The sequence below is a fragment of the Microbacterium sp. Soil_C_42 genome, from assembly GCF_057656735.1.
Genome location: NZ_JBDGJU010000016.1, coordinates 1 through 55,257, shown reverse-complemented (window position 1 = coordinate 55,257; position 55,257 = coordinate 1). Strand labels below are relative to the sequence as shown.

At 69.4% G+C, this 55,257-nt stretch carries 57 protein-coding genes and 1 pseudogene (1 of these 58 only partly in view); 26 read left to right on the top strand and 32 right to left on the bottom strand.

The annotated features are described in order from the left end of the window. Positions 1-139 carry the 3' end of an epoxide hydrolase family protein gene (locus AC3A46_RS11455; protein ID WP_487665287.1) on the top strand. It extends 998 nt beyond the left edge of the window, so only the last 139 of its 1,137 coding nucleotides appear in the window; its start codon lies off the left edge, out of view; it ends in the stop codon at positions 137-139. Between the two features lie 72 nt (positions 140-211). Next, the gene (gene arfB / locus AC3A46_RS11450) at positions 212-649 is read left to right on the top strand and encodes an alternative ribosome rescue aminoacyl-tRNA hydrolase ArfB (protein ID WP_310287447.1); all 438 of its coding nucleotides are present in this window, start codon (positions 212-214) and stop codon (positions 647-649) included. Positions 650-680: 31 nt separating this feature from the next. Here the strand turns inward: arfB and AC3A46_RS11445 are convergent, their stop codons facing one another. Continuing rightward, entirely contained in the window at positions 681-1,391 is a 711-nt protein-coding gene (locus tag AC3A46_RS11445) for a lysophospholipid acyltransferase family protein (protein WP_487665286.1), read from the bottom strand. 99 nt (positions 1,392-1,490) lie between these two features. On the opposite strand from AC3A46_RS11445, the gene AC3A46_RS11440 reads away from it, so the two are divergent. Next, positions 1,491-2,372 carry an aldo/keto reductase gene (locus AC3A46_RS11440; RefSeq protein WP_487665285.1) on the top strand — a complete coding sequence of 294 codons (882 nt, stop codon included), beginning with the start codon at positions 1,491-1,493 and terminating at the stop codon, positions 2,370-2,372. Positions 2,373-2,413: 41 nt separating this feature from the next. Here the strand turns inward: AC3A46_RS11440 and AC3A46_RS11435 are convergent, their stop codons facing one another. The 3 genes from AC3A46_RS11435 to AC3A46_RS11425 are packed head-to-tail and all read right to left on the bottom strand — an operon-like array spanning position 2,414 to position 4,791. Further along, a complete protein-coding gene (locus tag AC3A46_RS11435; protein ID WP_487665284.1) occupies positions 2,414-3,034 on the bottom strand; it encodes a SemiSWEET family sugar transporter in 621 nt (206 codons plus the stop codon). Positions 3,035-3,058: 24 nt separating this feature from the next. Next, entirely contained in the window at positions 3,059-3,868 is an 810-nt protein-coding gene (locus AC3A46_RS11430) for an LLM class F420-dependent oxidoreductase (RefSeq protein ID WP_487665283.1), read from the bottom strand. Then, positions 3,865-4,791 carry a helix-turn-helix transcriptional regulator gene (locus AC3A46_RS11425; protein WP_487665282.1) on the bottom strand — a complete coding sequence of 309 codons (927 nt, stop codon included), beginning with the start codon at positions 4,789-4,791 and terminating at the stop codon, positions 3,865-3,867. The genes AC3A46_RS11430 and AC3A46_RS11425 overlap by 4 nt, the downstream gene beginning before the upstream one ends. A 101-nt stretch (positions 4,792-4,892) precedes the next feature. Between AC3A46_RS11425 and AC3A46_RS11420 the strand changes: the two genes are divergently transcribed. Together AC3A46_RS11420 and AC3A46_RS11415 are read left to right on the top strand one after the other, a co-directional pair. Beyond that, positions 4,893-5,360 carry a cyclophilin-like fold protein gene (locus tag AC3A46_RS11420; RefSeq protein ID WP_487665281.1) on the top strand — a complete coding sequence of 156 codons (468 nt, stop codon included), beginning with the start codon at positions 4,893-4,895 and terminating at the stop codon, positions 5,358-5,360. Positions 5,361-5,372: 12 nt separating this feature from the next. Beyond that, positions 5,373-5,687: a DUF2461 family protein gene (locus AC3A46_RS11415; RefSeq protein ID WP_487665280.1), complete on the top strand. Its 315-nt coding sequence runs from the start codon at positions 5,373-5,375 to the stop codon at positions 5,685-5,687. Between the two features lie 255 nt (positions 5,688-5,942). On the opposite strand, the gene AC3A46_RS11410 is transcribed toward AC3A46_RS11415, so the two are convergent. Continuing rightward, positions 5,943-6,215 carry a hypothetical protein gene (locus tag AC3A46_RS11410; RefSeq protein ID WP_487665279.1) on the bottom strand — a complete coding sequence of 91 codons (273 nt, stop codon included), beginning with the start codon at positions 6,213-6,215 and terminating at the stop codon, positions 5,943-5,945. 302 nt (positions 6,216-6,517) lie between these two features. Then, positions 6,518-8,191 carry an alkaline phosphatase D family protein gene (locus tag AC3A46_RS11405; protein WP_487665278.1) on the bottom strand — a complete coding sequence of 558 codons (1,674 nt, stop codon included), beginning with the start codon at positions 8,189-8,191 and terminating at the stop codon, positions 6,518-6,520. 122 nt (positions 8,192-8,313) lie between these two features. Here AC3A46_RS11405 and AC3A46_RS11400 point away from each other — a divergent pair, with 122 nt between their 5' ends. Further along, positions 8,314-9,609, top strand: coding sequence for a serine/threonine-protein kinase (locus AC3A46_RS11400; RefSeq protein WP_487665277.1), 1,296 nt, complete (start codon positions 8,314-8,316; stop codon positions 9,607-9,609). Positions 9,610-9,709: 100 nt separating this feature from the next. Here AC3A46_RS11400 and AC3A46_RS11395 read toward each other — a convergent pair whose 3' ends face one another. The 8 genes from AC3A46_RS11395 to urtA all read right to left on the bottom strand — a co-directional run bounded on the left by AC3A46_RS11395 (position 9,710) and on the right by urtA (position 17,563). Further along, the gene (locus AC3A46_RS11395) at positions 9,710-10,300 is read right to left on the bottom strand and encodes a TetR/AcrR family transcriptional regulator (protein ID WP_487665276.1); all 591 of its coding nucleotides are present in this window, start codon (positions 10,298-10,300) and stop codon (positions 9,710-9,712) included. Next, positions 10,300-10,863: a TetR/AcrR family transcriptional regulator gene (locus tag AC3A46_RS11390; protein ID WP_487665275.1), complete on the bottom strand. Its 564-nt coding sequence runs from the start codon at positions 10,861-10,863 to the stop codon at positions 10,300-10,302. Before AC3A46_RS11390 ends, AC3A46_RS11395 begins: the two co-directional genes overlap by 1 nt. Continuing rightward, a complete protein-coding gene (locus AC3A46_RS11385; protein ID WP_487665274.1) occupies positions 10,863-12,596 on the bottom strand; it encodes a purine-cytosine permease family protein in 1,734 nt (577 codons plus the stop codon). The genes AC3A46_RS11390 and AC3A46_RS11385 overlap by 1 nt, the downstream gene beginning before the upstream one ends. A gap of 46 nt (positions 12,597-12,642) precedes the next feature. Next, positions 12,643-13,323: an urea ABC transporter ATP-binding subunit UrtE gene (urtE, locus tag AC3A46_RS11380; protein ID WP_487665273.1), complete on the bottom strand. Its 681-nt coding sequence runs from the start codon at positions 13,321-13,323 to the stop codon at positions 12,643-12,645. Next, on the bottom strand, positions 13,323-14,144 hold the full coding sequence (locus AC3A46_RS11375) for an ATP-binding cassette domain-containing protein (RefSeq protein ID WP_487665272.1): 822 nt from the start codon (positions 14,142-14,144) through the stop codon (positions 13,323-13,325). Before AC3A46_RS11375 ends, urtE begins: the two co-directional genes overlap by 1 nt. Beyond that, positions 14,141-15,277, bottom strand: coding sequence for an urea ABC transporter permease subunit UrtC (gene urtC, locus AC3A46_RS11370; protein WP_487665271.1), 1,137 nt, complete (start codon positions 15,275-15,277; stop codon positions 14,141-14,143). Before urtC ends, AC3A46_RS11375 begins: the two co-directional genes overlap by 4 nt. After that, entirely contained in the window at positions 15,274-16,158 is an 885-nt protein-coding gene (gene urtB / locus AC3A46_RS11365; protein ID WP_487665270.1) for an urea ABC transporter permease subunit UrtB, read from the bottom strand. Before urtB ends, urtC begins: the two co-directional genes overlap by 4 nt. A gap of 103 nt (positions 16,159-16,261) precedes the next feature. Next, positions 16,262-17,563, bottom strand: a complete 1,302-nt coding sequence (gene urtA / locus AC3A46_RS11360) for an urea ABC transporter substrate-binding protein (protein WP_487665269.1) — start codon at positions 17,561-17,563, stop codon at positions 16,262-16,264. 274 nt (positions 17,564-17,837) lie between these two features. Between urtA and AC3A46_RS11355 the strand changes: the two genes are divergently transcribed. The 10 genes from AC3A46_RS11355 to aztD all read left to right on the top strand — a co-directional run bounded on the left by AC3A46_RS11355 (position 17,838) and on the right by aztD (position 27,893). Next, positions 17,838-18,140: an urease subunit gamma gene (locus AC3A46_RS11355; protein ID WP_056365015.1), complete on the top strand. Its 303-nt coding sequence runs from the start codon at positions 17,838-17,840 to the stop codon at positions 18,138-18,140. 9 nt (positions 18,141-18,149) lie between these two features. Then, entirely contained in the window at positions 18,150-18,482 is a 333-nt protein-coding gene (gene ureB / locus AC3A46_RS11350) for an urease subunit beta (RefSeq protein ID WP_487665268.1), read from the top strand. Further along, positions 18,482-20,185: an urease subunit alpha gene (locus tag AC3A46_RS11345; RefSeq protein WP_487665267.1), complete on the top strand. Its 1,704-nt coding sequence runs from the start codon at positions 18,482-18,484 to the stop codon at positions 20,183-20,185. Before ureB ends, AC3A46_RS11345 begins: the two co-directional genes overlap by 1 nt. Next, entirely contained in the window at positions 20,185-20,859 is a 675-nt protein-coding gene (locus tag AC3A46_RS11340) for an urease accessory protein UreF (RefSeq protein ID WP_487665266.1), read from the top strand. Before AC3A46_RS11345 ends, AC3A46_RS11340 begins: the two co-directional genes overlap by 1 nt. After that, on the top strand, positions 20,852-21,613 hold the full coding sequence (gene ureG / locus AC3A46_RS11335; protein ID WP_487665265.1) for an urease accessory protein UreG: 762 nt from the start codon (positions 20,852-20,854) through the stop codon (positions 21,611-21,613). Before AC3A46_RS11340 ends, ureG begins: the two co-directional genes overlap by 8 nt. Further along, a complete protein-coding gene (locus AC3A46_RS11330; RefSeq protein WP_487665264.1) occupies positions 21,610-22,350 on the top strand; it encodes an urease accessory protein UreD in 741 nt (246 codons plus the stop codon). The genes ureG and AC3A46_RS11330 overlap by 4 nt, the downstream gene beginning before the upstream one ends. A gap of 70 nt (positions 22,351-22,420) precedes the next feature. After that, positions 22,421-23,446, top strand: coding sequence for a HoxN/HupN/NixA family nickel/cobalt transporter (locus tag AC3A46_RS11325; protein WP_487665263.1), 1,026 nt, complete (start codon positions 22,421-22,423; stop codon positions 23,444-23,446). Between the two features lie 149 nt (positions 23,447-23,595). Next, entirely contained in the window at positions 23,596-25,167 is a 1,572-nt protein-coding gene (locus AC3A46_RS11320) for a molybdopterin-dependent oxidoreductase (protein ID WP_487665262.1), read from the top strand. A gap of 149 nt (positions 25,168-25,316) precedes the next feature. Next, the gene (locus AC3A46_RS11315; RefSeq protein ID WP_487665261.1) at positions 25,317-26,519 is read left to right on the top strand and encodes an ABC transporter; all 1,203 of its coding nucleotides are present in this window, start codon (positions 25,317-25,319) and stop codon (positions 26,517-26,519) included. Positions 26,520-26,681: 162 nt separating this feature from the next. Beyond that, positions 26,682-27,893 carry a zinc metallochaperone AztD gene (gene aztD, locus AC3A46_RS11310; protein ID WP_487665260.1) on the top strand — a complete coding sequence of 404 codons (1,212 nt, stop codon included), beginning with the start codon at positions 26,682-26,684 and terminating at the stop codon, positions 27,891-27,893. Positions 27,894-27,971: 78 nt separating this feature from the next. On the opposite strand, the gene AC3A46_RS11305 is transcribed toward aztD, so the two are convergent. Then, positions 27,972-28,814, bottom strand: coding sequence for a hypothetical protein (locus AC3A46_RS11305; RefSeq protein ID WP_487665259.1), 843 nt, complete (start codon positions 28,812-28,814; stop codon positions 27,972-27,974). 138 nt (positions 28,815-28,952) lie between these two features. Further along, positions 28,953-29,537 carry a TetR/AcrR family transcriptional regulator gene (locus AC3A46_RS11300; RefSeq protein ID WP_487665258.1) on the bottom strand — a complete coding sequence of 195 codons (585 nt, stop codon included), beginning with the start codon at positions 29,535-29,537 and terminating at the stop codon, positions 28,953-28,955. A 70-nt stretch (positions 29,538-29,607) separates the two neighbouring features. Between AC3A46_RS11300 and AC3A46_RS11295 the strand changes: the two genes are divergently transcribed. The 5 genes from AC3A46_RS11295 (at position 29,608) to AC3A46_RS11275 (ending at position 35,593) form a co-directional block, all read left to right on the top strand. Further along, positions 29,608-30,195: a dihydrofolate reductase family protein gene (locus AC3A46_RS11295; protein ID WP_487665257.1), complete on the top strand. Its 588-nt coding sequence runs from the start codon at positions 29,608-29,610 to the stop codon at positions 30,193-30,195. Continuing rightward, the gene (locus AC3A46_RS11290) at positions 30,192-31,133 is read left to right on the top strand and encodes a GNAT family N-acetyltransferase (protein ID WP_487665256.1); all 942 of its coding nucleotides are present in this window, start codon (positions 30,192-30,194) and stop codon (positions 31,131-31,133) included. The genes AC3A46_RS11295 and AC3A46_RS11290 overlap by 4 nt, the downstream gene beginning before the upstream one ends. 202 nt (positions 31,134-31,335) lie before the next feature. Next, complete coding sequence (locus tag AC3A46_RS11285) at positions 31,336-32,250, top strand: hypothetical protein (RefSeq protein ID WP_487665255.1); 915 nt, start codon at positions 31,336-31,338, stop codon at positions 32,248-32,250. Positions 32,251-32,841: 591 nt separating this feature from the next. Further along, entirely contained in the window at positions 32,842-33,486 is a 645-nt protein-coding gene (locus AC3A46_RS11280) for a hypothetical protein (RefSeq protein WP_487665254.1), read from the top strand. Positions 33,487-33,724: 238 nt separating this feature from the next. Further along, the gene (locus AC3A46_RS11275; RefSeq protein ID WP_487665253.1) at positions 33,725-35,593 is read left to right on the top strand and encodes an alkyl/aryl-sulfatase; all 1,869 of its coding nucleotides are present in this window, start codon (positions 33,725-33,727) and stop codon (positions 35,591-35,593) included. A gap of 40 nt (positions 35,594-35,633) precedes the next feature. On the opposite strand, the gene AC3A46_RS11270 is transcribed toward AC3A46_RS11275, so the two are convergent. The 9 genes and pseudogenes from AC3A46_RS11270 to AC3A46_RS11230 form a co-directional block, all read right to left on the bottom strand. Then, positions 35,634-36,266 carry a hypothetical protein gene (locus tag AC3A46_RS11270; RefSeq protein WP_487665252.1) on the bottom strand — a complete coding sequence of 211 codons (633 nt, stop codon included), beginning with the start codon at positions 36,264-36,266 and terminating at the stop codon, positions 35,634-35,636. A gap of 80 nt (positions 36,267-36,346) precedes the next feature. Continuing rightward, positions 36,347-36,808, bottom strand: coding sequence for a pyridoxamine 5'-phosphate oxidase family protein (locus AC3A46_RS11265; protein ID WP_487665251.1), 462 nt, complete (start codon positions 36,806-36,808; stop codon positions 36,347-36,349). A 194-nt stretch (positions 36,809-37,002) separates the two neighbouring features. Then, entirely contained in the window at positions 37,003-37,581 is a 579-nt protein-coding gene (locus AC3A46_RS11260; protein WP_487665250.1) for a VanZ family protein, read from the bottom strand. A gap of 1,249 nt (positions 37,582-38,830) precedes the next feature. Further along, positions 38,831-42,064, bottom strand: a pseudogene (locus tag AC3A46_RS11255) (efflux RND transporter permease subunit); the annotation flags it as partial. Between the two features lie 91 nt (positions 42,065-42,155). After that, on the bottom strand, positions 42,156-42,527 hold the full coding sequence (crcB, locus tag AC3A46_RS11250) for a fluoride efflux transporter CrcB (RefSeq protein ID WP_487665249.1): 372 nt from the start codon (positions 42,525-42,527) through the stop codon (positions 42,156-42,158). Continuing rightward, entirely contained in the window at positions 42,524-42,937 is a 414-nt protein-coding gene (locus AC3A46_RS11245; RefSeq protein ID WP_487665248.1) for a fluoride efflux transporter FluC, read from the bottom strand. Before AC3A46_RS11245 ends, crcB begins: the two co-directional genes overlap by 4 nt. Positions 42,938-43,104: 167 nt before the next feature. Beyond that, on the bottom strand, positions 43,105-44,073 hold the full coding sequence (locus AC3A46_RS11240; RefSeq protein WP_487665247.1) for a DNA topoisomerase IB: 969 nt from the start codon (positions 44,071-44,073) through the stop codon (positions 43,105-43,107). Between the two features lie 72 nt (positions 44,074-44,145). After that, positions 44,146-44,412 (bottom strand): DUF7218 family protein, encoded by a 267-nt coding sequence (locus AC3A46_RS11235; RefSeq protein ID WP_487665246.1) that lies wholly within the window; start codon positions 44,410-44,412, stop codon positions 44,146-44,148. Positions 44,413-44,448: 36 nt separating this feature from the next. Beyond that, positions 44,449-45,333, bottom strand: a complete 885-nt coding sequence (locus tag AC3A46_RS11230) for an SDR family oxidoreductase (protein WP_487665245.1) — start codon at positions 45,331-45,333, stop codon at positions 44,449-44,451. A 215-nt stretch (positions 45,334-45,548) separates the two neighbouring features. On the opposite strand from AC3A46_RS11230, the gene AC3A46_RS11225 reads away from it, so the two are divergent. Next, positions 45,549-45,713 carry a DUF2207 domain-containing protein gene (locus AC3A46_RS11225; protein WP_162239839.1) on the top strand — a complete coding sequence of 55 codons (165 nt, stop codon included), beginning with the start codon at positions 45,549-45,551 and terminating at the stop codon, positions 45,711-45,713. A 150-nt stretch (positions 45,714-45,863) separates the two neighbouring features. On the opposite strand, the gene AC3A46_RS11220 is transcribed toward AC3A46_RS11225, so the two are convergent. Continuing rightward, entirely contained in the window at positions 45,864-46,646 is a 783-nt protein-coding gene (locus AC3A46_RS11220) for a MerR family transcriptional regulator (RefSeq protein WP_487665244.1), read from the bottom strand. Positions 46,647-46,860: 214 nt separating this feature from the next. Between AC3A46_RS11220 and AC3A46_RS11215 the strand changes: the two genes are divergently transcribed. Beyond that, positions 46,861-47,823 (top strand): DUF4097 family beta strand repeat-containing protein, encoded by a 963-nt coding sequence (locus tag AC3A46_RS11215; RefSeq protein WP_487665243.1) that lies wholly within the window; start codon positions 46,861-46,863, stop codon positions 47,821-47,823. Between the two features lie 5 nt (positions 47,824-47,828). Next, the gene (locus AC3A46_RS11210) at positions 47,829-48,437 is read left to right on the top strand and encodes a PadR family transcriptional regulator (RefSeq protein ID WP_487665311.1); all 609 of its coding nucleotides are present in this window, start codon (positions 47,829-47,831) and stop codon (positions 48,435-48,437) included. Between the two features lie 153 nt (positions 48,438-48,590). Here the strand turns inward: AC3A46_RS11210 and AC3A46_RS11205 are convergent, their stop codons facing one another. Beyond that, positions 48,591-49,130, bottom strand: a complete 540-nt coding sequence (locus AC3A46_RS11205; protein WP_487665242.1) for a universal stress protein — start codon at positions 49,128-49,130, stop codon at positions 48,591-48,593. A gap of 169 nt (positions 49,131-49,299) precedes the next feature. Here AC3A46_RS11205 and AC3A46_RS11200 point away from each other — a divergent pair, with 169 nt between their 5' ends. Continuing rightward, positions 49,300-49,494, top strand: a complete 195-nt coding sequence (locus tag AC3A46_RS11200; protein WP_045296302.1) for a DUF3073 domain-containing protein — start codon at positions 49,300-49,302, stop codon at positions 49,492-49,494. Between the two features lie 81 nt (positions 49,495-49,575). Here the strand turns inward: AC3A46_RS11200 and AC3A46_RS11195 are convergent, their stop codons facing one another. Genes AC3A46_RS11195 through purM form a run of 3 tightly spaced genes read right to left on the bottom strand, consistent with a single transcriptional unit; the run spans position 49,576 to position 53,515 of the window. Then, positions 49,576-50,814, bottom strand: a complete 1,239-nt coding sequence (locus AC3A46_RS11195; RefSeq protein WP_487665241.1) for an MFS transporter — start codon at positions 50,812-50,814, stop codon at positions 49,576-49,578. A gap of 52 nt (positions 50,815-50,866) precedes the next feature. Continuing rightward, complete coding sequence (gene purF / locus AC3A46_RS11190; RefSeq protein ID WP_487665240.1) at positions 50,867-52,327, bottom strand: amidophosphoribosyltransferase; 1,461 nt, start codon at positions 52,325-52,327, stop codon at positions 50,867-50,869. Positions 52,328-52,363: 36 nt separating this feature from the next. Beyond that, a complete protein-coding gene (gene purM / locus AC3A46_RS11185) occupies positions 52,364-53,515 on the bottom strand; it encodes a phosphoribosylformylglycinamidine cyclo-ligase (RefSeq protein ID WP_487665239.1) in 1,152 nt (383 codons plus the stop codon). Between the two features lie 132 nt (positions 53,516-53,647). Between purM and AC3A46_RS11180 the strand changes: the two genes are divergently transcribed. Continuing rightward, a complete protein-coding gene (locus AC3A46_RS11180; RefSeq protein ID WP_487665238.1) occupies positions 53,648-54,259 on the top strand; it encodes a zinc-binding alcohol dehydrogenase in 612 nt (203 codons plus the stop codon). 9 nt (positions 54,260-54,268) lie between these two features. Here the strand turns inward: AC3A46_RS11180 and AC3A46_RS11175 are convergent, their stop codons facing one another. Then, entirely contained in the window at positions 54,269-54,622 is a 354-nt protein-coding gene (locus tag AC3A46_RS11175) for a potassium transporter Trk (protein WP_487665237.1), read from the bottom strand. 220 nt (positions 54,623-54,842) lie between these two features. Beyond that, complete coding sequence (locus tag AC3A46_RS11170; protein ID WP_487665236.1) at positions 54,843-55,211, bottom strand: sterol carrier family protein; 369 nt, start codon at positions 55,209-55,211, stop codon at positions 54,843-54,845. Positions 55,212-55,257: the final 46 nt, after the last annotated feature.

The window sequence follows — 55,257 nt, the reverse complement described above, 5'->3', positions numbered from 1 at the left end:
GCTCATCCGTCGCACCATGGATCCCTGGAACGCAATCGACCGCTGGACCGACCATGCCGAAGGCGGCCATTTCCCCGCGATGGAAGAGCCGCAGCTGCTGGCGGACGATATCCGGGGCTTCTTCCACGCGATGGCGTGATTCGCGAGAGGGCCCGCGGGCGGCCGACGCATACACGTGAGAGCCCTCGCCCGGCAGAGGGATGATGGACTCATGCCGGCCGCCCACCGTCCCGGACTTCGCATCAACGCGCGGGTCACCATCCCGGAGTCCGAGTTGTCCTGGCGGTTCTCGCGTTCCTCGGGCCCGGGCGGGCAAGGCGTGAACACCGCCGACTCCCGTGCGGAACTCGTCTGGGATGCGGCAGCATCAGCCGCCCTCTCCCCTGTTCAGCGAGAGCGCCTCCTCACACACCTGCACGGCCGCTTGGTCGGCGGAGTGCTGACGATCGCGGCGTCCGAGCACCGCGAGCAATTGCGCAACCGAGATGCCGCACGCGCGCGGCTGGCCGCAGTCGTCGCCGACGCGCTGCGGCCACCCCCACCGGCGCGACGACCCACCACGCCCAGTCGAGGAGCCACGGAGCGACGCCTGAAGGCGAAGAAGCAGCGAACGGACGTCAAGCGGCTCCGTCGACCACCCGATGACTGACCACCGAGGCGGTGCTTCTCCCGCGGGGGCATCAGTCGCGCGACGTCGCGTTCACGCTTCCGGATCGTTCCTGTCCGCTCAAGCGGGCGATGGCGGCCATCATGCGCTCGGTGATCTCGCGACGAGCCTTGCCGTCCGGCACGCCCTCGAGGTCGGCGAGATCGAGCGGCACACCGAAATGCACCTCGACACGCGGCCTCCCCGGCAGCAGATGGCTCAGCGGCTTGACGCTGCCGGTTCCGATCAGCCCGACGGGCACGACCGCGGCACGTGTGTCGCGGGCCATCCACGCCGCGCCACCGTGACCCTCGTGCAGCTTCCCGTCGCGGGAGCGGGTTCCCTCGGGGAACACCGCGAACACGCTCCCGGCCCGGAGGATGCTGCTGCCCGCGTCGAGCGCTGCGCGGGCATCGCGACCGGTCGCGCGGTACACCGGAACACCGCCGATAGAGGTGAAGAACCAGCGCTTGACGCGGCCGAGCACCCCCGAGCCCGTGAAGTACGACGACTTGATGAGGAACTGCACCGGGCGGGCCGCGGACGTCGGGATGATGACGGTGTCGAGCGATGCGAGGTGGTTGCTCGCCAGCAGCACCGGCCCGCGCTCGGGGACGTTCTCTCGACCGACGATGCGCGGGCGGTACATCAGCCAGAACAACGGCCGCAGGACGACCCGCCCCAGGAAGTAGATGGCCCCCGGCCGCGGCACCGGGGCAGGGCTCGTCGAAGCGGAGGCTGTCACCTCGCCACCCTATCCGTCGTCGTCGGGTGCGATCCGTCTGCGGGAGAGGGTGAGTGTCAGTGCCTCCCGCCGCACCGGACCGGTGCTTAGCGTGGAGGCATGACCGTTCCGAACTTCACCTTGAACAACGGTGTCGAGATCCCCGCCATCGGCCTCGGGGTCTTCCAGACGCCGCCCGCCGAGACCGTCGATGCGGTGACGGCCGCCCTCCGCGCGGGATACCGCCACATCGACACCGCGGCGGCCTACGGCAATGAACGCGAGGTCGGTCGAGGCATCCGTGAGTCCGGCGTGGCGCGTGAGGACGTCTTCATCGAGACGAAGGTGTGGATCAGCGACTACGGGTACGACGAGACGCTGCACGCGTTCGAGAAGAGCGCCGGAAAGCTCGGCGTCGACCGGATCGACCTGTTCCTCCTGCACCAGGCGCTGCCGTCCGCCTTCGACACCACCATCGCGGCGTACAAGGCGCTCGAGACGCTGCTGGCCGACGGCAAGGTGCGCGCGATCGGCGTGAGCAACTTCATGCCGAATCACCTCACCGACCTGCTCGATCGGACCGATGTGGTGCCCGCGGTGAATCAGATCGAAGTGCATCCGTACTTCCAGCAGCAGCGGCTGCAGTCGCTCGGCCAGGAGCACGGCATCCTCACGCAGGCGTGGTCGCCGATCGGCGGGATCACGTCCTACCGCGACTCCGCCCGACGCAGCTTCGACGAGCCGGTGCTCCTGGCCATCGGTGCGAAGTACGGCAAGTCCGCCGCGCAGGTCATGCTCCGCTGGCACATCCAGAAGGGCATCCAGGTCATCCCCAAGTCGACCCGGCCCGAGCGCATCGCCGAGAACTTCGACGTGTTCGACTTCGACCTGACCGGCGACGAAGTCGCCCAGATCGACGCCCTCGACACCGGCCAGCGCGGCGGCCCCGAACCCGAAGCGATCACCCTCGAGGCCTTCGGCCGCGTCATCCCCGAGGCCTGAGCCGCCTCCGGCAACATCGCACGCGGGGCCCAGACGGCGCCTCAACGCCCTGGTTCGGCCAGGCGCGTCGGCAGGGGCGGGAGCCCGAGAATTCGGGCCGCGTACCAGGCGAGATTGAACAGGGCGATCACGCCGGTGGTCGCTGCGGCGATGATGGTGCCGGTGTCGGGCACGATCAGCGCCCAGGTCAGCCAGATCACCTGGTTGACGACGGCGAGGATGAGGAACAGCACGGACACGCCGCCGACATGGCGCTCGCGGACGAGCGCGACGCTCTGCCCTGCGTTGGCGAGGATGGCGGGGATGATGGCGATCACTCCGTAGGCGCCGGAGCCGAAGAGCTGGTCGACGAGGACCATGAGCGCGGCCAGGCCGATCCCCGGAGCCAGCGTCCACAGGAAGCTGCGTGTCAACTGCCTCGACATCAGGTACAGGATCGGCACCGTGGACAGCAGCGAGAGCGCGCTCGCAACGATCTGCGGCGCCTGGCCGATGGCGATGCCGTGCGTGGTCCAGCCGATGTTGACGGCGAGGAACGCCTGCCACGCAGGCAGGGAGAGGCCCTCCACATTTCGGGTGCGCACCAGTCGCACCAGCTGCGGAAGGCCGAGGATCACGGCCGTGATCGTTCCCGCCCACCCCAGGATCTCGGTGCCCGTCATCGCCGTGGTCTGGCACCGTCGCCGTCAGCGCGCGTTCTTCTGATCCCGCCACGCCAGCCAGTCCGGCACGACGGAGAGGTCGTAGTCCGGGCCCGACAGCCCGACGGTGAACAGCGTCGCACCCAGCGCATGGAACCGATCGGCGTCCTGGAAGGACCGGTGTGCGATGGAGTCGATGACCCCGACGGAGACTTCGATCTCCGACATGTCGCGGCCGACCACGCGTGCATGGTCGGCGAGCACGCCGAGCTTTCGCTCCATCGCGGCGAGGTCGCTGTAGCTGTGCCAGATGTCGGCGTGGGTGGCGACGATGCGCAGCGTCTTCTTCTCACCGGCTCCCCCGATCAGGATCGGGATCTTCCGCGTGGGCGCCGGGTTGAGCTTGCCCCAGCGGTCCGCGATGACGGGGAGGTCGCGCGCAAGGGCGTCCAGCCGCCGCCCGACGGTGCCGAACTCGTACCCGTACTCGTCGTAGTCGCGTTCGAACCAGCCCGAGCCGGTCCCGAAGATGAATCGGCCTCGGCCTGTCCCGTGGGCGCTGATCCGGTCGATGGTGCGTGCCATGTCGGCCTGCAGGTGCGCGTTGCGGTAGCTGTTGCAGTTCACCAGCGCACCCAGCTCCACGCGGCGGGTCTGCTCGGCGAGCGCGGCGAGCATGGTCCACGACTCGAAGTGCGCGCCATCCGGGTCGCCGGTGAGTGGGAAGAAGTGGTCCCAGTTGAAGAGGATGTCGACGCCGGCCTCTTCGAGTTCGGCGGCCCGGTCGCGGATCACCTCGTAGGTCGCGTGCTGCGGCTGCAACTGCACCGCGATGCGCACCGGTCGGATCGTCATGGCGTTTCGCCGGCCTTCCTGCTCGTCGGTTCGGTAGCGGACTGCTCCGGATGCTGCGTCGCCGGCGCGGCGGGTGAGGCCCAGCTGCCGAGAAGCTGAAGCGCTTCGTGATCGGCTGAGCCCGGTTCAGCGGTCATTACAGTGAGCTGGACCCCGGCCTGCCCCACGAGGTCGAGGCCGTTGAAGTGGAGGGTGAGGTCACCGACCGCGTGGTGGTGGAACCGCTTCACGCCGGACTGGTGCTCCCACACATCGTGGCGCCCCCAGAGGGAGCGGAAGTGGTCGCTGCGCGTGGAGAGCTCCCCGACGAGATCGTGCAACGGCTTGCTGTGAGGGTCGCGCCCCGCCTCTGTCCGCAGCTGCGCGACGTTGATGCCGGCCATCGTCTCCCAGTCCGGGTAGAACCGACGGGCGACGGGCTCGAGGAAGATGAATCGTGCGAAGTTCGGGGGCGTGGTCGTCGCGGTCGCCAGCATCTCATCCATGAGCGCGGCGGCCAGCGGATTCCACGCCAGCAGATCGGTCCGGCCGTTCCCGACCATCGCCACCGCTGACTGCATCGAGTCGAGGAACCACTGGATGCTCGGCGACGGCCGCCACACCGGTGCCGGTTTCCCGCTCCTGCGTCTGCCCGCGGCGGTCCCCGCCGCCTGGTGTGCGAGGCGGTACAGGTACTCGCGCTCGGCGTCGTCCATCCTCAGCGCGTTCGCCACCCCGTCCAGCACTGCCTCGGAGGCGCCGGCGATCCCGCCCCGCTCCAGACGGGCGTAGTACTCGACGCTCACCCCCGCCAGCGCGGCCGCCTCGCCGCGGCGCAGACCCGGCACGCGGCGGTCGGCGCCCCGTACGAAGCCCACGTCCTCCGGCTCCACCCGTGCGCGTCGCGACGTCAGGAAGTCGCGGACTTCGGAGCGGTTGTCCATGCACACAGGCTAGATCGGCCCGCCACCGGGCTGGGATGCCCTGCCAGGGCACGTCACGCCCGGGACTCCCACCCTCGAGTGCGAAGTCGTTCACTGGTGGCATGCCACAGCTCTCGGTTCTCCGCCTGGCGCCGCAACGTCTTCTCAACAGCGTCGCCGCCGCCCTCCTGCTCCTGACGGCCCCCGTCCTCGCGCACGGCGGCCAGACGGTCACGCAGCCGGCAGCCGTCGCGATCTCCGGCTCCGGCGTCGCCGCACAGTCGATCGTGGATCTTCCCGACGCCCTGATGTTCGACGACCGGATGGGCACGGCCGTGTTCGCGCAGTTGCCGGAGCCCCTCGCGGCCACCGGCGCCGACGCGGTCCACGAGTACCGTGCCGGTGACGTCGCCTACGTCGCGGCAGAGCAGAGCATCGTGGTCTTCCTCACGGAAGGCTCGGCAGTCCCCGACTCCGGCCTCGTGCTCCTCGGCCATGTGGAGGAGGGGCTGGACGATCTCGGCAGTTGCGTGCGGAGCTGCCCGGTCGAGTTCGTGGCGGCCCCGGCCGGCACACGCACGCCTGACTGAGTCGGCCGACTATTGCCCTCGGCATCCGCTCTGCTCCGCGACGACGCCCTCAAGACCGCGCCTCGCGGCTACCGAGCCGACCACCCGCGTATTGAGCTGTTGCAGCTCAAGCGGCTCGCGGTCGGCAGGCGCGAGCCTCCCGCCGACTGGATGTGGACGCCCGACGCGTACGACATCATCGCCGACGACTGGCGCACCGTCTCGACCTGGTGCGCCTGGCTGACCGAGGCCCTCGGCGCCGAACTGCTCGAGGCCGGCCAGCCGTCACGGCGGGCCCGCCGATCGCCCCTGTCGGACATCACCAATCCGCGATCAGACCCGACCTGATCATTTCGGCGCGCAAGTCATCTTCGAGATCGTCGGCCTGATCACGCAGGGAGTGGTCGTGTTCGTCCCAGCTGCTCGCTGCGATCGCGCCTGATCTGGCCATGTCGGTACCTCCATGATGCGGACGGTTCCACTCTCACCGACCACACCCGCCTGCCGTCGGGGGTTGACAGCGCTTCTGAGCACGTGCCACTGCGGCATCCTCACCGTCGCCCTCGATGACAGCGGCCGGCACGACCGGACAGTCCGCGGGCCTCAGGCGGGGATGCGCTCCCGGACCGGCGGCAGGTGCGGGATCGGAATCGGGCGCCGCGCAGCGCGCCGCCGCGGGACGCTGACCCTGTCGATGACCGCGTCGAGGACGTCGGAGGGGCACATGAAGTGCTCCGCAAGCCCGAGGTCGCGCAGCCACACGACGTCGTATTCCAGGTCGTCAACCTCATAGACGTGTGCCACCACCCGTTCAGGGTGGCTCTCGGGCAGAGAGAGGTCCTCGATCAGCCATTTGATAGAGGTGACCCTGCGCATGTCGAATCGAGGGTTCGGTTCTTCTGACATCGTTCGCCTCCGATCTGGATCAACCAGCAGGAAGCGCCCGCACGTCACGTCCGCAGCACGCACGTCACCGTGCGACAGCCCGCAGGACGGACTCCCAGAACCCCGGACGTACGAACGCGAGCACTCCCGCCGGAATGTGGTCACTTCAAGGATAAGAAGCCGATTCGGCACTCTCAAGAGGCGAGTGCCGACTTTTCCGCTCCCCAGAGGTTCTCGCGGACGCTCGACGAGTTCGAGGCCCCGCACACCCGAGCCGAACCGTCCGCGGCCGCTCAGGACGAAGCTCTGGAGTCCCTCTTCGCCGGCACCGTGATGGCTGCCACCTCTTCGAGACGAGGATGCCGTTCGTCCCCGTCCTCGACCACCCCGGTGTGCCATGTCATCGTGAGTCCATCGGGTCCTTCCTGCAGCAGCGCGAGGTTGTTGTCGAACCACGGACCTTTCACCGTCTTCCAGCGGAAAGGCGGGTCCGGAACCTTTGCGGAATGCGCGGCTGCAGCGCCCAGCGGCGTCGCTGCGCCGTACGACATCGCCACGGAGAACCAACGCAGGAAGCGGGGCAGGGGATTTCGAACAGGGGAGCAGACTGCCTGCAGGATGCGGCTGCCGCCCTGACGCTCGACCTCGGCCAGGTACGAGTAGTGCACGTCACCCGAGAGGAAGGTCACCGTCAGCGGCGACGGGCCGCGGATGCCGTCCGCGAGCTCCGTCGCAATCTCCGCAACCGCCTGGAAGCTGTTCTGGAACGCCGCCCAGTGCTCCAGGTCGAAGGCCTGCCGCAGCCTTTCCCCGACCCACGCGACCGGTCGACCCCAAGCGCCCTGCGCGATCGCCTCATCCCATGCCTCGACATGGTGCAGGCCCAGCGGCAGAAGGAACGGGAGCGAGGTGGCGATCAGCACGTGGCGGAATCCGCCCTGCATCTGGTGGTCGAACCAGGCGAGCTCCTGACCGTCGAGCAGCCCCCGAGCCGACGGAGTGAGATCTCTCGAGACGCGTGAATCCAGGACGATCAGCCGCGTTCCATCGAAGTCTCGGGAGTAGCTCCAGCGATAGCTGTCGGGGTCCTTGTCGCACCGGTCAGCGAACTCGTCCAGCGCGGCGCTCAGGTCGGGAGAAGGAGCGTCGTGGCGCCGCCCGATGACCTGCTGCCACATCTCGTCAGCGGCGCGCTCCCGGGGAGACAAGTTGCCGAGGTGCTGGTAGACCCAGTACGACGCCAAGCCGGCGACGATGCGCTCGTGCCACCAGCTGGTGGCCTCCATCTTCCGCTTCCAGTCGAGCGAGGCGTTCCAGTCATCGCGGATGTCGTGGTCATCGAAGATCATCGCGCTCGGCACGCAGGAGAGCAGCCACCGATTCGCATCGTCCGACCACGCCAGTTGGTACAGATGGGCGTATTCTTCGAAGTCTTTGAGCTCCTTGCCCGGTTCCTCGCGGATGTCGCGGCGGCTGCGGATGAATGCCTGCATCTCCTTCGTGGTGGAATCGGCGTACACCTGGTCGCCGAGGAAGAGCAGCAGGTCCGGTCGGTCCACGCGGCCGTCGGCCACCGCGAGCGCAAAGGAGCGCAGCGAGTCGACGCCATGGGTTCGGTTGCCTGACCGGTCGTGCGGGACGCTGGTGCGGCACGACCCGTAGGCGATCCGCGACGGTTGCCCGGGCGTGCGTGTGGCGATCACGGATGGCGGATACGCAGATCCGGGCTCCGGCCAGACCGAGACCCCGTCGATCTCGATCTCGTACGGCGAGACGCTGCCGGGCTCGAGCCTGTCGACGTCGACGAGCGCGTAGTGGTGGCCGTGCACGGCGAAGCTGCGGGCCTGCCACGATCGCCCCTCGGCCCGGACGCTCACCAGGCATTCGGCTCGCGTCTCCACCCAGATGGCGGCAGACGTCTCATCGACGTAGCGCAGCATCGGCCCCAACACCAGCGGCGATCCCATGAACCCGTTCTACCGCGGTCGCACCACAGCGGCCAGAGGTGACTGCGTCGACCGCGCGGGACGCGCGCAGCGGGTAGCGTCGTAAGGGCTGTCGCGGGCTTGGCCGCGGCGAGGAGGAACCGATGGCAGAAGCGAACGCCGACGGCACGGCGCCGCTGCTCGACGGCCGCTACCGGCTCGGCGATCTCGTGGGCGAAGGCGGCATGGCCCGCGTCTATCGCGCGGAGGACGTCCTGCTGGGCCGCACGGTGGCGATCAAGCTCATCCGGCCCGGTATCGACGGCGCTTCGTCGGAGCGCGCGCGCAGCGAGATGACGGTGCTCGCTTCGCTGAACCACCCGTCGCTTGTCACACTCTTCGATGCCAGCCTCGTGCCCGGCCAGCCCGAGTACCTCGCCATGGAGTTCGTCGACGGTCCGACCCTCGGTGATCGGCTGGCCTCGGGCGGAGCGCTGCCGCCGCACATCGTCGGCCACCTCGGCGCCGAGCTCGCGGAGGCCCTGCACGTCGTCCACAAGGCCGGCGTCGTGCACCGCGACATCAAACCCTCCAACGTGCTGCTGAGCCCGCCGCAGATCCCGGGCGCACGCCCGCGGGCGAAGCTCGCCGACTTCGGCATCGCCTACCTGCTCGACACGTCGAGGATCACCTCGCCGGGGCTGGTGATCGGAACGGTGGCCTACCTGGCCCCCGAGCAGCTCCACGGTGACCCGCCCACGCCCGCGGCCGACATCTACTCGCTGGGTCTCGTGTTCCTCGAAGCGCTCACCGGCGAACGGGTGCACCCGCAGGGTGGCGGCATGGCTGCCGCGGTGACTCGCCTCGAGAGCCCGCCCGAGATCCCCGCCTCCCTGGATGAGCCCTGGATCGAACTGCTGACGCGGATGCTGCAGCCCGATCCTTCGCAACGACCGACCGCCGCCGAGGTCGCGGCGGCGGCCGGCAACCTCGCGCAGCGCACTCCCGCTGCCGGGACGTTCGCCGCGACGACCGGGGCCACCGTTGCGTTCACGGCGCCGACGCTGATCGCTCCGGCCGGCGGGGCCATCGCTGCCGCGTCCGGGGGAGCAGACGCGGCGGCACTCGCGCCGGACGCAGCCGGGAGCAAGGCCCGACGCAAGCGCCTGATGGTCACACTTGCGGGGGTGCTGGCGAGCATTGCCGTTGTCGTCGGAGCAGTCGCCGGTATCGCGGCGCTCAATCAGCCGCAACCCGCGCCGGCGCCTGTGGTGACGACCCCTGCAGCGCCTGACCCGTCCGACTCCCCGCCCGCCGAGGTGAACACCGGGACCGGGGGCGGCGAAGACTCGGGCGTGACCGAGGAGGAGCGCAAGGAGGCTGAGCGGGAGCAGCGCAAGCAGGCCCAGGAGGAGGAGAAGCGGCTCAGGGAAGAGCAGCGGGAGGACGAAGACGACTGATCGCCACGCCGAGACCGTGCGACGGTCGGCCAGGCCTTCAACGGCAGGAAGCACCTCGGTCCGCGCGGGCATCGACCGCCGGTCCGCCCCAGGGCCCCGCTTACGGTCGCGTCCCCTGAGACCCGCCGAGATCGCGGACCGGGTCCAGGATCGCTTCCGCGGCCCAGGTCGCGGCGTCGGCGATGTCGCGGCCGCTCATCCCGAGTTCGCGCCGCATCGTCACCCAGGTCGCCGACGAGTCGAGGTGGCACAGCGCCGCCACGACGGCCCGGCGATCGTCGTCGCCCAGCGACGGCACCTCGCGGCGCAGCATCCCGTCGAAGTCCTCGCGATGGGGTGCCGGGTCGGCGCCGTTCACACCCCGCATCGCCGTCTCGGCGACGACGTGCGCCAGCTCGGGCCGGCGGTCGTAGGCCTCCATCGCCTCGCGTATCGCGATCGGCACGTCGAAGATCGACTCCGACTCCGCGCGCGTGAAGATCGTGCGCTCGATCCACGCCGACGTCGCGAGCAGAAGGTCGACGCGCGTCGGGTAGTAGCGGAAGACGGTGCGCTCGCCGACGCCCGCGCGCAGCGCGATGAGTCGGAACGAGACGTCGTCGGTGCCGACCTCCTCGATGAGCTCGACGTAGGCGGCGAGGATCGCCGCCTGCGTCCCCGAGACCTGAGACGCCGATGGAGGCGCCGCCATCACGCCGCCCGATTCGCCTCGGTCGCGGCGGGCAGCACCCGCCGCAGGGCGAGATCGAACACCGCGAACGTCTCGTCGGCGCTCATGTCGAATCCGGTCCGCATCCGCGCCCAGAACATCGGCGAGACGAAATAGCGGAGGGATGCTGCGGCCCGCCGCGCGTCGCGACGGTTCAAGCCCGGCGCCACGGCGTCGATCATCGAGACGATCGCCTCTGTGATCGGCGCGGCGGGGTCGTCCGCGGTCGGAGAGAGCGCACCCCCGCGGGCGGCGACGAAGGCGAACGCCGGCTCGGCGTCGTAGGCGCGCAGGCGTGCCCGCACCGCGTCGCGGAACTCCGTCGCCGTGTGGAACTCCGGGACCGGGAAGTGCTCTGCCTCGATCCAGCGCGCAAGGGCCTCGAGGAGGTGCGACCTCGTGGGAAATCGACGGTAGATCGTGCGCTCGGAGACCCCGGTGGCCTCGGCGAGCTCGAGGTAGGAGACGTCTTCGAAGGTGCGCTGCCGCAGCAGCAGGGCCGCGCTCGCGAGGATCGCAGACGGGGTGTCGACGATCTCGTCCATCACAGCATCCTTCCCCGCCCGTCTGGATGGAGCGTGGTGGCCGGCTCAGCCGGGAGGACGTACCGGTCGGAGTCATCGAGCGTCAGCGCCAGGGACGAGACGAACTGCAGCTCGCCGCGTGGTCCTGACTCGGCCGAGGCCAGCATATCCGGCCGCTCGAACGTGTAGCCCGTGACATGGCAGCGCAGCCGCTCCCCAGACGGATTGCCGTCGCTGTCGAGGATCGGGCTCGGGATGCCGTCCGATGCCCGTCGCAGGTAGTAGCGCCCACGGGTCGCGATCGCCATGAGCGGCGTGACGACGACGGCGACGCCGATCGCGATGAGCACGGAGAAGGGCTGCATCGCCGGCCCGAACGCGCCGGCGAAGCACAGCAGCGAGAGCAGCGAGGCCAGGCCCACCGAGACGGGGCCGACCGGGTTCCAGTTGTGGAGCATTCCGCGGCGGAACTCCGGGAAGAGCGGGGAGAGCCGCAGCAGATGCTTGTTGATCACGATGTCGGCCGAGATCGTGACGAACCATGCCATGACGACGTTCGCGTAGAGGCTCAGCACGAAGGAGATGAGGCTGAACACATCCATCAGCATGAGCGAGAGCGCGATCGCGAGGTTGAAGATCACGAAGACGGTGCGGCCGGGGTAGCGCTTCTTCACTCGGGTGTAGACGTTCGACCAGGCGAGCGAGCCGGAGTACGCGTTCGTCACGTTGATCTTGACCTGGGCGACGACGATGAGGAGCAGGACCAGCGCGAGCGCGAGCCAGTCCGGCACCAGGGACTGGTACATGCCGAGGAACTGCTTGACCGGCTCGGCGGCGCGATCGGTGAGCGCCGGGTCGACTTTCGTCACGAGGTAGACGGCGAGGAACAGCCCGATCACCTGCTTCGTCCCGCTGAAGATCACCCACCCGGGGCCACTGAAGACGAACGCCGCCCACCACGATCGCGAGTTCGCAGCCCTGCGGGGCGGCATGACCCGGATGTAGTCGATCTGCTCGGCGAGCTGCGGAGTCAGCGCGAAGCACACCGCGGCGCTCGCGACGACGGCGCTGAAGCTCACCGTGCCGTCGGAGGCGCCCTCGAACCCGATGAACTCGGTCACCGCATCGGGCTGGGTGAACACGACCCAGATGAGCGGCAGGAGGGCGAGCGCGAGCCAGAGAGGCGTGGTCCAGAACTGCAGCCGCTCGAGCGCCCGCATGCCGTAGACCACGATCGGGATCACGACCACCGTCGAGATCACGTAGCCGACCGGCAGCGGGATCCCCACCGCGACTTCCAGGCCCTGGGCCATGATCGCGCCTTCGAGCGCGAAGAAGATGCACGTGAAGCCCGCGAACACCACCGTCGTGATGATCGAACCGTGGTACCCGAAGCCCGAGCCGCGGGCGATGAGGTCGAGGTCCAGGTTGTACCGCGCCGCGTAGTACGCGACGGGGAACCCGACCACGAAGATGATGACGGAGGCGAGCAGGATGCCGAGCACGGCGTTCGTCGTGCCGTGCTCGAGGCCGACGCTGGCGCCGATCGAGAAGTCCGCCAGGAAGGCGATGGAACCGAGCGCGGTGCCGCCGACGGAGAGGGCGCTCCAGCGGCGGAACGAGCGCGGCACGTAGCGGAACGCGTAGTCCTCGAGGCTGTCTTCGGCAGCAGAGCGTGCGTCCCCGCCCCGCGCGCCGGCTCTCACGCCCAGCGCATGCACACTCACCTCCAGCGCTTCCACTGTCTGGATCATGCCGGAGGCGTGTTTCGTGCGCGTTGCCGCGGAGGATCGATCTGATTCAGATCGCCATCGCGTCACGCACGGTGTCGATGGCGGCGGCTCCTCCTTGGCCGGTGATCGTGATCCGGCCGGACTGCAGCACGTAGAACGTGTTCGTGGACCTCAGCGCGAAGCCGACGTGCTGCTCGACGAGCAGCACCGAGAGGTCGCCGCGGCGGGTGAGGTCGATGATGACGCGCTCGATGTCGGCGACGATGTTCGGCTGGATGCCTTCGGTGGGCTCATCGAGCACGAGGAGCTTCGGCTTCGTCAGCAGCGTGCGGGCAATCGCGAGCTGCTGGCGCTGCCCGCCCGAGAGCAGTCCGGCACGCCGTCCCAGCAGCTCCTTCAGCACCGGGAAGAGATCGAAGACCTCGTCGATGTCGGACTGCCGCTTCGCGACCAGCTGCAGGTTCTCGAGCGTCGTCATCTGCGGGAACGACTGCTGTCCCTGGGGGACGTAGCCCAGTCCACGCTGCACGCGCTTGGACGGCGGCATCCGTGTGACGTCCTCGCCGTCGATCAGAACCTGACCGCTCATCACGGGAATCAGTCCCGTGGCCACGCGCAGCAGGGTGGTCTTGCCCGCGCCGTTGTGGCCCATGACAGACACCGCCTGAGCGGTGGGGATGTCCACGGTGACGTCGTGCAGCACCTTGGTGCGCCCGTACCCGGCGGTGACTCCCTTGATCTCGAGCATCAGTGATCGCCCTTCCCCTCGACGGCGGCGTCCGCGGCCGACCCGAGGTAGACCTCCTGCACCCGCTTGTCGGCCTGCACCTGTTCGACCGTCCCGGCCGTGAGGAGCTTGCCCATGTGCATGACGGTGACCCACTCCGCGTAGTTGCGGACGAAGTCCATGTCGTGCTCGATGACGATGATCGTGCGCTCGTCGCCGATGCGGCGCAGCAGCTGCCCGGTCTCGTCGCGTTCGTCAGCGTTCATGCCGGCGACGGGCTCATCGAGGAACATCACCTTCGCGTCCTGCACGAGAAGCATGCCGATCTCGAGCCATTGCTTCTGGCCGTGCGCGAGCGTTCCTGCCGGCTTGTCGCGCAGGGCGGTCAGCCCGATCGTCTCGAGCGCCTCCTCGACGTACGAGGGCACGCCACGACGCGTGAGCGGCAGCCGCCACGCCTTGCGGTGAACCCCGCCTGCGATGTCGAGATTCTGCAGCACCGAGAGCTCGTCGAAGACGGTCGCGGTCTGGAACGTGCGCCCGACACCCGCCCGGATGATCTTGTTCGTCTTCATGGACAGCAGGTCCATGCCGTCGTACATCGCTGTGCCCGTGGCCGGGACGAGCCCGGTCAGCGCGTCGACGAGCGTGGTCTTGCCGGCGCCGTTCGGCCCGATCAGGAAGTGCACCTGTCCCTTCAGCATGAGCAGGCTCACGTCGCTCACGGCCGTGAACGCGTCGAAGGTCACCGTGAGATTCGTGACCTTCACGGAGGTCTCGGCATCGGGAGTCTGCGACTCCCCCGCGTCGGCAAGGGACGGCGTCGCGTCGGTCCCGCTCATGCTTCCAGCCCCCTTTCGGCCTTGGTGCGCCTGCCTGCGGTGCTCCGCACGGCAGTCCACATCCTGCTGAAGAGCGAGGCGAGCCCGTTCGGGAGGAACAGGGTCACCACGATGAACAGCAGTCCGAGGATGTAGATCCACCCTTCGGGCCAGCTCGACGCGAGGCTGGACTGCCCCCAGCCGATAGCCATCGCCCCGAGCACCGGGCCGAAGAGCGAGGCGCGCCCGCCGAGGGCCACGCCGGCGATGAAGAGGATCGACGCGGACGCGCCGATCTCCTGCGGGGTGATGATGCCGACGAGGGGCACGAACATCGCCCCGCCGATGCTCGCCATCACCGCGGCGATGACGAAGGCGACGAGCTTGATGTTGGCCGGGTCGTACCCGAGGAAGCGCACGCGGTCCTCCGCATCACGCGTTGCGAGCAGGAGCTCGCCGAACCGGCTGCGGGAGAGCTGCCACGCCACCAGCATGCACACGATCAGCAGGCCCACCGTGATCATGTAGATCATGAGCTTGTTCGCATCGTCGTTGAGGACGTAGCCGAAGAAGTACTTGAAATCGCTCAGCCCGGTGTCGCCGCCGGTCTCACGGATCGTCGAGCTGACGAGCACCGCCAGCGCGACGGCGAGCGCCTGGGTCAGGATGGCGAAGTACGCGCCCTTCACGCGGCGCTTGAACAGCGCGAAGCCGAGAACCCCTGCGACGATGACCGGCAGGAGCACGATCGCCAGGACCGTGAACAGCTCGCTGCGGAACGGCTCCCAGAACGCGGGGACGGCAGCCAGCGGGTCGTAGAGGATCATGAACGTCGGCGTCGCGTCGGGCCCCGCGGTCTCGAGCGTCATGTGCATCGCCATCGAGTAGGCGCCGAGCGCGAAGAAGACGCCCTGCCCCATGACGAGCATGCCGCCTCGGCCCCACGCCAGCCCGATGCCCACCGCGACGATCGCCCACGCGGCGTACTTGCCCAGGTTGTTGATCCAGTGCATGGAGAGCACGGACGGGGCGACCACCAGGAGGAGCACCGCGAACACGGCGATACCGATGAGCGACAGCCACGGGCTGCGATTGCGCGTCACGGGCTTCGCGAGATCGGGGCTCGCGAGATCGATCTTCGTCAACTCGGTCATGCGAGCCCCCTCGTGCGGACGGTGAAGAGCCCCTGCGGGCGCAGCTGCAGGAAGATCACGACGAGGACGAAGGCGAGCACCTGCGCGAGGCTGCCGCTCGTCCAGTCCGCGAAGAAGGCCATCGCGACGCCGATCACCCATGCGGCGATGACCGTGCCCTTGATCTGGCCGATCCCGCCGGCGACCACGACCAGGAAGGCCGGGATGATGTATTGGACCCCCATCTGGGAGTTCGTGCCACCGATCAGGGATGCGGCGACGCCGGCGACCCCGGCGAGGCCGGACCCGACGAAGAACGTGATCCGGTCGACGTTGCGGGTGCGCACGCCGACGGTCTCTGCGAGGTCACGGTTCTGCACGGTGGCCCGGATGCGGCGACCGAACGACGTGTACTTGAGCCAGGCGGCGAGCGCGCCCACGCACACACCGGCAAGGGCGATCGTGAATGCCTGGCGGAGCGGCCACGCGTATCCGAACACGTCGATCTGGCCCTGAAGCCACCCCGGGTTCTCCACGGGGACACCCTGGGCCGGGAAGATCTGGAGGGCGACCTGCTGCAGGATCAGCGAGACGCCGACCGTCGCCAGCAGGGTGTCGAGCGGTCGGCGATACATCCACTGGATGATGCTCACTTCGAGCAGCAGCCCGAGAAGGCCGGCCACGAGGAACGCCGCAGGCAGCGCGAGAGGGATCGAGATGTCGCTGGAGGGCACGACCAGTTGGGTCAGATAGGTGACGAAGGCGCCGACCATGATGAACTCGCCGAGCGCCATGTTGATCACCCCCATCTGACCGAAGATGAGCGTGAGCCCGAGCGCTGCCAGCAGCAGCAGCGCACCCACGGCGCTGCCGTTCAGCAGCGGGGGGATGAGTGCATCCATGCGAGGTCACTCCCTTCTGTGCGAATGGGTGTGTGGACGGGGGATGGATGCTGAGGCCCCGTGCCGTGCGTGCGGCACGGGGCCTCAGCATCCGCTGCGAGAATCAGCCGGCGGCAGCCACGAGCGACTTGCGGACGTTCTCGGGGAACCAGTCGTACTCCTCGAGGTACGGGTCCGGCTCGATGAACTCGTCGGAGGCCCAGACGATGTCGAACTGGTTGTCGGCGTTGATCCTGCCGATGTGGCCCGGCTTCGAGATGTGGTGGTTCTCGCCGTCGAGGGTGACGACGCCCTCCGGCGCGTCGACGGTGATCTCGTTGTCCACCGCGGCGGCGTTGATCGCGTCGACGTCGAACGAACCGGCGGCCTCGACGAGGGCCTTGTAGAGGTGGAGCGAGATGTAGGCGGCCTCCATCGGGTCGCTGGTCACGCCGCTCGATCCCGGGTAGGCCTTCCACGCCTCGATGAATGCCGGGTTGTTCGGGGTGTCGAGCGACTGGAAGTAGTTCCACGACGCGTAGTTGCCCGTGACCTCGTGCCCCATCGCGGGGGCTTCCTCCTCGGCGATCGACACCGAGATGATCGGGGTCGTCTCCGGCGTGAGGCCGGCGTCGTAGTAGGCCTTGATGAAGCCGACGTTCGACGAGCCGTTGATCGTGTTGAAGATGAAGTCCGGCTTCGCCGCGGCGATCTTCGCCACCTGGGTGGTCCAGTCGTCCTTGTCGAGCGGCACGTACTCCTCGCCGACGATCTCGATGCCGAGCTCCTCGGCGTACAGCTTGATGATCGCGTTCGCGGTGCGCGGGAAGACGTAGTCGGAGCCCGCGAGGAACAGCGTCTTCACGCCCTGCGAGGCGAGGAAGTCCATCGCCGGGATGATCTGCTGGTTGGTCGTCGCGCCGGTGTAGTAGATGTTGGGCGACGCCTCGAGGCCCTCGTACTGCACGGGGTAGAAGAACAGTCCGTTGTGCTCCTCGACGACCGGCTTGACGGCCTTGCGCGACGAGGAGGTCCAGCCGCCGAAGATCGCGGCGACGCAGTCCTGCGTGAGCAGCTTCTCGGTCTTCTCCGCGAAGGTGGGCCAGTCGGTGGCACCGTCCTCCTGGATGTACTCGATCTGCTTGCCGAGGATGCCGCCGTCGGCGTTGATCTCGTCGGCGGCCATGTGCAGCACGTTGGACACCGTCTTCTCGGAGATCGCCATGCCCCCGGTGAGGGAGTTGAGGAAGCCGAGCTTGATGGTGTCGCCGGACGTGTCCACGCAGCTCTCGGCGGACGCGGCCGACTCGCTCGGGGCTGCGTCGCCGGCGCGGCTGCCGCAGCCGGACAGGACCAGGGCGGCGCTCGTGACGAGCGCGCCCGTGGCCAGGATCGCCCGGAGGCGCTTCCTGTGGGTGGTGATCATGCTGTGCTCCGTTTCGGGGGTGATGCGGTGCGTGTCAGGTGTGATGCGGTGCGGGTAAGCCGAGCGCACGGGCGCTGCGGGTGGTCCCACGATGGAGTCACGGCATTACATTGCCATTGCTCTCATATGTCGAGGATGTAAAAGATGCGGCGTGCGAGGTGGCCGAATCCGTTGATTTTTCAGGGTTTGACGCTGTCTACGCGCGCGCGAAAGAATCTCGGCGCTCCAGCGCGATGGCAGACTTCTGACACGCATCCACGAGGAGGGAGCACCCATGCACCTGTCACCCGCCGACACGGAGAAGCTGCTGCTCGCTGTCGCGGGCATGGTGGCGCGAGATCGCAGGGAGCGCGGCGTCAAGCTGAACCATCCCGAGGCGGTCGCGCTGCTGTCCACCTGGGTTATCGAGCGCGCCCGCGACGGCGCGGAGGTGGCTCAGCTGATGGCCGAGGGCCGCACCGTGCTGAGCCGGGACGACGTGATGGACGGCGTCGCCGACATGCTCGCCGACGTACAGGTCGAGGCGACGTTCCCCGACGGGCGCAAGCTCGTCACCCTCCACCACCCGATCGACTGAGGAGCAGCAATGGCATCAGGATCCGCCTCCGGACCGGGCGCCATCCGGGTCCGCCCCGGATGGATCGAGCTCAACGCGGACCGCACCGACGTGGAGCGGCTCGAGCTCGTCATCCTCAACACCGGCGATCGGCCCGTGCAGATCGGCTCGCACATCCACCTTGCCGACGTGAACGCCGCGCTCGAGTTCGATCGCGCCGCGGCCGCCGGATTCCGGCTGGACATCCCCTCGGGCACGTCCGAGCGATTCGAGCCCGGCGTCTCGAAGCGCGTCGCCGCGGTGACGCTGCGCGGACACCGGCGCGTTCCCGGCATCCAGATCCGCTCGACAGAGGTCGGCTGATGGTGCGCGTCGACCGGGAGCGGTACGCCCGCATCTATGGGCCGACCGCGGGAGATCAGATCCGGCTCGGTGACACCGACCTGTGGATCGAGCTGGAGGAGGATCTCACCGTCGGCGGCGAAGAGGCCGTCTTCGGCGGCGGGAAGTCGATCCGCGAATCCATGGCGCAGAGCACCGTCTCGCGCGCTGACGGCGCGCTCGACACCGTCATCACCAACGCCGTGATCCTCGACTGGTGGGGCGTGGTCCGCGCGGATGTCGGCATCCGTGACGGGCGCATCGTGGGCATCGGCCGCGCCGGCAACCCCGACATCGCCGACGGGGTCGACCCGCGGCTCGTCATCGGCCCGTCCACCGACGTGATCTCCGGCGAAGGCAAGATCCTCACCGCGGGCGCCATCGACTCCCACGTGCACCTGCTCTCCCCCTCGCAGATCCACGAGGCCCTCGCGACCGGCATCACGACGATCGTGGGCGGCGGCACGGGACCGTCCGAAGGCTCGAAGGCGACGACGGTCACCCCCGGCGCCTGGCACCTCGAGCAGATGCACCGCTCCCTCGACCGGCTGCCCGTGAACGTGCTGCTGCTCGGCAAGGGGAACACCGTGTCGGCCGCGGCCTTCGAGGAACAGGCCCTCGCCGGCGCGGCCGGGTACAAGGTGCACGAGGACTGGGGGTCCACGCCCGCGGCGATCGACGCGAGCCTGCGCGCCGCCGAGGAGTGGGGACTGCAGGTCGCCCTGCACAGCGACTCCCTCAACGAGGCCGGCTTCGTCGAGTCGAGCATCGCGGCCATGGCGGGACGCAGCATCCATGCCTTCCATGTCGAAGGGGCGGGAGGCGGCCATGCGCCCGACATCCTGTCGATCGCGAGCCTGCCGTACGTCATCCCCGGGTCGACGAACCCGACCCTGCCGCACACCGTGAACACCGTCGCCGAGCACCTCGACATGCTGATGGTCTGCCACCACCTCAATCCGGGGGTGCCCGAGGACCTCGCGTTCGCGGAGTCGCGCATCCGTGCCACCACGATCGCTGCGGAGGACATCCTCCACGACATGGGGGCGATCTCGATCACGTCCTCCGACGCGCAGGCCATGGGCCGGATCGGCGAGGTGATCACGCGCACGTGGCAGGTCGCGCACGTCATGAAGGCCCGGCGCGGGTCGCTGGGCGGGAGCCTTCCCGCCGATAATGAGCGCGCCCGCAGATACGTCGCGAAGTACACCGTCAACCCCGCGATCGCGCACGGGATCGACGGCGAGGTCGGCTCTGTCGAGGTAGGCAAGCTCGCCGACCTGGTGCTGTGGGATCCGCGCTTCTTCGGGTTCCGCCCGAGCGTCGTCATCAAGGGCGGCGGACTGGTGTGGGCGGCGCTCGGCGACCCGAACGCGTCGATCCCGACGCCCCAGCCGGTGCTGATGCGCCCTTCGTTCGCGGACGCGATCGGCGGTTCGCTCTCCGTCTCGTTCGTCGCGCCCGCGGCGCTGGACGCGGGCCTCGAAGCGCGGCTGGGACTCACCCGCCGCTTGCTGCCCCTGGCCTCGACGCGCGCGGTCGGCAAGGCCAACATGCGCAACAACGACGCGCTCCCCCGCATCGACATCCGGCCCGACACGTTCGACATCTCGATCGACGGAGAGCGCGTGGAGCCTGCGCCCGCTGCACGCCTGCCCCTGGCCCAGCTCTACCAGCTGTTCTGATGCCGCCTCTCTCCGCCTCCACCGCCGCCCTGCTGCTGGCCGACGCGCGACTGCCCTCGGGCGGTCACGCGCACTCGGCGGGGGTCGAGCCCGCGGTGATGGCGGGGGTGGATGCTGCGCACCTCGGTGCGTTCCTGCACGGCAGGGCGGCGACCACCACCCTCGTCGAGGCCGGCACCGCGGTCGCCGCGCGCCACGCCCGCCTCGCGGGCGGCGATCTGGACGCAGTCGAGGCCGCGTGGTCCGCCCGCACTCCGAGCAAGGCGCAGCGCGAGGCCGCACGGCTGCTGGCACGCGGATACCTCCGGGTCGGCGGCATGCTGCTCCCGGGCGACGAGGCCATCGCCTCCTGGCGGCAGCGTCCGACCCCGCCGCCGCGCCCCTGCGTGCTCGGCGTCATCGCAGCCGGGCTCGACATCGCGCCGCTCGAGCTCGCGCGACTCGTCGTCTACGAAGACATGCAGGCCGCGGCTGCCGCCGTGCTCAAGCTCGAGCCGCGCGATCCGCTCGAGCTCGTGTCGCTCGTCGTCGAACTGTGCGGCAGCGTCGAGGGTCGCCTCGGCGCGATCGCCGCGATCACCGACCCCGCCGACATCCCCGCACTCACCGCACCACAATCCGAAGCGTGGGCCGAAGCCCACGCGCGATCCAACAGGAGGCTCTTCCGTGCCTGAATCCGCCGCATCCCGTGCTCTGCGCCTCGGCGTCGCCGGTCCCGTCGGCACCGGCAAGTCATCGCTCATCGCGACGATCTGCCGTGCCCTCGCCGACGAGATCCGCATCGGCGTCATCACCAACGACATCTACACCGATGAGGACGCCCGCTTCCTCCGGTCGGCGGGCGTTCTCGAGCCCGAGCGCATCATCGCCGTCGAGACCGGCGCGTGCCCGCACACCGCGATCCGCGACGACGTCACGGCCAACCTGCTGGCCGCCGAAGACCTCGAGCGCGCCTTCGCGCCCCTCGACATGGTCGTGATCGAGTCCGGCGGCGACAACCTCACCGCCACGTTCTCGCCCGCCCTCGTCGATGCGCAGATCTTCGTGCTCGACGTCGCCGGCGGCGGCGACGTCGCCCGCAAGGGCGGACCCGGCATCGGCCGCGCGGACCTCCTGGTCGTCAACAAGACCGACCTCGCCCCCTATGTCGGCGTGGACGTCCCGCAGATGGTCGCCGATGCCACCGCAGCACGCGACGACCGGCCCGTGCTCGCCCTGTCGCGCACCGACGCCCCGTCGGTGGCCGCGCTGCGCGCGTGGGTGCTCTCCGTGCTGGACGCGCACCGCGCCGGCTCGCACATCCCGCAGGACCCGGGCCCCATGGCACCCCACTTCCACGCCGATGAGGACGGCACGGGCTTCCTTCACACCCACGGGGACGGCGACGCGCCGCACGCGCACAGCCACGCCGATCACGTGCACCCGTGACCCCCGCGATCCCCACCGTCGTCGACATCTCGCCCCGCGGGGAGGGGGTGTCCTGTCTGCTGGAGGGCGAGCTCGTGGTGCCACGCCTCGTGCGGCGGCACGGGAGATCGGTCGAGGTGGCGCTGGTCGCCGGGCGCGCGATGCTCCTCCCCGGCGACGACGTGCGAATTCGGATCACCGTCGGCGAGAGCTGCGCTCTCCGCCTCGTCGACATCGGCGGACTCGTCGTCTACGGGCGCCCGGGCGAGACCGGCGACGCGTCGCAGTGGCACGCCCGCGTCGAGGTCGGGCCTGGTGCGCAGCTCGCCTGGGACGGTCTTCCGACCGTGATCACGGATGCCGGTTCCCTCACGCGGTCGCTGAGCATCACGCTCGGCCGCGATGCGTCGGCGCTCCTGCGCGAGACCCTCGTCCTCGGCCGCACCGGGGAGCGCGGCGGCCGGCTCACGGCAGACACGGAGGTCTCGGACGCGCGGGGCCCCATCGTGCGCGAAGCCCTCGAGGTGCGCGGCGATTCCCCCATGCCCGGCATCCTCGGAGCGAACCGGGTCATGGACAGCATCATCTCCGTCGGCGCCCAACCGCCTGTCGCCGACGTCCCCGGCGTGACCCGCCTCGAGCTCGACCGAGCAGGAACGGTGCTGCGCTACCTCGGCGAGTCTGCGCACGACAGCCCGCTGGGCGGCGTCCTCCTCGACGCCGCCCAGCTCGACCGGGAGCCTGTGCATGTCGGTTGAGAACACGAAGGAATCGGCACGCTCGGGAGCGAGGCCTCTCGCCACCGATGCGGCCGGGAACGAGGCATCCATGAATCGCATCACACCGACCGCGCGCCGCGTGCTGATCGTCGCCGGCGCGCTGCTGCTCGTCAGCTGGGCGCTGTTCACGATCGTGGTGCTGCCCGCGGACTATCAGGCGGGGACGTCCACCTTCGGGATCGGTCTGGCCGTCACCGCTTTCGTGCTCGGCATGCGCCATGCGTTCGACGCTGACCACATCGCCGCCATCGACAACACCAGCCGCAAGCTGGTGGACGACGGGAAGGACCCTTCGAGCGTCGGCCTGTGGTTCGCGCTGGGGCATTCCACCGTCGTGCTGGTCGCGGTCGGTCTCGTCACCGCCGGTGTCGGAGCGCTGACCGCCCAGATCGGGGCGGAGGGTTCTCCGCTGGAGATCTTCACCGGCGTCTGGGGCCCGACGGTGTCGAGCATCTTCCTTCTGGCCATGGCGACGGCGAACCTGGTCATCCTCGTTCGGCTTCTCCGTCGCGCGCGGGGGGACGTCGCCGCTGAGGGGCCCCTGCCCGGTGGTGTGATCTCGCTGCTCATCGCGCGGACCGCGGCGGCCCTGGATGCCCCGTGGAAGATGTTCATCGTCGGCCTGCTGTTCGGGTTGGGGTTCGACACCGCCTCGACGATCGCGCTGCTCCTGATCGCGGGCGGGGCGGGCATCGTCATGCCGTGGTACGCCGCCATGGTGCTGCCGCTGCTGTTCACCGCGGGGATGGTGACGTGCGACGGCCTCAACAGCATCGTCACGGCGCGGCTCTACCGCTGGTCGGCGGATCGCCCCGAGCGGCGGCGCCGCTACAACGCCGCCCTCATCCTGCTCTCGGTCACCGTCGCGTTCATCGTCGGAACCGTCGGCCTGTGCGGCGTGCTCGTCGACTCCGCCGGAGTCCAGTGGGCGCCCGTGGAGGCCATCGCGGGGACCGACCTCGATTCGTTCGGACTGATCATCGTGGGGGCGCTGCTGTTCGCCTGGCTCATCAGCTGGATCTTCGCCCGCTCGCCGCGCACGGCCGGGACTGTCGATGCGAATCGTCCGTGCTGACACCATGAGCCGCGACGGAGCGACCTCCTCGTCGCACACCGGTCGGAGGAGAGCGCGAGCCGCGCCCCGCTGAACCTGCGCGCCCCGATCCGATCGGGACGGTGCTCCGAACAACCGTCGAGCACTCGGCTCGTGGATGGGGGTGCACGGTGACCGTACGTCGCCCGCGCAGGTTCCTCGCGCTGGCCGCGCTCGCCGGCGTGGTCAGCGCGACGGTCTTCCTCGCGGCTGCCGAAGTGCTCGCTCTCGCGGTGGCCCCGGATGCCAGCCCGATCCTGGCCGTCGGATCCTTTGTGATCGACGTCGTTCCGCAGCCGCTCAAGGAACTCGCCATCTCCACGTTCGGCGAGTTCGACAAAGTCGCCCTGCTGGCGGGACTCGGGCTCGCGGTCATGATCGCCTCCGCGATCGCGGGGGTGCTGCAATTCGTGCGGCCGCCCCTCGGCGTCGTCGCGCTCGGTGTCGCCGGGGCGCTCTCTGTCGCGGCGATCGTGACACGGGCCGGCGCCACCCCGCTCGCGTTCCTGCCGCCGGTGATCGGAGCGGTCGCGGGTTCGATCGTGCTGGTCGTGCTCTGTCGGCGCCTTCGCGGATGGCGGAGTTCGATCGTTCCGCCGGAGCCTGGTGAGCAGGCGAGCACGAGTCGCCCGGGTGTGGATCGGCGCCGGTTCTTCGTCATCGCCGGTATCGCCGGTGCGTCCGCGGTGATCGCCGGCGTGACAGCGAGAGCCGTGAGCATGGCCACCTCATCCGTCGAGGCGGTTCGGCGGGCCTTGCGCCTCCCCGCCGCACGATCGACCGTGACGGTGCCTGCGGGCGCGGAGCTCGACATCCCCGGCCTCACGCCCCTGTTCACCCCCAATGGAGACTTCTACCGCGTCGACACGGCGCTCACCGTACCCACCGTGAATCCCGACAGCTGGCGGCTGGTGGTCGACGGCATGGTCGACCGACGTGTCGAGCTCGGCTTCGAGGAGCTGCTGGCGATGGGGCTGGACGAGTACGCGATCACGCTGACCTGTGTGTCCAACGTGGTCGGCGGCGAGCTCGTCGGAAACGCCATGTGGCTGGGCGTGCCGGTGCGCGACGTCCTCCGCCTCGCCGGGCCGCGATCCGGCGCCGACATGGTGCTCTCCCGCAGCGTCGACGGCTACACCGCCAGCACCCCGCTGTCTGCGCTCACCGACGACGGGCTCGACGCGATCCTCGCCGTGGCGATGAACGGCGAGCCGCTGCCACTCGAGCACGGATTCCCCGTCCGGATGGTGGTGCCTGGTCTCTACGGCTACGTCTCGGCCACAAAGTGGCTGACCGAACTCAAAGTCACCACGTTCGCGCAGGACGAGGCCTACTGGACGCCCCGCGGCTACAGCGCGCAGGCGCCGATCAAGTTCTCGTCGCGGATCGACACCCCGAAGATCGGCAAGCCGGTCGCGGCGGGCCGCATCCCGATCGCCGGCGTCGCATGGGCGCAATCCGTCGGCATCCGAAGTGTCGAAGTGCGCATCGACGACGGCGACTGGCAGCCCGCGACGCTCTCGACTCCGATCAACACCGACACGTGGGTGCAGTGGTTCCTGGAATGGGATGCCGCACCCGGAACTCATTACGTCTCGGTGCGGGCGACGAACAAGAACGGCGAGCTGCAGCGCGAAGAGGTGGCACCCATCGCGCCGAACGGGTCATCGGGCTGGCAGAGGTCCCTCATCTCCGTGAGCTGATGCGGGGTACCGGTCTGGCCGCGCGCAGAGACAGCGCGGTGAACGACGTTCGGAGGGCACGAACTCAGTCTAACTGATTTTGAGAATCGTTCTCATTAACGCTACGGTCGTCGCTTGTGCTGCCCGACCGATCTGTCCCGTTGACCGCCATGCTCACGCTCGCCACGCTCGCACTCGCCGGCTGCGCGAGCGCCGAGGCCGACGCGCCCGCCGCGAGTCCCGCATCCACCGGCCATGGCGCCGTGGCCAGGGCGACCGAGATGAACGAGCCTCCGCTGGCCGTGGTGACGATCGACCCGGGCGGCACCGTGCGTCAGCTCGATCTGCTCGACGAGTCCGTCGCGGAGCTCGGCGATGTGCCGGTGGCGTCTCGCGCGAGCAGCGACGGCCGCTATGTCTTCGCCGACGGCGGCGACGGGCTCTCGATCGTCGACAGCGGCCGGTGGACGTGGGACCACGTCGACCACTCTCACTACTATCTCGCCGCACCGAAGATGCTGGGCGAGGTGCCGGGCCGCGGGCCTGCGACCGTGGCGACGACCTCGTCCTCGACCACCGGCGGCACCGGGGTCTTCTTCGCCGACAGCGGCGATGCGGTGCTCCTCGACACCGCGGCGATGTCGAAGGGCGAACTCGTCGAGCGATTCCGCCTGGAGGTCGACCCCCACGACGGAATGGTCGTGCCGATCGGCGGGTACGCGCTGGTGACACAGCCGCAGGCCGGGGTGGCGGCATCCGTCTCGGTTCTGGATGAGGATGGGATGCCGCAGCCCGGCGCCACTGCCGACTGCGCCGATGCGCGGGGCACTGTCACGACCCGTGTCGGTGCGGTCATCGGATGCGCCGACGGCGCCCTCCTGGCGACCCTCGTCGACGGCGGTGTCGAGCTCGAGCGCATCCCGTACCCCGCGGGCACGACGGCTCCGCCGGCGACGGCGTTCGCGGGACGGGACGGCCGGCCCACGGTCGCAGGGCCGGCGGGAGACCGGGCCATCTGGCTGCTCGACACTCGCGAGCGCACCTGGACGCTGCTTGCGGTCGACCGGCCGATCGTGCAGGCGACCGCCGTCGACGACGAGGCCCAGCACGTGCTCGCGCTCGCCGAGGACGGGCGGGTGCTGGTGTTCGACGGGAAGACGGGGACGTTGCTGTCGCAGACCGCGCCGCTGGTCGCGGACTCGCTCGCGACGGATGCCGGCAGCCCGACGCTCATCGCCGGCCAGGCCCACGCCTACCTCAACGGGCCGGCGGAGCAGGTCGTCTACGAGATCGACTTCGCCGACGCCGCCCGCATCTCGCGGACCTTCGCGACGCCGACGGAACCCGCCCTGTTCGCGGCGACCGGTCGATGAGCCGGCGGGTGCCCGCAGCGCCCGCCGCCCTGCTGCCGGCTGGGCTCGCAGCATCCGTCCTCGCAAAGGCGCGGAGGACTGCTTGACCATGATGCGCGAGAACTCGCAGCGCATCACCACCGGGCTCACGCGGTGAGCCCCACCAAGAAAGAGGAGCACCCCATGCGCACACGCACGATGCGTCGCGCCGGCCTGATCGCCGTCGCCGCCGGTGCCGTCGCGACCCTCGCGGCCTGTTCATCCACCCCCGCGGCGCCCGTCGACGCCGGAGCCGAGGCGCCGAGAGCCACCGCGGCAGGGCCACGGATCGCGCTCTCGTACGAGGGCGGCATCCTCGTGCTCGACGGCGAGACCCTCGAGCCGGTCGCCGACCTCCCTTCCGAGGAGTTCACGCGCCTCAACCACGCCGGTGACGGCCGCCACGTGCTGGTCACGATGAGCGAGGGCTTCCAGGTGCTCGACACCGCGGCGGGGAGCGCCGACGAGCCGGAACTCACCGATCTGATCTTCGCTGCCGACACCGCGGGCCATGTCGTCCGCCACGGCGGCAAGACGATCCTCTACGCCGACGGCACGAGCGACACCACCATCTTCGACACCGATGCGCTGCTCTCAGCCGACGACGAGCTGCCCGCCGCCGAGACAGTGCCCGGCGCCGAGGCGCACCACGGCGTCTCGATCGTCCTCGAAGACGGCACCTTCCTCACGACCGTGGGCGGCGCCGACGGTCGCACCGGCATCTCGGCGAGCGATGCCTCCGGCGCAGTGATCGCCACGAGCGACGCCTGCCCCGGCGTGCACGGCGAAGGGACCGCCGCCGACGAGGCCATCGTCTTCGGCTGCGAGAACGGCGCACTCCTCTACCGCGACGGCGAGATCCTCAAGCTCGACGCCCGCGACCAGCCCTACGGCCGCATGGGCAACGCGTACGTCAGCGAGACGAGCCCGCTCGTCGTCGGCGACTACAAGAACGACCCGGATGCCGAGGGCTACCTCCTCGACGCGGTCACGGTCATCGACACCGAGGCCGGCACCCTCGACGTCGTCGACCTGCCCGACGGCGTCGAGTACACGTTCCGCGACATCGCCCGCGGGCCCGAGGACCTCGCCTACATCCTCGCGAGCGACGGATCCATCCACGTCTTCGACCCCGCCACCGGCGAGATCACCGACGCGTTCCCCGTGATCGAGGCATGGGAGGGTCCCGCCGAGTGGCAGGACCCGCACCCGGCGATCGTCGTCCTCGGCGACATCGCCTATGTGACCGAGCCGGCCACGGACACGATCCACGCCGTCGACGTCACGACCGGCGAGATCGTGGCGTCGACGACGCTCGACGTCACACCGAACGAGATCGCGGTCGCCGCCGGCTGATCCACGGCGAGGGCGGGCTCGACGTCCGCCCTCGCAGTCCATGTCGTCCACTCGGAGGGCCGGCGTGGTTCGCGGAGGTCATCGGGCCCAGATCGCGACCACCGACGCGATGAAGGCCGGAAGCGCCGCGAGCATTGCGATCGCGAGCAGGATCCATCCGATGATGACCCCCACCCTCGACGCGCGGGCTGCGAGCAATGCCGGCAGCAAGCGGGGGAATGCCAGCGCGACGAGTCCGGCCAGAGCGAGCAGGACTCCGAGCGGCCACAGCACGACCGCCGGGAGCAGTGGGACGGTCGTCGCCGGCCAGTTGCGTCGCGACATGAGCGGAAGGCTGCGACTCAATCGCCCCGCGACTGCAGCGAGGAACGCGCCCTGCAGCACGGCGAGCCCGGCGAAGAGGAGAACCGCGAGCCATCCAGGCCCGACGATGTCGAAGTCGATGTTGTCGGAGCGCAGAGGATCGACGAAGGGCGACACCGTCACCAGCAGCAGAGCACCGAAACCCGGGCCCCGCAGTCGACCCGGAGGAAGCCACGGCTCGACGAGGAGATACAGCAGCGCCGATGCGAACGCGAACGGCACCGCGCCGAAGAGAAGATAGGCGAGCGTCCCCTCCCATGTGATGAACCCGACGAGCTCCCCCGCTTCCGTGAGCCGCCCCCTGGCCCGCGGCGAGGTGACAGCCAGCAGACGCATCACCAGCCGCCCGCCCGCGCCGGTCACGAGGATGCTCGAGGCCGTGGCCGCGACCAAGAAGACCGACACCCACCACACGTAGTAGCGCAAGCCGGCGCGATGAAGTCGTGTGGGTGCATCCGACCCGGGAAAGTGCGGCACGGTGAGCCGCTCGCCATTCCACAGGATCGCGAGCGCCACCCCCGTGATCAGCAGCGCCCCGCATACGATCACCAGGATCATCTGACACCCGCCTCACACGCAGGAACCGGCTATCGCGAAGCTACTCCCGCGCGCCCTGTCGCCGGTAGTGCACGCGCGCACGCTCCTCCGCCGTGGGCTGCGGCCGACCACAGCAGGACCGGGCGTCGCGGAAGGCGCTCAGCCGATCCCCTGCTCGGGCACCACGGCCGTGACGATCGTGTCGACGATCGCCGCGATGGCATCGGCGCCCAGCAGTTGCGGCATCGTGAGGTGGTCGAGCAGCAGTCCGCTCATCGCAAGATAGAGCACGAGAGCGGTCGACCGGTCCCCCGGGAAGCCGTGATCGACGTGGTCCGACGTCGCGATCGCGAGGTTGCCGGCGAACTGCCGGGTCACGGTCGGCGCGACGTGCGGATTGCGGGTCGCCTCGAGCCGCAGTTCGAAGAGCGCGAGGTGCGCGGCGCGATCGGCGAGGGCTCGTTCGACGAGCCACATCATCAGCCCTCGCTCGCTCTCCCGGGTCGGTTCCACGGACATGCGCTCGGCGGCCTCGCCGGGGTCGGGAGCGAGCCGGACGAAGACGTGCTCGGCGAGCTCGGCCAGCAGCTGGTCACGCGACGCGAAGTAGTTGGACGCGGTGCCCGTCGGCACCGCCGCCGCGCGGTCGACGGCACCGAACGTGAGGCCACGGCCGCCCTCGGCCGCGATCACCTCGACCCCGGCATCCAGCAGGTGGCGCCGCCGCTCCACGTTCCTCACCATGGCAGATCCCCGCTCTCATTCTCAAACCACTTTGGATATAGTGGATACCGTACTCCAACTCTAGGGACCCATGCGAAACCTCACGTACTACATCTCCCTCTCCATCGACGGCTTCATCTCCGGCCCCGACGACGAAGTCGACTTCTTCCCCGGCTCCGACGAATACATGGCGTGGATGGTGGGCGACTACGGCGACGCCCTGCCCACGCACGCACGCGAACAGTTGGGCATCTCGGATTCCCCGCTCACGCGGTTCGACACGATCGTGATGGGTCGCCGCACCTACGAGCCCGGGCTCCAGCTCGGGATCACCTCGCCGTACGCGCACCTGCGCCAGTTCGTCGTCTCCCGCGGCCTCGAACAGCTCGACCCGGCGGTCACGATGGTCGCGAGCGATCCGATCGCCGCCGTGCGCGCCCTGAAGCAGGAGGACTCGCCGCTCGACATCTACCTCGCCGGCGGCGGCGTGCTCGCCGGACAGCTCCTCGACGAGATCGACCGGCTGGTCATCAAGCGGTACCCGGTGGTGGCCGGTGCCGGCAGACCCGCCTTCGGCCCCGAGTTCAGCCCCACCGCGTTCGCGCTCGACGAGGTGCGCTCGTTCGAGGGCGGCAACGTGGTCGAGTGGTACACCCGGATTCGAACGGATGCCGCGTGAGTATCGCCTTCGACATCCGCCACCTCGGCGGCACTCAGGAGATCGAGCTCTTCAACCGCATCCCGTACGCCCTGAACGACGAGATCGCCGACGACCTCGAGCAGGGGCGCCGGCGGGTCGAGTGGACCTGGCTCGCGATCCGCGAGGACCGCCTGCTGGGACGACTCGCACTCTGGATCCCGTCAGGTTCGACAGCTGCCACGCAGTTGGACCTCTTCGACCTCGACGACGCTCTCTCCGACGCCGAGGAGCGCGAGGTCGGGGCGGCGCTGCTCGAAACGGCGCACCGCGAGGTGATCGCCGGTCAGGAGGCACCGCCCGAGTTCGCCCGCTACCTTCCGGCCGACTGGCGCGAGCACCCGGCCGAGCGACGCGCGACCGAGACGATCATGGCCCTGCTCGAGGCATCCGGCGCCCGATTCGTCGTCGAGCGGCTCCGCCTCCAATGGGAGCCGAGAACAGGAGTCCCCGCCCCGGATCCCCGCCTGACCTTCCGCGACTTCGGGGGCGACGACGAGGTGCTCGACCTGACGACGCGCGCCCTCACCGGCACGCTGGACGCGCACAGCCGCAGCGAGCTCGGGCACGCCTCGCCGCACGAGGTCGCGCGCGCCCAGTTCGACGAGGAATTCGCGCGGTACACGACGCCCCGGCAGTGGTGGCGGGTGGCCGTCGACGCCGCGGGCGAGGCCGTCGGCTTCGTCTTCCCGGCGCGCAACTCCTACCACCACATCGTCGCCTATGTGGCAGTGCTGCCCGAGCACCGCGGCAACGGCTACATCGACGGAATCCTCGCCGAAGGCACCCGTGTTCTGGCCGAGGCGGGCGCCCCCCACATCCGCGCCTCGACAGACGTCGGCAACCGGCCCATGGCGAATGCGTTCGCCCGTTCGGGCTACGGCACGTTCCAGCGGCTCATCAACATGGAATGGCACTGATCAGACCTGGAGAGCGACGCGCCGAGGTTGCGAACGGCGAGTGGACATGAACGCCGGTCTTTACGTGAAAAGAGCTTGACCAAACGCCCGTTGCGCACACGATGACCCGCAACCCGGGCGCACGCTCAGCTGCGGCAACATCTCCGGCTCCATTGCCTCGACACATGAGACACACCGTCCCAACGCCTGCCATACTGCGATCATGACAACACCTGAGTCCGTGGGGGCGGATCCGGGAGCCGGCCAGCCGGCTGCCCCTGCACCTGCACCTGCACAGCCCTATTCGCAACCCAACTACGGCACGCCGGCGCCGGACGGTGCGGCGCCGCAGCCGCCGAAGCAGAAAAAGCCGCTGAACGTTCTGGGTCTGGTCTCCCTGATCGTCGCCGGTATCGGCTTCATCTTCGCCTGCATCCCTGGCGCGCTCGTGATCGGATGGGTGCTTCTGCCCATCGGGTTCATCCTGGGCCTGGTGTCCCTATTCATCAAGGGACGCGGCAAGGGCCTCGGCATCGCCGGCCTGATCGTGTCAATCGTCGGCACCGTCGTCGGCTTTGTTGTGTTCTTCACTTTCGTCTCCGTCGCGTTCGACGACGCGTTCGGCAGCGGCGAGACCACGGTCACCACGGAGTCTGCTGAGACCGACAGCGAAGACGCCGCGGCCGAGGAGGAACCAGCCGTTGCGGAAGAAGGCACGCGAGAGAACCCCTACCCGATCGGCTCGGTCATCGAGAACGACGAGTGGCGGGTCGTGATCAACACGGTCCAGCTCGGCGCCAATGACGCCGTGCTCGCCGCCAACCCGTTCAACGAGGCACCCGACGCTGGCACCGAGTACATCATTATCAACTACACGGTCACCTACGTCGGCGCCGATGCCGACGGACAGCTGCCCGCGTTCGTTGGCGTCGACTACGTGACAGGCGCTGGCGCCACCGTCAACTCGCTCGACAAACTCCTCGTCGCGCCTGAGCCGCAGATGGCGACCATGAGCACGCTGTACAACGGCGGGTCCGCGACCGGCAACACGGCTATCCAGGTCCCCTCCCCCGTCGACGGCGTCCTCGCCGTCCGGCCAGGCATGGTCACCGACACCGTGTTTGTGGCCGTGCAGTAACTTCCCTCTTGACGACATCGCCCCCGGAAGTCCCGGGGGCGATGTCGTCCCGCGGCGGGACTCCGACTTAATCAGTGCTGAAGCCTGAGCACTGAGCGCCGCGAGGTGCGCCTCGTCAGAGTTGTGCCTATTCGGGTGACGGATACTCGTTGAATCGCGGCGTGCGCAACGTGAACTCCAGCGCCTGCAGGGGCAACGGTCCGGACCGGGCCATGTCACTCAGCGGATATGCTCTCGCCGCCTCGGGATTCGATGCGTGCGGCGAACGAAAGCGGAGCCGTGGGCGCGCATTGAGCTCGATCGCGTCCAGCCCTCGTCGACGGTGTCGGCAGCGGCGCCCGCAAGTGGGCCGCCTACCGCGCACGGGGAGATCGAACAGCTTGCGTTCCCCGTATCGGGAACCGTGTCCATGATCTAGGCGGGGCGTGGTGATTCGATTGGGTTAGTCGCACCATGTACCAGGAACGCACCGCGAAGTGGGGAAGGCTGTCGGGTGGCCGCTCACCCTCGCCGCCATCCTCTTGCTGGCCTCCTACGCCATAGAGATCATCGCCCGACCCGACGGTCTCTTACAACTGGCTCCCATCGCGGATGAGCCTGCAGTCGTCGGGCCGCGAGGAGGCAGCGGCCACCCCGGGGACTAGCACTCGTCTGCGCCGCTGGCAACCCCACCTCGATTTCATGCTCGATCACGGGTGGCGCGCATACGATTGCGCGACCGCACGACGAACGGAGACGAGAATGACCGACACCCAGGGAGACTCCGAAGCCACACAGGCGGCGCGCGACGCCGCCGAGCGAGTGCGCATGTCGGCCGCCGACGGTGCAGAATCGCTCGGCGCCACGGCGGAGCAGATTGCTGACGAGGTCTCGGCCGGCGCGCATGCCGCGAAGAGCGACGTCGCCGGAACCGTGAGCGACCTCGCAGACACGGTGAGCGAGAAGGTCGGGGACGTCGTCGATGGAGCCAAGAGCGCTGCGTCCGATGCGAAGGCTGCGGCCGGAAGAGCCGCTGATGCCGCCGTCGATGCCGCGAAGGCCGCGACCGCCAGCATTCAGGAGGTGGCCGACAACGTCGATTTCGACGGCCTTGTCGCCCAGACCAAGACGGTCGCAGCGGAGTGGACGGACAAGCTGAAGCAGACCTACCGTGAGCGTCCCGGCGTGGTGATCGCCGCAGCCGCGGGCGCTGTGGTGTTGCTGGGCGTGATCGTGCGTTCGATCGCTCGTCGCTGAGACTCACGCCTGCCTGCAGCCAAGCCGCAGCGGCTTGGTGGCCGAGGCGCTGCGTGCATGACCCCGGCTCGGCACAGACAGTCGATGCTCGAGACCCCTCCGCTTGCGTGCGGCGGCGCGACAGCGGACGCTGGTCGCGCCTGCGCGTAATTCCTCCGTCGTGGCGCGTTCACTTGCACCCCGCGCGTGGGTTCGGGAGGGTGGCAGTGGGCGTATCCGCCCGCGAGAGAGGATGACTATGGACCAGCTGGATCCCTCGGCGACCATCGCGCAGAACAATGGCGCGTTGATGTCGACGTTGCCCTTCGATGACACTGCGGATTTCGACGCGAATGCGCGGGGCTTCGTCGGCACACTGGAATCCCCGGAGGTGCGCAACGCGGCCGGTGAGGTCGTGTGGGATGCGTCGTCGTTCGATTTCGTCGAGGGTGAGGCGCCGTCGAGTGTGAATCCGAGCCTGTGGCGGCAGTCGACGCTGATGCGAACCCACGGGTTGTTCGAGCTTGCCGACCGGGTGTACCAGGTGCGTGGTCTGGATCTGTCGAACATGACACTGATCGAGACCGACAACGGCGTGATCGTCGTCGACACGCTGCTGTCGAAGGAGACCGGTGCCGCAGCCCTCGCTTTGTACCGCAAGTTCCGCGGCGAACGCCCGGTCAAGGCGGTCATCATCACCCACAGTCACGCCGACCACTACGGCGGCGTGCTCGGCGTGGTCACCGAGGAGGAGGTCGCCTCGGGGGCGGTCGAGGTCATCGCGCCCGACGGGTTCCTCGAGCACGCGGTGTCGGAGAACGTGTACGCGGGTGTCGCCATGAACCGTCGCGCCGGATACATGTACGGGGCGGCTCTCGATCGGGGCCCGCGGGGACAGCTCGGTGCCGGACTCGGGATGACGTTGTCGACGGGCGAGGTGACGCTGATCGAGCCGACCCTCACGATCACGACCACCGGTCAGACGCACACTGTCGACGGGGTGGACATCGAGTTCCAGATGGCGCCCGGCACGGAAGCGCCCGCCGAGATGCACTTCTACTTCCCGCAGCTGCGGGTGCTGTGCATGGCCGAGAACGCGACCCACAACCTCCACAACCTGCTCACCCTCCGCGGTGCGGTGGTGCGCGACCCGCACATGTGGTCGCAGTACCTGACCGAGGCGATCGAGCTGTACGCCGACCGCACCGATGTGCTGTTCGCCTCCCACCACTGGCCCACCTGGGGCACCGAGAACATCCGGACGTTCTTGGAGTCGCAGCGCGACCTCTACGGCTACATCCACGACCAGACGCTGCGACTGCTGAACAAGGGGCTCACCGGACCGGAGATCGCGGAGGTCATCGAGTTCCCGCCGGCCCTGGAGGGTTGGAGCTCGCGCGGCTACTACGGCTCGGTGAGCCACAACGTGAAGGCGATCTACCAGCGCTACCTCGGCTGGTTCGACGGCAACCCTGCCCGGCTGTGGCCGCACCCGCCCGTCGAAGCCGCGAAGCGCTACGTGAAGGGCTTCGGCGGAATCGACCAGGTCATCGCGCAGGCGCAGGCAGCATTCGACGAGGGCGACTACCGGTGGGCGGCGACCCTGCTCGACCACGCCGTCTTCGCCGAGCCGGACAACACCGCCGCGAAGGCGCTGCTGGCGGACACGTTCGAGCAGCTCGGGTATGGGGCCGAGAACGGCACCTGGCGGAACTTCTTCCTCGCCGGCGCCACCGAGCTCCGCGAAGGCAACTTCGGCACCCCGACCGAGACGAACGCACCCGGCGTGCTCGCGCGGCTGACTCCCGAGCAGTTGTTCGACGCGATCGCGATCACCGTCAACGGACCGAAAGCCTGGGATCTGCACCTCGCGATCGACATCACCCTCACTGATCTCGGCCAGTCCTTCCGGCTCACCCTCCGCAACGGGCTGCTGACATATGTCCAGAAGGCGCCGGCCGACGACGCACAACTCCGCCTGACGCTGACCAAACCGCGCCTGCTCGCCCTGTTCAACGGCGACACCACCTCCGGTGGAGCCGAGATCGTCGGCGACATCGGAGTAGTGCGGCAGCTTCAGGACGTGCTCGACCCCGGTGACAAGTCCTTCAACATCGTCACACCATGAATGCGCAGGTCCGGCGGACCACGGGCCGCCGGACCTGCCATCATGCGTCCCCGGCTGCGAGCCGTTCGATGCGTGAGCCAGGGGGCGCTGGTTCCGTCCAATCCGCGGCCTTCGGGGCGGTGAGGATGATCACGATCGCCTCGATTCCGAGCACGACGAGAGGGCCGTGTGGCCAGTAGCCCGTGGCGAGGGTGCCCGCGACGAGCAGCGGCAGGGTCAGTCCCAGCATGATCCGCACCCCCCGATGCCAGCGTGGTCCGGCCGTCACTGCGGCGAGGATGCCGGCCAGCCCGACGGCGATGAGCACGTATCCCTCTGCCCCCCACAGGAAGTGCATCGGCGCTTCTTTCGGGGTATTGAGGTAGCTGAGCGCGGTGACCGGCGCCCCGGCGATGACCAGCCATGCCATGACCGCGCCGCCCCATCCGGCTCGCCGGAGATCCGGGAGCATCGCGAGTCCGATGGCCAGGAAGGACAACGCCGACAGCGCCCCGAAGACGATGTACGGATCATGGACGGCCTCACGCGCCCAGAAGTACGCCCGGTAGTGGAAGACCCAGCTCCACAGCGGCACTCCGAACTCCGTCGCCGGGAACGGCAGGATCGCCAGCGACCACAGTCCTCCGAGGCCGGCGAGAACCGCGCGCCAGCGTCGTGATCGGTCGGCGAACATCAGACGGCGTTCCCCGGCGAGGAATCGGTCCCAGCCTGGCGCTTGCCTTGACGGGACGCGGAGTGCCTAGCCACAGCCCACTACAAGCTCAGGGCGCTCGGCAGACGCGTTTCGAAGTCGAGGATGTTGACCCACTCGGGCACGATACGAATTCGACACATCGGCCGGCCGCGGAGTTGCCCGACCCACGCTCGTCCCTGTTCCTCGCCGAAGTATCGTTCCGCCGCTGCGGCGTACTCGGGTGCGACATCATTGAGCATGTCCATCTCCGCTCGCCCTCGGATCGACAGCACTCGGTAGGGGAACGTCTCGGTGTCGATGGTGACGGCGACTTCGGGCCGGCTGCCCAACACCTTCACCTTCGGCGCGCCGGGCGGACTGGCCACGACGACGTTCTGACCGTCCCAGTGGAACCATATGGGCACGACCCGGGGCGTTCCATCGGACCAGTTGTACGCAAGCCTGGCCAGGAGCGGAGACGCGAGCAACTGCTGCGCGACCGGATCTTCCAGCAAGGACACGCCGTGCATTGAGGTGCTCATCGCCGCTCCTTTGCGGATTCCAACACCGACGTTATCGGTCGCGGTCGACGATGGCTATGGCTGGCCCCGATCACGAAGGGGACCCACGGACGTTCGATCTTCGACGCGACGGCGGGCCGCCCCCGGATCACGGTCCATGAACGCGCCGTACCCACGTCGTCAATGCGAGTCGGTGAACTGCTGAGTGGTGGGCGCTAGCGTGCCGGTGTCGGATGCTCGACCACGACGTCGCGCTGGGGGCCGTAGTTCAGTGGGGAGGCGACGAAAGCGACGGCTGCGACGAGAGCGAGCGCCGAGACGATCACGCAGATGCGTGTCATGACGGCCGGCGTGCGGGCTCCCGACAGCCTGCGCACGGCGACGAAGATCGCCCATCCGAGGAGCGCGCCCGCGGTGTTGACGATGAGGTCGGTGGTATCGAAGCTTCCGGTCGAGATGAGATGCTGCACCGTCTCCAGCACGAGGCTCGCCGCCAGCGCAGCGACGCCGGACTTCCACCACGCCCAGGACGGCGCCAGCGCAGCGGTGAAGAGACCGAACGGCACGAACAGCACCAGGTTGATCAGCAGCTCCGTCGGCGTACTTGCTCCCGCCTGTCCGCTCGGCACGAACGGCACCAGCTTGATCGGCCGGTACAGGCCCACGGCATCGCCGATCCAGGGGGCCTCGAGCTTCCAGAGCACCACCCATGCCAGCAGTGCGAGATACACCGCGAACGCGATGAGGAGGATGCCGCGGCTGCGACGCGAGTGAGGCTCGGCCGAATTGGTCACACGGCATCATCTCGCGCGACCCTCCGAACCGCCGAGCCGATTCAATCGGCGCTCACCCGCCGAGGCAAGACACTTAGGTCGATGTGCAAAGGAGGGTCGTCTACCGGTCAGTTGCGTGGTCGGCCGCATCATCGAAGCCCTCCGCCTCCGCATCCCACAGAGATCGTGCGTCTTCGGTCATCCGTTCAATGGTTCCACAACCACCACGCATCGCCCCGCGGTATGCGTTCCTCGGGGCGCAGGCCAGGCGTTCGGGTCGTCGAGCTGCGACCCCCTCTCCCTGCGAGCTGGTCTCGGGCGCACCGATGGGCGGTCCTCCAGCACGGCCACACCGAGAGTCGCGTCGGCAATCCGGCTAGGACGCCGACCTGTGTCAGCGGTCGTCGCGGGGACGGTCCTCGCTGCTCTCGGCCCCGCCGGACACGTCGCCTGCGGGTGAGGCATCACCGGCGTGTGGCTCCGTCTCCTCGACCGTGACGTCGGCCTGGTCAGGTCCCGCAGCGCTGTCGCCGTCTTCCGCTGAGCGCTCTGTGGAGGCGTGCGAGTCCACCGGCTCCGACTCGGTGCTCGTCTCTTCCAGAGAGCCACTCGTCGGCTCACCGATCTCGTCCGACGCAGCGACGGACTCAGGCTCGGCGACGGGCTCCGGCTCATCGGGAGTCTCCCCCGACGCCGCCTCATCAATCGCTCCGGGCGTGGAGTCCGCGGCCTCGGCCGCCTCGCCGCCCAGCCCGTCGCCGTCCCCCGACTCCGTGCTCTCCGGCGCCGAGGCGTCGTCCGACGCGTCCGCATCGGACGGCTGAGCAGCGTCAGCCTCATTCACGTCCGCACGCTCAGCATCCGAAACCTCCGGAGCGGATGCCACGCCGGGCTCCCCCACCTCCGGATCGGCCTCGGTCTCCGGCGCAGCAAGCTCGCCCTCCGGCTCGACCTCGGCCTCCGGCGCAGCAACGCTGGCCTCGACATCGGGCTCCACCTCGCCCGCTGGCGCGGCGACCTCGGCGTCCGCCTCCGGCGCAGCAACCCCGGCCGCGACGCCAGGCTCGACCTCGCCCGCTGGCCCGGCCTCGACCGGTGCCGGGGTCGAGTCCGACACCTCGATGTCGGGGCCTTCCTCGATCTCGGGCACGGCTACCTCGGCGGTCTCGGCAGCGGCCGAGCCGCCCACCGCACGCTGACGACGCTGCCGCCGGGTCTCGAACGCTGCACCGCCGGCAACCCCTGCAGCATCGCCATCACCGCCTGCACCCGAACCCGCAACGTCACTCGCGCCCTCGGCACCAGCCGCACCGGCAGCGGCACCCGCACCCACGAGCACACCCGCGGTCGCAGCATCCGTCCCGCCATCCGGTCCATCGCCCTCCGGAGCCGGGCCACCGCCCTCGCCCTCGCCCTCGTCGCGGCGCTTGCGCCGCTCGATGCGCCGCTCCTTCGCACCCTCGACGAGGTTGTACAGCGTCGGCAGCACCAGCAGCGTCAGCACGGTCGACGACACGAGGCCGCCGATCACGACGATCGCGAGGGGCTGCGAGATGAAGCCGCCCTGCCCGGTGATGCCGAGCGCCATGGGCGTGAGCGCGAAGATCGTCGCGAGCGCCGTCATGAGGATCGGGCGGAGACGTCGCGAGCCGCCGGCCACCGTCGCGTCGTGCGCGGTGAGGCCCTTCTCGCGGTACTGGTTCACGAGGTCGACGAGCACGATCGCGTTCGTCACCACGATGCCGATCAGCATCAGCACACCGATGAGCGACGCGACGCCGAGCGGCACGCCCGTGATGATCTGCAGCAGGATCGCGCCGGTCGCCGCGAACGGCACCGACACGAGCAGCAGCAGCGGCTGGCGCAGCGACTTGAAGGTCGCGACCATCACGATGTAGACGATCAGGATCGCCGCGAGCAGCGCCAGGCCGAGCTGCGAGAAGGCGTCCTGCTGCTGGGTCACGACACCGCCGAGCGTCGCGTCGGCCGACGGCGGAAGGTCGGCGTCGGCGAGCGCAGTCGTGACCGAGGCCGTCGCGGTCTGGAGGTTGTCGGTCGACGGGGTCACCGTGACGGTCGAGGTGCGCTGGCCACCCTCGGTGGTGATCGAGGTCGGGCCTTCGCTCTCTTCGACGGTCGCGACCTGCTCGAGCGGGATCGGGCCGGTGGCGCTCGGCACCTGCAGCCGGCGCAGGTCGTCGAGCGACGCGGGCGTCTCGGACGCCGCGAGGTAGACCGTGAGCGACGTGTCGTCGATCTCGACGGTGCCGATCGACTGCGGCTGCATCGTGTTCGACACCAGCGCGCCGACCGCGACCTCCGAGAGACCGAGCTCCGCGGCCTTGTCGCGATCCACGGTCACGGCGATGTACGGCAGCGAGGCCGACAGGTTGCTCGTGACCTGGCCCACGCCGTCGGCTCCTTCGACGGCCGAGATGACGGCATCCGTCGCGTCCTGAAGTGTCGACGAATCGGGGGCCGTCACGTCGATCGCGATGTCGGTCGAGCCGAAGCCGCCGCCACCCGCGGCGACCGTGATCTCACCGGCGTCGTCGAGGTCGGCGACCGCGTCCTGCACCTCTTCGCGCAGCGCGACCTGGTCGACGCCCGGGTCGGTGGTGATCGAGTACGTGATGCCGCTGCCGCCGCCCGAGAAGGCGTCGCGCAGGGCCGAGCCGCTGGAGCCGATCGACGCCTGCACGGTCTCGATGCCGTCGATGTCGAGGAGCACCTCTTCGACCTGCTCCGCGGCGGCGCTCTCGGCCTCGAGCGAGGGGGCCGGGCCGATCTCCTGCGTCATCGTGAAGGTGTTCTGGCCCGAGTCGCCGAGGAAGTTCGTCTTCATGAAGGGAGCGGCGGCGATCGTGCCGACGAGCACCAGCACGGCGAGGGCGAGCGTGATCCACGAGTGCTTGAGCGTCCAGCGGAGGATCGGCAGGTACGACTTCTGCAGGCGGCTCGGCGGCGCGGCCGGGTCCTCCGGGTCGACCGCGACGCCCTCGGCGTCGAGGATCGGCTTGCCGGGCTTGAGGAACCAGTAGGCGAGCACCGGAACGATGGTGAGCGCCACGAAGAGCGACGCGGTCATGGCGATCGTCACGGTCATCGCGAACGGGCGGAACAGCTCGCCCGTGACATCGCCGACGAACGCGATGGGCAGGAACACCGCGACGGTCACGATCGTCGACGCCGTGATGGCCGAGGCCACCTCGCGCACCGCCCGGCGGATGGAGTCGCCCTTGTCTGCATCGCCGACGTAATGCCTCTTGATGTTCTCGATCACGACGATGGAGTCGTCGACCACACGCCCGATCGCGATCGTGATCGCCCCGAGCGTCAGGATGTTGAGCGAGTAGCCGAACGCCTGCAGCCCGATGAACGTGATCAGGATGCTGGTCGGGATCGAGATCGCCGCGACGAGCGTCGAGCGCACCGACAGCAGGAAGATGAAGATCACGATCACCGCGAAGACGAGGCCGAGCAGGCCCTCCTTCGCGAGGGTGTCGATCGACTCCTGGATGTACGGCGCCTGGTCGAACACGACCGTGAACTCGGCGCCGTCGAGCGAGTCCTCGAGGTCGGGCAGCACCGCGAGCACGCCGCGCGACACGTCGACCGTGTTCGCGGCGGGCAGCTTCGTGACCGCGATCGTGAGCGCCGGCTCGCCGTTCACGCGCGAGATGGTCGTGACCGGGTCGGCCTCTTCGGCGACGGTCGAGACGTCGCCGATGGACTTCGGGCCTGCGACGAACTGGTCAGCCGTCGACGGCACGAGCGGCAGCGCCGCGATCTCGTCGACCGACGAGATCTTCGAGCCGGTCTGCACCGTCAGCGTCTCGTCGCCCTCGGTGATCTCGCCACCCGGGAACAGCACGCCGTTCTGGTCGAGCGCATCGCGGATCGCCTGCTGCGTGTAGCCGGCCTCGGCAAGCTTCGCCTGGTCGGGCGTGATCGTGACGCGCTGGCCCACGCCGCCGACGATCTGCGCGGCGTTGACACCCGCGACATCCTCGAGATCCGGGATGACGGATGCCTCGAGCTGCGCTTGGACGGTCGCCTCGTCGTCGTAGCCGGTCACGGCCAGCTGGATGACGGGGAAGTCGTCGATGCTCGCCGAGATGACGCTCGGCTCGACGCCCGTCGGCAGCTGCGACTTGATGCGGTTGATCGCCTGCGTCATCTTCTGCTCGGCGGTCGCGAGGTCTGTGCCGTAGGTGAAGGACGCCTGCACGATCGAGGCGTTCGTCGTGCTCGTCGCACTCGTCGACTCGAGCCCTGGAACGCCCTGGATGGCGGTCTCGATGGGCACCGACACGTCGTTGCTCACCACCTCGGGCGACGCGCCCGGGTACGTCGAGACGACGATGAGCGCGGGGAACTCGATCGACGGGATCAGTTCCTGCTTGAGGTTCGTGAGCGCGAGCCCGCCGAAGATGGCGGCGACGATCGTGATGAGCGCGATGAGCGCGCGGTTCTTGAGACTCAGAACGGCGAGGTTCGACACACGGGGGCCTTCGCTGGTGAGGTGATGCAGGGGGAGGGCGCGAGCCCGCTCGATACGGAGATGTATCGCGTTTCAGTATTTCATGCGGCTCTCATGAAACCGCTCCCCCGAGGAGGAGGCCGAGACCCGCCGCGATGGCGGCGAGCGCGAGCGTGCCGAAGAGGTTGAGGGCGGCGTGCCGCCAGCGCTTCCGCTGAGCGAGCAGCACGGTCTCGACCGAGACCGTGCTGAAGGTCGTGTATCCACCGAGCAGGCCGAGCCCGAGCACGAGCGAGAACTCCGGCGCGATGGCCGTGCCGAGCCCGGTGATCACGCCGAGCACGAACGAGCCCGACACGTTGACCACGAGGATCCCCACCGGGAAACGTGCACCGTCCGCCGGGGTCAGCCACCGGTCGACGACGTACCGCAGCCCCGCGCCGACGCCGCCGGCGAGCGCGGCGACGAGCAGCCACGGGCTCACTCGGCGTCCTCCGGGTGCTCGATCTCGCCCGGGCGGTCGGCGATCCGGCGTCCGATGAACAGTCCGACGATCGCGCCGACGACACCCGCGACGACGGATGCTGCCGCCAGCCCCGCCGCCATCCACGGTGTCGCGACCCACAGCGCAGTGGCCACCGCGAACGCGCTGTAGGTCGTGAAGCCGCCCATGATCCCCGTCCCGAGGAACGAGCGGAGCACCGGCCGCCGATCATCGAGCCAGCCGACGACGACCCCGAGGATGAGGGATCCGACCACGTTGATCCCGAGCGTCACCCACGGCACCGCCGTGGGTTCGGTCACCGGGTCGAGCACGAGCGCCCGGGCGAGGACGCCGATCGCCCCGCCGGCCACCGTCACCCCGAGGATCCGGGGATCGACGGGCTGCGGCATCCCTTCACGCTACTCGCCCGATGATCCCGGATATCCAGGGCGTTTCGACTTCGCGCGCCAGAGCGCGCTCCGCGGGAAATTCGCTCGTTGAGCGAGCGAATTCTCGCTCGTTGAGCGAGCGAGGAACGAGCGAGTCGAAACGTCCCGAGCGCGGTCGCAACGCCGGCTCAGCGCCCGGGCCGCAGCAGCCCGCGGATCGCGGACTCCGGCGTGATCGAGAGGTCGAGCAGGTTCCCCTCGCGGTACCGCGTGAAGACCCGCGGGTCGATGTATGACCCCCGCGCGACCGCCGGGGTGTTGCCGAGCGCCTCGGCCGTCGCGCGCACGGCGAGCACCTCGGCGCGCTTGCGGTCGGTCTTGGTGTCGACGGTGCCGATGCGCGCGAGCGCCTCGGCGGCGAGGATCGTTCCCCGGAGCGTCCGGAAGTCCTTGGCGGTGAACTTCCCGCCCGTGAGCGCCCGCACGTACGCGTTGACCTCCGCCGGCGTCAGCGCCACGCGGCGTCCACTGCGCTGCCACGCGAGCAGCGGGGACCGCGGCCGGCCCGCCGCCAGCAGCTCCATCGCGGCGGCGAGGTCGGCGTCGTCGAGCTCGAGCACCTGGTGCTTGCCGCTCTTGCCCGGAAACGCGAAGGAGACGACGGATGCCTCGACCGAGACATCCCGTCGCTGCAGGGTCGTGAGGCCCCGGCTGCCGTGCGCGGCGAGGTAGCGCTCCGAGCCGATGCGCGGCGCGGCGTCGTCGAGCAGTCGGAACGCCACGGCCAGCACCCGCTCGCGGTCGAGCGCCTCGCGGCGGATGGACGTGGTGACGCGCGCCCGCGCCCGCGGCAGCGCCTCGGCGAGCGCGAGCGACCGGGCGAACTTGCCGCGGTCTCGGCCCGTAGTCCAGTCGGGGTGGTAGACGTACTGGCGGCGGCCGGCGTCGTCGACACCCACCGCCTGGATGTGCCCGTCGGGCCGCGTGCTGATCCACACGTCCTGCCACGCGGGCGGTATCACCAGAGCGTGGATACGGTCCAGATGCCGCGGCGCCGGCGTACGACCCTTCGCGTCGAGGTAGCGGAATCCCGACCCCGCGCGCAACCTGCGGAAGCCGGGATCCTCGTAGGGACGGACGCGGGCGAGCTTCGGCATCCGTTCACGCTACCGGGATCGCGAGGGCGGCCGACGGGCTCGGGTGACCCGCCGGCCGCGTCCCCCGCCGCGTCAGTGATTGCGAATCATCGAGATGAGCTCGGACTTCCTCTTGCCCGAGTACCCCGTCAAGCCCAGCTCCTTCGCGCGCTTGCGCAGCTCGGGCACCGTGCGATCGTCGTAGTCCTTCGCGTTCGCACCGCGCCTGCCCACCGTCTTGCGGCCCTGCGCCGCCGCGGCGTTCGAGATGCGCGCGGCCTTCTCCTTCGAGGCGCCGTCCTTGCGGAGCTCCTCGTACAGCTCGCGGTCCTTGAGGTTCGATCCGCGTCCTCCTGGCATGGCTTCCTCCTTCGTCCACCGCCGCGGGGGCGGGTGTCACAGGCCCTTTCCTCCGGTCACGGGCAGGATCGCGCCCGAGGTGAACGACGCGTCATCGCTCGCGAGGTAGACGTACGCACCGGCGAGCTCCGCGGGCTGACCCGCGCGTCCCAGCGGCGTGTCCTGTCCGAACGTCGCCAGGCGCTCGGCATCCCATCCCGTGGCGGGGATGAGCGGCGTCCAGATCGGCCCCGGCGCGACGCCGTTGACGCGGATGCCCTTCGGTCCGAGATCCTCGGCGAGCGCTTTGACGAACGCGACCTGCGCCGCCTTGGTCATCGCGTAGTCGATGAGCGACGGCGAGGGGCTGAACGCCTGGATCGAGGTGGTGACGATGATCGACGATCCGGGCTTCAGGTGGGGGATCGCGGCGCGCGCGGTGAACATCTGCGCGTAGAGGTTGGTGCGGAAGACGCGGTCCAGCTCTTCGGTCTCGAGATTCTCGATGCCGTCGCGATCCTTCTGGTACGCGGCATTGAGCACGAGCACGTCGAGTCCTCCGAGCTCGCCGACCGTCCGCTCGACGATCTCGGCGCAGAAGCCCTCGTCGCGCAGATCGCCCTCGAGCGCCAGCGCTCGCGCACCGCTCTCGGTGATCCAGCGCGCGGTGGCGTCGGCGTCCTCCTGCTCTTCGGGCATGTGGGTCAGCGCGACGTCCGCACCCTCGCGGGCGTATGCGATCGCGACCGCCCGGCCGATGCCGGAGTCGCCCCCGGTGATGAGCGCCCGTCGCTCGGAGAGGCGGAGCGCCCCCTGATACGTGCGTTCGCCGTGGTCGGGCTCGGGTCGCATCTCCTCGGTGAGGCCCGGCTGCTCCTGGCGCTGCGCCGGAAAGCCGTCCTCGTGGTGAGCGGTCGTCGGATCGGTCGCGGATGTGCTCATACCCGCGAAGCTACGGACGCGGTCCCGAACGCTCACGGGGGTTGACAGCGCCCGTCGGACCGCCCTAAGCGCAACGCCGGTGGGCCCGACGTATCACCGGCCGACGAGGGTCGTCAACCCCCTACGGACCCTGCCCTCCGGGTGACACTGTCGAAGTGTGCCCACGAGGCACGCGATGCATCACATGCATCGACGAAGAAGAAGGAGAACCTCCTATGAACCTCGCCCTCATCATCATCATCGTCGTCGCGATCATCCTTGCGATCGTCGGCGGCTTGAATACGGCGCTGAGCTGGCTGCTGTGGGTGGCCATCATCGTCGGCGTCATCGCCCTGATCGCCTTCTTGTTCCGAGTGATCAGCGGCGGACGACGCACCTGATCCCTGCACCACAGGCTCAGTTGACGGACGGATGCCGCGGCCACTGCTGGCCGCGGCATCCGTCCGTCTTCTCGCGCTCGGCACTCTTCCCGCTCAGCTGTCGCGGATTGTCGGTCGGACCGGCACATCGCGACGGGTGAGCGAAGCGGGCTACAGGTTCGAGTCCGCGTACGCGCGGAGCGCGTCGCGCACGAACTCTGCGCCGTGCGTGCCGCCCTGGGCCGTCGCGTAATGCGCGGCGAAGCGCGGGTCGGCGACGTACATCTCGCCGAGGCCGATCACGTACGCCTTCACGTCGCCGCCGGGCGCCGCCGCGGGCGTTCCGGGGATGCCCCTCAGCCACTCGACGTGCCGCTTCGCGACCGCCTGGGCCTCGTCGCTGTCCGGGGCGATGCCGGATTCCGCGGCCGCGATCCAGTCACGGCCGAGATCCGAGACACGCTGCTGCCACGTCGCCTTCTCGTCGGCGCTCATCGAGCGCCACCAGCGGTCGCTGTCGGCGTACGCCTTCTTGCCCCAGCGCTGTTCGACCTCGTCCTTGTACTGCGTGTGGTCGAAGCCGTCGAACATGTTCTCTGCCACCAGTCGTTCACCTCCTCTCACTGCACTGATCGTGTTCTCGACAGACGCGATCTGCCGCGCCAGTCGGCTCTGCTCCTGCCGGAGCCACGCGAGGTGCGCCTCGAGGGCGGGCACCTCGTCGGTCTCCCGCTCGATCACCGCAGCGATCTGCGGCAGCCCGAGTCCGAGCTCGCGCAGGAGCAGAATGCGCTGCAGCCGCACGAGCGCGGCCTGACCGTAATACCGGTAGCCGTTGTGGCCGATGCTCGACGGCGCGAGCAGGCCGATGTCGTCGTAGTGACGCAGCGTGCGGCTGGTGGTGCCGGCGAGTTTCGCGATCTGCTGGATCGACCACTCCTGCTCGTCGTCCATGACGACCTCCTCTCGTCTGTTCGTCGTCGCTGACAACGCTAAAGGTTGACGCTGCGTCAAGGTCAAGCCGCAGCATCCACTCACGGTCCGGCTGGGGGCAACCTGAGGATCGAGGCCCGCACCTTGACACAGACGCGATATATCGTGTTAGTCTCTCATCACGCGATATATCGCGACTCCGACCAACACCCAGAGATACGCAGGAGAAGCAGTCATGACCCTGGAGAAGTGGATCATCCACCCGGGCGAGACGCGCGTCATCGACATCGAGGACGTGCGCACGCTCAAGATCGGCCTCGTCGGCGGACAGATCGATGTGATCGCCCACGACGAACCCGGCGTCCGCATCGAAGTGCACGACGTCACCGTCAAGGACCTCCGCATCGAGGTCGCCGACGACCACGTCGAGATCGACCACCCCCAGTTGCGATGGGACAACTTCCTCGAGGTGTTCCGCAACTTCGGCACCTCCGGCCCGAAGGCCGAGATCAGCGTCGCGGTCCCCCGCGAGGTCGCCCTCACCCTCGGCGTCGTCAGTGCCAGCGCCCTCGTCTCGGGCCTGCAGAACAACGCCTCGCTCAACACCGTGTCGGGCGACATCATCGTGGACGGTCTCACCGGCGACCTGTCGGTCAACGCGGTCTCGGGCGACGTGCAGGTGCGCGAGCTCGTCGGCTCGCTCAACGCCAACAGCGTCTCGGGCGACGTGGCCGCCACCGGAACCCTCCGCAAGGCCACCATCGACACGGTCTCGGGCTCGGTGCTCGTGGACTCGGCCGGCGACATCCTCTCGGTCGGCCTCAACACCGTCAGCGGCACCGCGACCGTGCGCCTCGACGAGGGCCACCCGGCCAACTACGTCATCCGCAGCGTGAGCGGCAAGGTCCAGGTGGACGGCGTCGTGCGCTCCGGCAACGGCACCGGCCCGACCACCAACTACGCCGGCTCCGTCGGCGAGCTCTCGGGCCGCTTCGCCGACGTGCGCGCCCACAGCGTCTCGGGCGACATCACCGTGCTGCGCCGCGCGGCGTCTCCGGTGACGGATGCTGCGCCCCACGCGTCCGTCGACGCCCCGACGTCGGCTCCGGCTTCCGCCGAGTCGTCGGCCCCCACTGCGGGTGTCGACGAAGCGGCCGCCGGTGAAGCGGCGGACGGCTTCGACCGAGAAGGGCTGTGAGCACCATGGCCCCGGTCTTCTCGCACGGCGATCTTCGCCTGTACCTGCTGAACCTGCTCGATGAAGGGCCGCGCCACGGCTACGACATCATGCAGGCCCTGTCGGACCGCACCGGGGGCACCTACACCCCGAGCGCCGGCACCATCTATCCGCGTCTGGCGAAGCTCGAAGAGGAGGGCCTCGTGACCAAGGCCGTCGACGGTCGCAAGACCGTGTACGCGATCACCGAGGCCGGCCACGCCGAGGTGCAGTCGCGCGCGGGCGAGCTCGAGGGCATCGAGGCCGGCCTCGCCGACTCGGTGCGGCTCATCGCCGACGAGGTGCGCGGGAGCGTCCGCGAGGCGATGAAGAGCCTCCGCGCCGACCTCGCCGCCGCATCGCGCGAGGAGCGCCAGACGACACCGCAGCCCTCGCGCGAGGACGACCCGCGGGTGCGCAGCCGCGAGCAGGCGCAGCGCGTCGACGCCCTCGTGAACGAGTTCCGCGCCAACGTGCGCGGCGACGTCCGCGTCCACGTGGCCCGCGGCGGCGAACTCGCCGCCGAGGTGGTCGACCAGCTCGCCGCGGAGCTCGACCGTGTCGCGCGCGACGTGACGCGCGCGCTGCGCGGCTGAGCCGCAGCATCCGCCACTCGCACGAATCGGGACACAACCCGAACCAGTGAGACGACAGCCGGCCGACAAGACCTCGGGATTCACCCAGGGTCTCGTCGGCCGGCTGTCGTCTCACCCGTTGAAGGGCGGCGCGAAGCCGGGCCGAACCGGGGCTCAGGCGGGCCAGATCTCCTCGTCGTCGGGCACGGGCTCGCCGAGCGGGACGATCAGGATCGGGCGGTGCTGGCGGTGCGCGAGGCGCGCGCCGACAGAGCCGGTGAAGAACTCGCGGACCGACTCGCCGAAGCCGCGCTTGCGCGTGCCGACGACGAGCAGGCGCGCGTCGATCTCGTCGGCGAAGTGCTTGATGGCCATCGCAGGGTCGCCGACGAGCTGGCGCACAGTCCATTCCGGCCCGGAATCACCGAGGACGGATGCTGCGGCATCCTGCACCTTCGCGAACTCACCCTCGCCGGCCGCGATGTTGATGTCGATCGGCGCGGAGTGGACGTACCCGTCGGGGTCCTCGTAGGTGACGAAGCGCGTGATGTCGACGTGCACGATCACGAGGGGGGCCTGAAGCAGCTTCGCATAGCGCGCCGCCTCCTTCAGGACACGCGGCGACTGGTCGGGGATCACACCCGCGATCACCGCCCCGTGCAGGCTCGCATCGGTCGTCGCCTCGCCTTCCGGCTCGGATGCCTCGTCGGTCATATGTCCGCACTCCTCGTCCACCACTGGCGTCGGAACGGCCGGGTTACCGGGGCTCCGTGTTATCCTGAATGCTACTCTTACCGGTTCGAAGCCGGATTCGTGAATGCCCGGGTTTGCGAGGCCGAGAGCCTCCGAAAATAGCCCGCGACCTTAAATGAGGGGGTCTCGCATGGGGCGTGGCCGTCAGAAGGCGAAGCACACCAAGATCGCCCGTGAGCTGAAGTACGACACGTACAACGTGAACTACTCCGCACTCGAGCGCGAGCTCGGTCACCATGACGACGAGTACGTCGACAAGTGGGCCGACCAGTACAACGACGAAGACGAGGACGAGACCTCGCCGCTCTCGTCGTCGCAGGCGTAACACCTTGCACGTCGGCCGCCGCTGAGGCGGCCTGATCGGTGTTCGTCGACCCCGGATGCCTCACCAGGCATCGCGGAGGCCTCACCAGGCTCCGTGCCGGCGCTCCCAGTCGTCCTCGACGGTGTGGGGGCGCGCAGCGACGACGCCCGCGGGGATCGCGGCGGCCACGACGATCGCCAGCACGATGAGCGGGCCCGTCCACGAGTCCGTCGCCTCGTGGAGCAGACCGATGCCGAACGGGAACAGCGCGGCGATGGCGTAGCCGCCGCTCTGCGCGAACCCGCTCAGCGCCACAGAGCCCTCGTGGGTGCGCGTGCGCAGACCGAGCAGCACGAGGATCATCGGGAACAGCAGCGGCGCGAGCCCGAGCAGCACCACCCAGAGCCACGGCGCGGCCGTCGGCACGAAGAGGAACCCGGCGATGCCGGCGAACCCGCACGCGACCGACACCCCGAACAGCAGTCGCGTGGCGTTCCATCGCGTGACGAGCAGCGGCACCACGAGGGATGCCGGCAGCCCCATGAATCCGAAGAGCGACAGCAGCGCACCGGCCGTGGCGGGCGTGACGCCCGCGATGTCGACGAGCAGCTGGGGCAGCCACGCGAACGAGGTGTACGCGATCGTGCTCGACACCGCGAACGAGACCAGCAGCGCCCATGCGAGCGGGATCCGCCACATGCGGCCCAGGGCCTGAGGGCTCGGCTCCTCGAAGTCCTCTTCGTCCTTCTCGGCCTGCTCGGCGCGGTGGCGCAGCGCGAGACCGATCCACGGGATCATCGCGACCAGGGCGAAGACGGCCCAGACGCCCAGCGAGAGGTGCCAGTCCGCAGCATCCGCCATCGGAACGGCGATGAGGGGCGGCAGGAAGGTCGACACGGCCATGGTGGTCGAGAAGATCGTCGTCATCAGGCCGATGCGGTCGGGGAAGTACCGCTTCACGAGCGGCGGCAGCAGGATGTTGCCCGTGCCGACCGCGGCGAACACCAGCGCTGTGCCGGCGAGCAGCAGCCCCCAGCTCGGCGCGAAGCTGCGTGCGACGAGCCCGAGCGTCACCACCGCCATGGCCGCGACCGCGAGGCGTTCGAGCCCGAACCGGCGCTCGAGGGCGGGCGTCAGCAGCCCGAAGATCGCGAAGCACACGGGCGGCGCCGTGCCGATGAGCCCGATGACCGCGGGCGGGACCGCGAAGTCCGCCGCGATGTGGTCGTAGAGCGGCGACAGCGAGGCGACCGCCGAACGCAGCGAGAACGCGAACAGCACGATCCCGACGAGCGCGAGGGTCCTCCCCTGCCAGAGCGGGCGGGCAGGAGACGACGTCACCTGTCCACCCTACGGGCGGGAACGGATGCCTCGGCCCGGCGCGTGCGGGAGGTCAGGACTCCTGCGAGCCCTCGACCCAGGCGAGGTACTCGTCGGTGACGGTGCCGGTGATGTAGCGGCCGTCGAAGCAGCTCATGTCGAGATCCGCGACGTCGGAGCCCTCGAGGATCGCCGCCTTGAGGTCTTCGACCTCCTGGTAGACGACGAAGTCGGCGCCGAGCTCCTCCGCGATCTCGGGGATCGTGCGGCCGTGGGCCACCAGCTCGTGACGCGACGGCATGTTGATGCCGTAGACGTGCGGGTAACGCACGGGCGGCGCGGCCGAGGCGAACGTGACGCTCTTGGCCCCGGCATCCCGTGCCATCTGGATGATCTCCTTCGACGTCGTGCCGCGCACGATGGAGTCGTCGATGAGGAGCACGTTCTTGCCCTTGAACTCGCTCGACATGGCGTTGAGCTTCTGGCGCACGCTCTTCTTGCGCACGGCCTGGCCGGGCATGATGAACGTCCGGCCGACATATCGGTTCTTGTAGAAGCCCTCGCGGTACTCGACGCCGAGCTTGCGGGCCACCTGCATGGCAGCCGGGCGCGACGAGTCGGGGATCGGCATGACGACGTCGATCGCTTCCTTCGGCGTGTACTTCGCGATGGTGTCGGCGAGCCGGTCGCCCATGCGCAGACGCGCCTCGTACACCGAGATCCCGTTCATCACGGAGTCGGGACGGGCGAGGTAGACATACTCGAACGAGCACGGCACGAGCTGCGGGTCGGTCGCGCACTGCTGCGTGTGCAGGTTGCCCTCGAGGTCGATGAAGACGGCCTCCCCCGGGTCGACGTCGCGCACGACCTCGAACTCGCCGTTCTCGAGCACGAGCGACTCGCTCGTGACGACCCACTCATAGTGGCCGTCGTCGTTCTTGCGCGTGCCGAGGATGAGGGGACGGATGCCGAAGGGGTCGCGGAACGCCAGCAGGCCGTAGCCCGCGATCAGCGCGATCGCCGCGTACGAACCCTCGACGCGCTCGTGCACGCGGCTGACCGCGTGGAAGACCTGCGCCGGGTCGAGCTCGAGGCCCGAGATCGAGGACTGCAGCTCGTTCGCGAGGACGTTGACCAGCAGCTCCGTGTCGGAGGACGTGTTGAGGTGGCGGCGGTCCTTGTGGAACAGCTCCTCGGTGAGCTCACGCGTGTTGGTGAGGTTGCCGTTGTGCACCAGCACGATGCCGTACGGGGCGTTCACGTAGAAAGGCTGCGCCTCTTCCTCGTTCGACGCCGTGCCCTTGGTCGCGTAGCGGACGTGACCGAGGCCGATCTCGCCGAGGAGCGCGCGCATGTCGCGCGTGCGGAACGACTCGCGCACCTGCCCCTTGACCTTGTGCATGTGCACGACGCCGTTGCGCTCGGCGGTCGAGATGCCCGTGGAGTCCTGACCCCGGTGCTGGAGGAGGAGGAGGGAGTCGTAGATCTCCTGGTTGACGGAGCCGCGGCCCACCATTCCGACGATTCCACACATGGGTGTTGCCTGCTCCTGCTGTGTTCTGACTGCGGCTCAGTGAGCCGCGTGGTCTGCGTACGCGCCGACGAGGCGCACCGCGCCGCCGTCGACGCCCTTGGCGCCCTGCTCCCAATGGCCGTCGGCCGGGCGGTCGCCGGTGCGCACGACACCCACCTGCCACGTCGCGATGCCGTCACGGGAGAGAGCGGATGCTGCGGCCTCGGCCTTGTCGGAGGCCACGACCGCGAGGAACCCGATGCCGAGGTTCCAGGTGCCCTCGGTCGCCTCGAGCTCGAGGCCGCCCAGGTCGGCGAGGACGCGGAACACCGGCGAGGGCGACCACGTCGAGCGATCGACCTCGACCCACGTGCTCTGCGGGAGCACGCGCGCGAGGTTCGCGGCGATGCCTCCGCCGGTGACGTGACTGAGGGAGTGCACCGCGTCGCCTGTCGCCTCGATGAGGCGCAGCAGCGGCAGCGTGTAGAGGCGCGTCGGCTCGAGCAGGGCCTCGCCCCACGTCGTGCCGAAGTCGGCGGCGTTGTCGCCGTACTGGATGCCGGAGCCCGCCACGATGTGCCGCACCAGCGAGTAGCCGTTGGAGTGCAGGCCCGAGCTCGCAAGCGCCAGGACGACGTCGCCCTCGCGCACCCGCTCGGCGCCCAGCACGCGGTCGGCCTCGACGACGCCGGTCGCGGCACCCGCGACGTCGTAGTCGTTGACGCCCAGAAGACCCGGGTGCTCGGCGGTCTCGCCGCCGACGAGCGCCGTACCGGTGGCCTCGCAGCCCTCGGCGATGCCGCGGACGATGTCGGCGATGCGCTGGGGGAAGACCTTGCCGCACGCGATGTAGTCGGTCATGAAGAGCGGCTTCGCGCCGACCACGACGATGTCGTCGACGACCATGCCGACGAGATCCTGCCCGATCGTGTCGTGCTTGTCGATGGCCTGCGCGATGGCGACCTTCGTGCCGACGCCGTCGGTGCTGGTGGCCAGCAGCGGCTTGTCATAGGCCTTGAACGCGGCCGCGTCGAAGAGTCCGGCGAAGCCGCCGACGCCCCCGAGCACCTCGGGGCCGTGGGTGCGCCGCACCGCCGACTTCATCAGCTCGACGGCGAGGTCGCCGGCGGCGGTGTCGACGCCGGCAGCCGCGTACGGGTTCACGGGCTCTTCGGGGCGGGAGGGGGCATCGCGTTCGGATGAGGCCACGGCTACCAGCCTACCGGCGCGCCGCCTGGACGGATGCCGGAGACCGCCGCTGTTACGCCGGGTCGCGGCATCCGTCCTGATCACGCTTGTCAGCCCCGCCTCGACGTCGATGCCCGGTTCTACAATGGCCACATGGGCGGCGCCGGTACTCCGGAGTGGCTGATCCGCGAAGACGCCGGTCAGCCCGTTCTCCTCGCCCTCTACCTGCGCCAGGTGCTCGGCATCCGGTCTCCCGAGGAGCTTCCGCACCTGCGCGGCATCCCTCCCCGCGCGAACGACCGGTCCGAAGAGGCCCAGGCGCTGCTCGAACGGCAGTGGCGCGAGTTCTGGGCGATGACCGTCGAGCCGCAGGCGCATCCGTCGCCGGTCCCCCTCGCTCTCGTCGACGGCTTCGACACCGCGCTCGCCCTCCCCACCGAGGGATGCGAGGAGCTGCGCGCGGCCTTCGAACCGCATGCGATCGAGGCGGTGGCGTTCGCGCAGTCGGCGAACGCGCGGTACCGAAAAGAGGCGTCGCACAGCACGGGCACGGCGTACCGCGCCTACGCGGGGGCGATCGCCGAGCATGAGCGGCAGGTCGGCCGGCGGGCGCACTCGTTCGAGCTCAACGTGCAGGTGCTGCCGCTGAATCAGCGCGGGGTGTGGTGGATCGGCTCTCTCACGATCGCCGTCACCGACGGACTGCGGGGCGATGTCGCGGCGTTCGACGCCGCGATCCACCCGATCATCGCCGAGCTGGCGTAGCTCTCGGGCTCAGTGGGCCGGGCCGTGGCCGTTGGTGCCGGGCTCCGGATCGACGTGCACCTGCTCGTGGTCGACCGTGACCTGGTGCGTGTGACGCCGTGACCGGCGGTCGAGGATCAGCGCGAGGACGCCGCCGAGTGCGAGGCCGATCGGGGCGCAGATGAGCGCCAGGAAGCCGAACACCTGACCCTGCGAGTACATGACCCCGGTGTTCGGGCTGGCGTCGGCGGTGCCGTTGAACGCGAACGTGAGGATCATCGCGACGAAGACGCCGACCAGTGCCCCGACGATCAGGAACACCGAGATCTTCGGTGCGCGCCGCACGCGCACGGTCTCGATGCGGTCCTGGCTGTGCTCGGGCATGCACCCATTGTCCCACCCGGCGGGCGGGAATGCGCCCATGGGAAAGGCGGCGCCCCGCGCCGCCGCGACCGATCGGCACCTGCTCCCCTGCCACGAGGTGCCGCGTTCGGCGGACACCCAGGGGCTCCCCTCTCTCGAGGCGCCGCGTTCGGCGGCGCATGGCAACAAGGGAAGAGACGCGGGTCGGGGCTGGGCGACGAGTCGGTTGCCGGCCGACCACTCAGGGGCGGAGGGGCAGGAGGTCCGAGATGTCGGCTCGCGTGCCCGAGGCGCTGATGCGGCCCGCGGTCGCAGCATCCGTCCACTGCTCCGCACCGGTCGCGAGGGCGATCCAGGTCGCGGGATCCGTCTCGACGACGTTCGGCGGGGTGCCGCGCGTGTGCCGGGGCCCCTCGACCACCTGCACCGCACCGAACGGCGGCACGCGCACCTCGACGGAATTGCCCGGCGCCTTCTCGGCGAGCAGCTGCAGCAGGTAGCGCACGGCCGTCGCGTTGTCGGTGCGGGCGGGCGGGACGGATGCCTCCACCGCCGCCGCGACCGCGCTCAGGGCGGCGCGGCCGTCGTCGGTCGAGATCTTGCGGGCCACCCCTCCACGCTACGCCCCGCGCCTCGCGCCGCGCGCCTCGCGCCGC

Excerpts from the sequence above, each read along its gene's own strand:
- arfB (WP_310287447.1), top strand. The coding sequence starts at position 212 with ATGCCGGCCGCCCACCGTCCCGGACTTCGCATCAACGCGCGGGTCACC.
- AC3A46_RS11440 (WP_487665285.1), top strand. The coding sequence starts at position 1,491 with ATGACCGTTCCGAACTTCACCTTGAACAACGGTGTCGAGATCCCCGCC.
- AC3A46_RS11435 (WP_487665284.1), bottom strand. The coding sequence starts at position 3,034 with ATGACGGGCACCGAGATCCTGGGGTGGGCGGGAACGATCACGGCCGTG.
- AC3A46_RS11430 (WP_487665283.1), bottom strand. The coding sequence starts at position 3,868 with ATGACGATCCGACCGGTGCGCATCGCGGTGCAGTTGCAGCCGCAGCAC.
- AC3A46_RS11425 (WP_487665282.1), bottom strand. The coding sequence starts at position 4,791 with ATGGACAACCGCTCCGAAGTCCGCGACTTCCTGACGTCGCGACGCGCA.
- AC3A46_RS11420 (WP_487665281.1), top strand. The coding sequence starts at position 4,893 with ATGCCACAGCTCTCGGTTCTCCGCCTGGCGCCGCAACGTCTTCTCAAC.
- AC3A46_RS11410 (WP_487665279.1), bottom strand. The coding sequence starts at position 6,215 with ATGCGCAGGGTCACCTCTATCAAATGGCTGATCGAGGACCTCTCTCTG.
- AC3A46_RS11405 (WP_487665278.1), bottom strand. The coding sequence starts at position 8,191 with ATGGGATCGCCGCTGGTGTTGGGGCCGATGCTGCGCTACGTCGATGAG.
- AC3A46_RS11400 (WP_487665277.1), top strand. The coding sequence starts at position 8,314 with ATGGCAGAAGCGAACGCCGACGGCACGGCGCCGCTGCTCGACGGCCGC.
- AC3A46_RS11395 (WP_487665276.1), bottom strand. The coding sequence starts at position 10,300 with ATGGCGGCGCCTCCATCGGCGTCTCAGGTCTCGGGGACGCAGGCGGCG.
- AC3A46_RS11390 (WP_487665275.1), bottom strand. The coding sequence starts at position 10,863 with ATGGACGAGATCGTCGACACCCCGTCTGCGATCCTCGCGAGCGCGGCC.
- AC3A46_RS11385 (WP_487665274.1), bottom strand. The coding sequence starts at position 12,596 with ATGATCCAGACAGTGGAAGCGCTGGAGGTGAGTGTGCATGCGCTGGGC.
- urtE (WP_487665273.1), bottom strand. The coding sequence starts at position 13,323 with ATGCTCGAGATCAAGGGAGTCACCGCCGGGTACGGGCGCACCAAGGTG.
- AC3A46_RS11375 (WP_487665272.1), bottom strand. The coding sequence starts at position 14,144 with ATGAGCGGGACCGACGCGACGCCGTCCCTTGCCGACGCGGGGGAGTCG.
- urtC (WP_487665271.1), bottom strand. The coding sequence starts at position 15,277 with ATGACCGAGTTGACGAAGATCGATCTCGCGAGCCCCGATCTCGCGAAG.
- urtB (WP_487665270.1), bottom strand. The coding sequence starts at position 16,158 with ATGGATGCACTCATCCCCCCGCTGCTGAACGGCAGCGCCGTGGGTGCG.
- urtA (WP_487665269.1), bottom strand. The coding sequence starts at position 17,563 with ATGATCACCACCCACAGGAAGCGCCTCCGGGCGATCCTGGCCACGGGC.
- AC3A46_RS11355 (WP_056365015.1), top strand. The coding sequence starts at position 17,838 with ATGCACCTGTCACCCGCCGACACGGAGAAGCTGCTGCTCGCTGTCGCG.
- ureB (WP_487665268.1), top strand. The coding sequence starts at position 18,150 with ATGGCATCAGGATCCGCCTCCGGACCGGGCGCCATCCGGGTCCGCCCC.
- AC3A46_RS11345 (WP_487665267.1), top strand. The coding sequence starts at position 18,482 with ATGGTGCGCGTCGACCGGGAGCGGTACGCCCGCATCTATGGGCCGACC.
- AC3A46_RS11340 (WP_487665266.1), top strand. The coding sequence starts at position 20,185 with ATGCCGCCTCTCTCCGCCTCCACCGCCGCCCTGCTGCTGGCCGACGCG.
- AC3A46_RS11325 (WP_487665263.1), top strand. The coding sequence starts at position 22,421 with ATGAATCGCATCACACCGACCGCGCGCCGCGTGCTGATCGTCGCCGGC.
- AC3A46_RS11315 (WP_487665261.1), top strand. The coding sequence starts at position 25,317 with ATGCTCACGCTCGCCACGCTCGCACTCGCCGGCTGCGCGAGCGCCGAG.
- aztD (WP_487665260.1), top strand. The coding sequence starts at position 26,682 with ATGCGCACACGCACGATGCGTCGCGCCGGCCTGATCGCCGTCGCCGCC.
- AC3A46_RS11305 (WP_487665259.1), bottom strand. The coding sequence starts at position 28,814 with ATGATCCTGGTGATCGTATGCGGGGCGCTGCTGATCACGGGGGTGGCG.
- AC3A46_RS11300 (WP_487665258.1), bottom strand. The coding sequence starts at position 29,537 with ATGGTGAGGAACGTGGAGCGGCGGCGCCACCTGCTGGATGCCGGGGTC.
- AC3A46_RS11295 (WP_487665257.1), top strand. The coding sequence starts at position 29,608 with ATGCGAAACCTCACGTACTACATCTCCCTCTCCATCGACGGCTTCATC.
- AC3A46_RS11285 (WP_487665255.1), top strand. The coding sequence starts at position 31,336 with ATGACAACACCTGAGTCCGTGGGGGCGGATCCGGGAGCCGGCCAGCCG.
- AC3A46_RS11280 (WP_487665254.1), top strand. The coding sequence starts at position 32,842 with ATGAGCCTGCAGTCGTCGGGCCGCGAGGAGGCAGCGGCCACCCCGGGG.
- AC3A46_RS11275 (WP_487665253.1), top strand. The coding sequence starts at position 33,725 with ATGGACCAGCTGGATCCCTCGGCGACCATCGCGCAGAACAATGGCGCG.
- AC3A46_RS11270 (WP_487665252.1), bottom strand. The coding sequence starts at position 36,266 with ATGTTCGCCGACCGATCACGACGCTGGCGCGCGGTTCTCGCCGGCCTC.
- AC3A46_RS11265 (WP_487665251.1), bottom strand. The coding sequence starts at position 36,808 with ATGAGCACCTCAATGCACGGCGTGTCCTTGCTGGAAGATCCGGTCGCG.
- AC3A46_RS11245 (WP_487665248.1), bottom strand. The coding sequence starts at position 42,937 with ATGCCGCAGCCCGTCGATCCCCGGATCCTCGGGGTGACGGTGGCCGGC.
- AC3A46_RS11240 (WP_487665247.1), bottom strand. The coding sequence starts at position 44,073 with ATGCCGAAGCTCGCCCGCGTCCGTCCCTACGAGGATCCCGGCTTCCGC.
- AC3A46_RS11235 (WP_487665246.1), bottom strand. The coding sequence starts at position 44,412 with ATGCCAGGAGGACGCGGATCGAACCTCAAGGACCGCGAGCTGTACGAG.
- AC3A46_RS11230 (WP_487665245.1), bottom strand. The coding sequence starts at position 45,333 with ATGAGCACATCCGCGACCGATCCGACGACCGCTCACCACGAGGACGGC.
- AC3A46_RS11225 (WP_162239839.1), top strand. The coding sequence starts at position 45,549 with ATGAACCTCGCCCTCATCATCATCATCGTCGTCGCGATCATCCTTGCG.
- AC3A46_RS11220 (WP_487665244.1), bottom strand. The coding sequence starts at position 46,646 with ATGGACGACGAGCAGGAGTGGTCGATCCAGCAGATCGCGAAACTCGCC.
- AC3A46_RS11215 (WP_487665243.1), top strand. The coding sequence starts at position 46,861 with ATGACCCTGGAGAAGTGGATCATCCACCCGGGCGAGACGCGCGTCATC.
- AC3A46_RS11210 (WP_487665311.1), top strand. The coding sequence starts at position 47,829 with ATGGCCCCGGTCTTCTCGCACGGCGATCTTCGCCTGTACCTGCTGAAC.
- AC3A46_RS11205 (WP_487665242.1), bottom strand. The coding sequence starts at position 49,130 with ATGACCGACGAGGCATCCGAGCCGGAAGGCGAGGCGACGACCGATGCG.
- AC3A46_RS11200 (WP_045296302.1), top strand. The coding sequence starts at position 49,300 with ATGGGGCGTGGCCGTCAGAAGGCGAAGCACACCAAGATCGCCCGTGAG.
- purF (WP_487665240.1), bottom strand. The coding sequence starts at position 52,327 with ATGTGTGGAATCGTCGGAATGGTGGGCCGCGGCTCCGTCAACCAGGAG.
- AC3A46_RS11180 (WP_487665238.1), top strand. The coding sequence starts at position 53,648 with ATGGGCGGCGCCGGTACTCCGGAGTGGCTGATCCGCGAAGACGCCGGT.
- AC3A46_RS11175 (WP_487665237.1), bottom strand. The coding sequence starts at position 54,622 with ATGCCCGAGCACAGCCAGGACCGCATCGAGACCGTGCGCGTGCGGCGC.